The 56,497-nt window shown below is 64.0% G+C and carries 52 protein-coding genes, 1 tRNA gene and 1 pseudogene (1 of these 54 cut by a window edge); 22 read left to right on the top strand and 32 right to left on the bottom strand.

What is annotated here, in order from left to right:
• The 3 genes from acs to Q352_RS0112695 form a co-directional block, all read right to left on the bottom strand.
• Nucleotides 1-1,544, bottom strand: a 1,544-nt coding sequence (gene acs, locus Q352_RS0112685) for an acetate--CoA ligase (RefSeq protein ID WP_028499673.1), incomplete at its 3' end; no start/stop codon positions are given.
• 129 nt (nt 1,545-1,673) lie between these two features.
• Nucleotides 1,674-3,350 (bottom strand): cation acetate symporter, encoded by a 1,677-nt coding sequence (locus Q352_RS0112690; RefSeq protein WP_028499674.1) that lies wholly within the window; start codon nt 3,348-3,350, stop codon nt 1,674-1,676.
• Nucleotides 3,347-3,661, bottom strand: a complete 315-nt coding sequence (locus Q352_RS0112695) for a DUF485 domain-containing protein (protein ID WP_028499675.1) — start codon at nt 3,659-3,661, stop codon at nt 3,347-3,349. Before Q352_RS0112695 ends, Q352_RS0112690 begins: the two co-directional genes overlap by 4 nt.
• Before the next feature lie 321 nt (nt 3,662-3,982).
• Between Q352_RS0112695 and Q352_RS0112700 the strand changes: the two genes are divergently transcribed.
• Together Q352_RS0112700 and Q352_RS0112705 are read left to right on the top strand one after the other, a co-directional pair.
• The gene (locus tag Q352_RS0112700; RefSeq protein ID WP_028499676.1) at nt 3,983-4,891 is read left to right on the top strand and encodes a LysR family transcriptional regulator; all 909 of its coding nucleotides are present in this window, start codon (nt 3,983-3,985) and stop codon (nt 4,889-4,891) included.
• A gap of 74 nt (nt 4,892-4,965) precedes the next feature.
• Nucleotides 4,966-6,405, top strand: a complete 1,440-nt coding sequence (locus tag Q352_RS0112705; RefSeq protein ID WP_051528926.1) for a protein adenylyltransferase SelO — start codon at nt 4,966-4,968, stop codon at nt 6,403-6,405.
• On the opposite strand, the gene Q352_RS0112710 is transcribed toward Q352_RS0112705, so the two are convergent.
• The 4 genes from Q352_RS0112710 to Q352_RS23425 form a co-directional block, all read right to left on the bottom strand.
• Nucleotides 6,389-7,141: a UDP-2,3-diacylglucosamine diphosphatase gene (locus tag Q352_RS0112710; protein ID WP_028499678.1), complete on the bottom strand. Its 753-nt coding sequence runs from the start codon at nt 7,139-7,141 to the stop codon at nt 6,389-6,391. The two genes, Q352_RS0112705 and Q352_RS0112710, sit on opposite strands and share 17 nt — an antisense overlap.
• Nucleotides 7,142-7,290: 149 nt before the next feature.
• Entirely contained in the window at nt 7,291-7,797 is a 507-nt protein-coding gene (locus tag Q352_RS0112715; RefSeq protein WP_028499679.1) for a peptidylprolyl isomerase, read from the bottom strand.
• 21 nt (nt 7,798-7,818) lie between these two features.
• A complete protein-coding gene (locus tag Q352_RS0112720; protein WP_028499680.1) occupies nt 7,819-8,379 on the bottom strand; it encodes a peptidylprolyl isomerase in 561 nt (186 codons plus the stop codon).
• A gap of 92 nt (nt 8,380-8,471) precedes the next feature.
• Complete coding sequence (locus Q352_RS23425; protein WP_156952545.1) at nt 8,472-8,663, bottom strand: hypothetical protein; 192 nt, start codon at nt 8,661-8,663, stop codon at nt 8,472-8,474.
• 80 nt (nt 8,664-8,743) lie between these two features.
• Here Q352_RS23425 and Q352_RS20980 point away from each other — a divergent pair, with 80 nt between their 5' ends.
• Nucleotides 8,744-11,140, top strand: a complete 2,397-nt coding sequence (locus tag Q352_RS20980; RefSeq protein WP_156952546.1) for an exotoxin A binding domain-containing protein — start codon at nt 8,744-8,746, stop codon at nt 11,138-11,140.
• 5 nt (nt 11,141-11,145) lie between these two features.
• Here Q352_RS20980 and Q352_RS0112730 read toward each other — a convergent pair whose 3' ends face one another.
• Nucleotides 11,146-13,305, bottom strand: coding sequence for an AsmA family protein (locus tag Q352_RS0112730; protein ID WP_028499682.1), 2,160 nt, complete (start codon nt 13,303-13,305; stop codon nt 11,146-11,148).
• 308 nt (nt 13,306-13,613) lie between these two features.
• Between Q352_RS0112730 and Q352_RS0112735 the strand changes: the two genes are divergently transcribed.
• Both Q352_RS0112735 and Q352_RS0112740 read left to right on the top strand, forming a co-directional pair.
• Complete coding sequence (locus Q352_RS0112735) at nt 13,614-15,947, top strand: GNAT family N-acetyltransferase (RefSeq protein ID WP_156952547.1); 2,334 nt, start codon at nt 13,614-13,616, stop codon at nt 15,945-15,947.
• A 221-nt stretch (nt 15,948-16,168) separates the two neighbouring features.
• Nucleotides 16,169-17,329, top strand: coding sequence for a porin (locus tag Q352_RS0112740; RefSeq protein ID WP_028499684.1), 1,161 nt, complete (start codon nt 16,169-16,171; stop codon nt 17,327-17,329).
• 1 nt (nt 17,330) lies between these two features.
• Here Q352_RS0112740 and Q352_RS0112745 read toward each other — a convergent pair whose 3' ends face one another.
• The gene (locus tag Q352_RS0112745) at nt 17,331-17,939 is read right to left on the bottom strand and encodes a response regulator transcription factor (protein WP_028499685.1); all 609 of its coding nucleotides are present in this window, start codon (nt 17,937-17,939) and stop codon (nt 17,331-17,333) included.
• A complete protein-coding gene (locus Q352_RS20985) occupies nt 17,936-19,717 on the bottom strand; it encodes a sensor histidine kinase (protein ID WP_051528927.1) in 1,782 nt (593 codons plus the stop codon). Before Q352_RS20985 ends, Q352_RS0112745 begins: the two co-directional genes overlap by 4 nt.
• A 189-nt stretch (nt 19,718-19,906) precedes the next feature.
• On the opposite strand from Q352_RS20985, the gene Q352_RS20990 reads away from it, so the two are divergent.
• From Q352_RS20990 to Q352_RS0112785, 7 genes and pseudogenes are all read left to right on the top strand, one after another.
• Nucleotides 19,907-20,440 (top strand): OmpA family protein, encoded by a 534-nt coding sequence (locus Q352_RS20990; RefSeq protein ID WP_051528928.1) that lies wholly within the window; start codon nt 19,907-19,909, stop codon nt 20,438-20,440.
• A 47-nt stretch (nt 20,441-20,487) separates the two neighbouring features.
• The gene (locus Q352_RS0112760) at nt 20,488-21,339 is read left to right on the top strand and encodes a zinc ribbon domain-containing protein (RefSeq protein ID WP_028499686.1); all 852 of its coding nucleotides are present in this window, start codon (nt 20,488-20,490) and stop codon (nt 21,337-21,339) included.
• 32 nt (nt 21,340-21,371) lie between these two features.
• The gene (locus tag Q352_RS0112765) at nt 21,372-22,538 is read left to right on the top strand and encodes a hypothetical protein (protein ID WP_028499687.1); all 1,167 of its coding nucleotides are present in this window, start codon (nt 21,372-21,374) and stop codon (nt 22,536-22,538) included.
• Between the two features lie 5 nt (nt 22,539-22,543).
• On the top strand, nt 22,544-23,392 hold the full coding sequence (locus Q352_RS0112770; RefSeq protein ID WP_028499688.1) for a zinc ribbon domain-containing protein: 849 nt from the start codon (nt 22,544-22,546) through the stop codon (nt 23,390-23,392).
• An 81-nt stretch (nt 23,393-23,473) separates the two neighbouring features.
• A complete protein-coding gene (locus tag Q352_RS22855) occupies nt 23,474-23,638 on the top strand; it encodes an ESPR-type extended signal peptide-containing protein (RefSeq protein WP_084300139.1) in 165 nt (54 codons plus the stop codon).
• A 126-nt stretch (nt 23,639-23,764) separates the two neighbouring features.
• Nucleotides 23,765-24,034, top strand: a pseudogene (locus tag Q352_RS0112780) (autotransporter domain-containing protein); the annotation flags it as partial.
• Between the two features lie 176 nt (nt 24,035-24,210).
• A complete protein-coding gene (locus tag Q352_RS0112785) occupies nt 24,211-25,821 on the top strand; it encodes a methyl-accepting chemotaxis protein (protein ID WP_028499690.1) in 1,611 nt (536 codons plus the stop codon).
• 84 nt (nt 25,822-25,905) lie between these two features.
• Here the strand turns inward: Q352_RS0112785 and pdxR are convergent, their stop codons facing one another.
• Nucleotides 25,906-27,567 carry a MocR-like pyridoxine biosynthesis transcription factor PdxR gene (pdxR, locus tag Q352_RS20995; RefSeq protein ID WP_211249628.1) on the bottom strand — a complete coding sequence of 554 codons (1,662 nt, stop codon included), beginning with the start codon at nt 27,565-27,567 and terminating at the stop codon, nt 25,906-25,908.
• Here pdxR and Q352_RS0112795 point away from each other — a divergent pair.
• Complete coding sequence (locus Q352_RS0112795; protein ID WP_036386269.1) at nt 27,560-28,279, top strand: GNAT family N-acetyltransferase; 720 nt, start codon at nt 27,560-27,562, stop codon at nt 28,277-28,279. The two genes, pdxR and Q352_RS0112795, sit on opposite strands and share 8 nt — an antisense overlap.
• Nucleotides 28,279-29,010, top strand: a complete 732-nt coding sequence (locus tag Q352_RS0112800; protein ID WP_028499692.1) for a sulfite exporter TauE/SafE family protein — start codon at nt 28,279-28,281, stop codon at nt 29,008-29,010. The genes Q352_RS0112795 and Q352_RS0112800 overlap by 1 nt, the downstream gene beginning before the upstream one ends.
• Nucleotides 29,011-29,291: 281 nt before the next feature.
• Here the strand turns inward: Q352_RS0112800 and Q352_RS21000 are convergent, their stop codons facing one another.
• From Q352_RS21000 to Q352_RS0112865, 13 genes are all read right to left on the bottom strand, one after another.
• Entirely contained in the window at nt 29,292-29,732 is a 441-nt protein-coding gene (locus tag Q352_RS21000) for a hypothetical protein (protein ID WP_051528930.1), read from the bottom strand.
• A gap of 406 nt (nt 29,733-30,138) precedes the next feature.
• Nucleotides 30,139-30,212: transfer RNA gene (locus Q352_RS0112810), tRNA-Gly, on the bottom strand.
• 35 nt (nt 30,213-30,247) lie between these two features.
• Entirely contained in the window at nt 30,248-30,877 is a 630-nt protein-coding gene (locus Q352_RS0112815; protein ID WP_028499693.1) for a hypothetical protein, read from the bottom strand.
• Entirely contained in the window at nt 30,874-31,491 is a 618-nt protein-coding gene (locus Q352_RS21005) for a hypothetical protein (RefSeq protein ID WP_051528931.1), read from the bottom strand. Before Q352_RS21005 ends, Q352_RS0112815 begins: the two co-directional genes overlap by 4 nt.
• Complete coding sequence (locus Q352_RS0112825; protein WP_036386271.1) at nt 31,488-32,288, bottom strand: ABC transporter ATP-binding protein; 801 nt, start codon at nt 32,286-32,288, stop codon at nt 31,488-31,490. The genes Q352_RS21005 and Q352_RS0112825 overlap by 4 nt, the downstream gene beginning before the upstream one ends.
• A gap of 1 nt (nt 32,289) precedes the next feature.
• Nucleotides 32,290-33,321: a FecCD family ABC transporter permease gene (locus Q352_RS21010; protein WP_051528932.1), complete on the bottom strand. Its 1,032-nt coding sequence runs from the start codon at nt 33,319-33,321 to the stop codon at nt 32,290-32,292.
• Nucleotides 33,308-34,330, bottom strand: a complete 1,023-nt coding sequence (locus Q352_RS21015) for an ABC transporter substrate-binding protein (protein WP_051528933.1) — start codon at nt 34,328-34,330, stop codon at nt 33,308-33,310. The genes Q352_RS21010 and Q352_RS21015 overlap by 14 nt, the downstream gene beginning before the upstream one ends.
• The gene (locus Q352_RS21020; RefSeq protein WP_051528934.1) at nt 34,327-36,384 is read right to left on the bottom strand and encodes a TonB-dependent receptor; all 2,058 of its coding nucleotides are present in this window, start codon (nt 36,382-36,384) and stop codon (nt 34,327-34,329) included. The genes Q352_RS21015 and Q352_RS21020 overlap by 4 nt, the downstream gene beginning before the upstream one ends.
• A gap of 183 nt (nt 36,385-36,567) precedes the next feature.
• Complete coding sequence (locus Q352_RS0112845; RefSeq protein ID WP_028499695.1) at nt 36,568-37,944, bottom strand: phosphomannomutase/phosphoglucomutase; 1,377 nt, start codon at nt 37,942-37,944, stop codon at nt 36,568-36,570.
• A gap of 32 nt (nt 37,945-37,976) precedes the next feature.
• Nucleotides 37,977-39,005: an anthranilate phosphoribosyltransferase gene (gene trpD, locus Q352_RS0112850; RefSeq protein ID WP_028499696.1), complete on the bottom strand. Its 1,029-nt coding sequence runs from the start codon at nt 39,003-39,005 to the stop codon at nt 37,977-37,979.
• Between the two features lie 14 nt (nt 39,006-39,019).
• Complete coding sequence (locus Q352_RS0112855) at nt 39,020-39,427, bottom strand: hypothetical protein (protein ID WP_028499697.1); 408 nt, start codon at nt 39,425-39,427, stop codon at nt 39,020-39,022.
• Entirely contained in the window at nt 39,427-39,996 is a 570-nt protein-coding gene (locus tag Q352_RS0112860; RefSeq protein WP_028499698.1) for an aminodeoxychorismate/anthranilate synthase component II, read from the bottom strand. The genes Q352_RS0112855 and Q352_RS0112860 overlap by 1 nt, the downstream gene beginning before the upstream one ends.
• A gap of 550 nt (nt 39,997-40,546) precedes the next feature.
• Nucleotides 40,547-40,804: a hypothetical protein gene (locus Q352_RS0112865; protein WP_028499699.1), complete on the bottom strand. Its 258-nt coding sequence runs from the start codon at nt 40,802-40,804 to the stop codon at nt 40,547-40,549.
• Between the two features lie 280 nt (nt 40,805-41,084).
• Between Q352_RS0112865 and Q352_RS0112870 the strand changes: the two genes are divergently transcribed.
• From Q352_RS0112870 to Q352_RS0112880, 3 genes are all read left to right on the top strand, one after another.
• Entirely contained in the window at nt 41,085-42,062 is a 978-nt protein-coding gene (locus tag Q352_RS0112870) for a cation diffusion facilitator family transporter (protein WP_028499700.1), read from the top strand.
• Nucleotides 42,063-42,143: 81 nt separating this feature from the next.
• Complete coding sequence (locus Q352_RS0112875) at nt 42,144-42,356, top strand: hypothetical protein (protein WP_028499701.1); 213 nt, start codon at nt 42,144-42,146, stop codon at nt 42,354-42,356.
• 151 nt (nt 42,357-42,507) lie between these two features.
• The gene (locus Q352_RS0112880; RefSeq protein WP_028499702.1) at nt 42,508-42,702 is read left to right on the top strand and encodes an ECs_2282 family putative zinc-binding protein; all 195 of its coding nucleotides are present in this window, start codon (nt 42,508-42,510) and stop codon (nt 42,700-42,702) included.
• A gap of 68 nt (nt 42,703-42,770) precedes the next feature.
• Here Q352_RS0112880 and Q352_RS0112885 read toward each other — a convergent pair whose 3' ends face one another.
• A complete protein-coding gene (locus tag Q352_RS0112885; protein WP_028499703.1) occupies nt 42,771-44,396 on the bottom strand; it encodes a methyl-accepting chemotaxis protein in 1,626 nt (541 codons plus the stop codon).
• A gap of 514 nt (nt 44,397-44,910) precedes the next feature.
• Here Q352_RS0112885 and Q352_RS0112895 point away from each other — a divergent pair.
• Nucleotides 44,911-45,135 carry a hypothetical protein gene (locus tag Q352_RS0112895; protein ID WP_107889917.1) on the top strand — a complete coding sequence of 75 codons (225 nt, stop codon included), beginning with the start codon at nt 44,911-44,913 and terminating at the stop codon, nt 45,133-45,135.
• 12 nt (nt 45,136-45,147) lie between these two features.
• Nucleotides 45,148-45,396 carry a hypothetical protein gene (locus Q352_RS0112900; protein WP_028499705.1) on the top strand — a complete coding sequence of 83 codons (249 nt, stop codon included), beginning with the start codon at nt 45,148-45,150 and terminating at the stop codon, nt 45,394-45,396.
• 61 nt (nt 45,397-45,457) lie between these two features.
• Here Q352_RS0112900 and Q352_RS0112905 read toward each other — a convergent pair whose 3' ends face one another.
• Nucleotides 45,458-45,646: a hypothetical protein gene (locus Q352_RS0112905; protein ID WP_028499706.1), complete on the bottom strand. Its 189-nt coding sequence runs from the start codon at nt 45,644-45,646 to the stop codon at nt 45,458-45,460.
• Nucleotides 45,647-45,752: 106 nt separating this feature from the next.
• Nucleotides 45,753-45,938 (bottom strand): hypothetical protein, encoded by a 186-nt coding sequence (locus Q352_RS0112910; RefSeq protein ID WP_028499707.1) that lies wholly within the window; start codon nt 45,936-45,938, stop codon nt 45,753-45,755.
• A gap of 153 nt (nt 45,939-46,091) precedes the next feature.
• Here Q352_RS0112910 and Q352_RS0112915 point away from each other — a divergent pair, with 153 nt between their 5' ends.
• A complete protein-coding gene (locus tag Q352_RS0112915) occupies nt 46,092-46,694 on the top strand; it encodes a hypothetical protein (protein WP_028499708.1) in 603 nt (200 codons plus the stop codon).
• Here Q352_RS0112915 and Q352_RS21030 read toward each other — a convergent pair.
• From Q352_RS21030 to Q352_RS21035, 4 genes are all read right to left on the bottom strand, one after another.
• Entirely contained in the window at nt 46,672-48,972 is a 2,301-nt protein-coding gene (locus Q352_RS21030; protein ID WP_051528935.1) for an EAL domain-containing protein, read from the bottom strand. The genes Q352_RS0112915 and Q352_RS21030 overlap by 23 nt on opposite strands.
• A 210-nt stretch (nt 48,973-49,182) precedes the next feature.
• Nucleotides 49,183-49,929 (bottom strand): fumarate reductase iron-sulfur subunit, encoded by a 747-nt coding sequence (locus Q352_RS0112925; protein ID WP_028499709.1) that lies wholly within the window; start codon nt 49,927-49,929, stop codon nt 49,183-49,185.
• Between the two features lies 1 nt (nt 49,930).
• Complete coding sequence (locus Q352_RS0112930; protein WP_028499710.1) at nt 49,931-51,862, bottom strand: fumarate reductase flavoprotein subunit; 1,932 nt, start codon at nt 51,860-51,862, stop codon at nt 49,931-49,933.
• Nucleotides 51,859-52,578: a fumarate reductase cytochrome b subunit gene (locus Q352_RS21035; protein WP_084300143.1), complete on the bottom strand. Its 720-nt coding sequence runs from the start codon at nt 52,576-52,578 to the stop codon at nt 51,859-51,861. Before Q352_RS21035 ends, Q352_RS0112930 begins: the two co-directional genes overlap by 4 nt.
• Before the next feature lie 523 nt (nt 52,579-53,101).
• Here Q352_RS21035 and Q352_RS0112940 point away from each other — a divergent pair.
• Both Q352_RS0112940 and Q352_RS0112945 read left to right on the top strand, forming a co-directional pair.
• Nucleotides 53,102-54,835 carry an ABC transporter permease gene (locus Q352_RS0112940; protein ID WP_028499711.1) on the top strand — a complete coding sequence of 578 codons (1,734 nt, stop codon included), beginning with the start codon at nt 53,102-53,104 and terminating at the stop codon, nt 54,833-54,835.
• A 9-nt stretch (nt 54,836-54,844) separates the two neighbouring features.
• The gene (locus Q352_RS0112945; RefSeq protein WP_036386278.1) at nt 54,845-56,155 is read left to right on the top strand and encodes an ABC transporter ATP-binding protein; all 1,311 of its coding nucleotides are present in this window, start codon (nt 54,845-54,847) and stop codon (nt 56,153-56,155) included.
• Here the strand turns inward: Q352_RS0112945 and Q352_RS0112950 are convergent.
• Nucleotides 56,152-56,497, bottom strand: the 3' portion of a protein-coding gene (locus Q352_RS0112950) for an acetate and sugar kinases/Hsc70/actin family protein (protein ID WP_084300145.1). Its footprint extends 179 nt past the window's final position; only the last 346 of its 525 coding nucleotides appear in the window; its start codon lies beyond the right edge, outside the window; the stop codon is at nt 56,152-56,154. The genes Q352_RS0112945 and Q352_RS0112950 overlap by 4 nt on opposite strands.

Consider the following 56,497-nt stretch of genomic DNA (forward strand, 5'->3'; position numbering starts at 1 on the left):
TAGCCGTCCTCGTCGCGGTGCGCCGAGTCGCCGGCCAGGTAGTACTGGCCGTTGAACTCGTCCGGGAAGTAGGTCTTGCGGAAGCGGTCGGCATCGTTCCAGATGGTGCGGACCAGGCTCGGGAACGGACGCTTGATGACCAGGAAGCCGCCATTGCCAAGTTCGACCGGCGCGCCGGATTCGTCGACGATATCGGCCATGATGCCCGGCAGCGGCAGGGTGCAACTGCCCGGCTTGGTCGCCACCGCGCCCGGCATCGGCGCGATCATCGCGCTGCCGGTTTCGGTCTGCCACCAGGTGTCGACGATCGGGCAACGACCGCCGCCAACCACTTCGTAGTACCACATCCACGCTTCCGGGTTGATCGGCTCGCCGACCGTGCCGAGCAGGCGCAGGCTGGACAGGTCGAACTGCTTCGGCAGATCGGCGCCGAGCTTGATCAGCGAACGGATCGCCGTCGGGGCGGTGTAGAAGGTGGTGACCTTGTGGCGTTCGATCATGCTCCAGAAGCGGCTGGCGTCCGGGTAGGTCGGCACGCCCTCGAACACGACCTGGGTCGCGCCCATCGCCAGCGGGCCGTAGCAGATGTAGGTGTGGCCGGTGATCCAGCCGACGTCAGCCGTGCACCAGAACACGTCGTCCGGCTTGTAGTCGAACGCCCAGCGGAAGCTGTTGGCGGCGCCGAGCAGGTAGCCGGCGCTCGAATGCTGGATGCCCTTCGGCTTGCCGGTCGAACCGGAGGTGTACAGGATAAACAGCGGGTGATCGGCTTCGACCCAGGTCGGTTCGCAGTCGAGCGGCAGACCGGCGGTCAGCTCGTCCCAGCCGATGTCGCGCGCACCCATCGGCGTATTGCCGGCGGTACGCTTCTGCACGATAACCTTCTCGACGCTGTCGCAACCGCCGGCGTCCAGCGCTTCGTCAACAGTCGCCTTCAGCGGCACGGTCTTGCCGCCGCGCATGCCTTCGTTGGCGGTAATGACGATTTTGGCGCCGGCATCGATGATGCGGTCGCGCAGCGCGCCGGCGGAGAAGCCGCCGAACACCACCGAGTGAATGGCGCCGATGCGGGCGCAAGCCTGCATGGCAATGACGGCCTGCACCGTCATCGGCATGTAGATGACCACGCGGTCACCCTTTTCCACGCCGAGCTTTCTCAGGCCGTTGGCAAACTGGCACACCTGTTCATACAGGCTGCGGTAGCTGATCGGGGTGGACTGTCCGTCATCGGACTCGAAAATGATGGCGGTCTTGTCGCCATGCTGGTCGAGGTGACGGTCAAGGCAATTCCAGGAGACGTTCAGCAGGCCATCGTCGAACCATTTGAAGAACGGGGCATTGCTGCCGTCGAAGGTGCGGGTGAACGGCTTGTGCCAGCTCAGCAGTTCGCGGGCCAGGTCGGCCCAGAAGCCTTCGTAATCGTTGTTCGCGCGTTCGCAGACGGTGTTGTATGCCTCCATGCCGGACAGGGTGGCGTTCTGACGGAAAGCGTCGATCGGCGCGAAACTGCGGGTTTCCTTGAGTACGGATTCGATGGTGGACATGGCTGATTCTCCTTGGACATCTGTGAGACTGGTGTGGGGCAGTCCGGGTTGGGGCTTCCCCGACCCGGACTGCCGCCTCCCCGGTGGTGGCCGGGAAGGCCCCGCCCGTTTCCGGGCGGGTGACTTGCTTTAGTGCTTGGATGCGCCGGTGGCGCCGATGCCGGTCATGGCCCGCACGAACTGGGCGTCAAACCTGGCACGTTCTTCGTTCGCGGTACGCGAGTTGTCGAGGACCGAGATGAGCCAGGTGCTCAGGAACGCCAGGGTCATCGAGAACAGGGCCGGGTTCTTGAACGGGAACAGCGGGGCGTCATGCTTCAGCACATCGACCCAGACCGTCGGCCCGAGCAGGATCATGACCACGGCCGAGACCAGACCGATGGCACCGCCGAGCACGGCACCGCGGGTGGTCAGGCCCTTCCAGAACATGGACAGGAACAGGATCGGGAAGTTGGCCGATGCGGCGACCGAGAAGGCCAGGCCGACCATGAAGGCGACGTTCTGCGTTTCGAAGGCGATGCCGAGGATAATCGACAGCACGCCGAGCACCAGGGTGGTGATCTTCGACACACGGATTTCGTCCGCTTCGTTGGCCTTGCCCTTCTTGAACACGCTGGCGTACAGGTCATGCGACACCGCCGAGGCACCGGACAGGGCCAGACCCGACACCACAGCAAGAATCGTCGCGAATGCCACCGCCGAGATGAAGCCGAGGAACAGGTCGCCGCCCACGGCATCGGCCAGGTGGACCGCCGCCATGTTCGCACCGCCCAGCAGCTTGCCGCCCAGATTGCCGCCTTCGAAGAAGTTCGGGTTGGTGCCGACCAGCAGGATCGCGCCGAAGCCGATGATGAAGGTCAGGATGTAGAAGTAGCCGATGAAGCCCGTCGCGTAGAACACCGACTTGCGTGCTTCCTTGGCGTTCTTCACCGTGAAGAAGCGCATCAGGATGTGCGGCAGGCCTGCGGTACCGAACATCAGGGCGATGCCGAGCGAGATCGCGTCGATCGGGTTGGACACCAGCTGGCCCGGTTCCATGATCGCCAGATGCTTGCTGTGGACTTCGACCGACTTGGCGAACAGCGCCTCGGGGCTGAAGCCGACGTAGGCCAGCACCATGACCGCCATGAAGGTTGCACCGGACAGCAGCATGATCGCCTTGATGATCTGCACCCAGGTGGTGGCCAGCATGCCGCCGAAGGTCACGTACAGGACCATCAGCACGCCGACCATGACCACGGCCGACGAGTAGTTCATGCCGAACAGCAACTGGATCAGCTTGCCGGCACCGACCATCTGCGCGATCAGGTAGATCGACACCACAATCAGCGTGCCGGTCGCGGCCAGCGAGCGGACCGGGGTCTGCTGCAGGCGGTAGCTGGCGACGTCGGCAAACGTGTATTTGCCGAGGTTGCGCAGCCGCTCCGCGATCAGGAACAGAATCACCGGCCAGCCGACCAGGAAGCCCATCGAGTAGATCAGGCCGTCATAGCCGGAGGTGTACACCATGGCGGAAATGCCGAGGAAGGACGCGGCGGACATGTAGTCGCCAGCGATGGCGAGTCCGTTCTGGAAGCCGGTGATGCCGCCACCGGCTGCATAGAAGTCGGACGCAGAACGCGTGCGGCGGGCAGCCCAGTAGGTGATGCCCAGCGTGAACGCGACAAACACGAAGAACATGATGATGGCGTGCATGTTCAGCGGTTGCTGCTTCACGTCACCTTCGATCGCGCCGGCGGCAAGCGCGGCGAGCGGGAGCAGGGCGATGGCACCCCCTCCCAGAATGGAAAGCCAGCGTTGTTTCATGCGTTCACCTCATCGACAATTTGCTGATTGAGCTGGTCGAACTCGGTATTCGCCCGGCGCACATAGATGCCGGTCAGGACGAAAGCCGACAGAATGATGCCGATACCCACCGGGATGCCCCAGGTGGTCACGCCGCTGCTGCTGATGGGCGTGCCGAGCGTATGCGGCGAAAAAGCCAGAATCAGGATGAAGCCGTAGTAAATGACCAGCATGGCGATCGAGAGCGCCCAGCCGAAGCTGGTTTTCTTGTGCACCAGCTCTGCGAACTTCGGGTTTTGTTGTACCCGTTTTAGGACTTCGTCGTTGTTCATCGTTTCCTCCTTTGGGTGGCGCGGACAGCGAAGGTCCGGCACGCAATGGAATGTACGTTGACGTTGACGTCAGCCTCCAATCGCAATTTTTGATGCAGAAAATCACGCAGACTGATGCTGTGGTGCACAAACCCAGTACTGGCAAGGCTTTGCGGGCTGTTAATGACACTGGGAAGTGCGAGAAAAATTGGAATTTTTGCTCTAATTTACTGCTGTCGCTTGTCATGACCCCTGTAGAATCAAGGTCAATAATTGGGAATGAGCGTCGCTTTTCGTCGCCCTGGTGACGTGGGCGGCGGCCAGCCAGACCAGGAGGAGTAGATGGAACTCTATCAATTGCGCACCTTTGTCACCGTGGCCCAGCAGGGACACCTGACCCAGGCCGCCGAACTGCTGCACCTGAGCCAGCCAGCCGTTACCGCACAGATCAAGGCGCTGGAAGAAGACATGGGCATGCCGCTGTTCGACCGCAGCGCCGGTGGTGTCCGGCTGACGCGGGCCGGCGAGGAATTGCTGCCGCGGGCCCAGTCGATCCTGACGTCCAGCCGCGATCTGCTGAACCACGCGCGCGGGCTGAAAGGCCAGTTGGCGGGACGGGCCATCATCGGCACCATCACCACGCCGGAAATGCTGCATATCGGGCCGTGGATTGCGTCGCTGGTGGAAAAATACCCGCTACTGGATATCCAGATCCGTCACAACGTGACCGGCGTCATTCTGAACCAGGTGCGCAAGAAGGAAATCGACGCCGGCTTCTATATCGGCAAGAACCCGTATGTGAACGTCAATACCGTGCACCTGGCCGACATCCACTTCCGGGTCATGGTGCCGAACGGCTGGCGCGAACGGATCGAAAGTGGCGGGCCGAAGGCGCTGGGCAAGATTCCGTGGGTCGGCATGTCGTCGCTGTCGAGTTTCAACAAGCTCTGTAGCGAATTGTGGCGCGAACTCAATATTGCCCCGAAAAAACTGATCGACGTCGACCATGTCCCGATCATGGCGACGCTGATGTCGGTCGGTATCGGTGCAGTGCTGATGCGCGAGGACGATGCCATTCGCGCCGACGCCGACGGCATGGGCTATCTGGTGCCCGATGTGGTCAAGACTGCCGAACTGCAGTTCATCTATCCGGCTGATCGCGATGGCGATCCGGTCATCGATGCGTTGCGCGTCGAACTGGCCAGCGAATGGCGCGGTCTGGGCGTGCCTGCTCCCGGGGCGCAGCCATAACCCTGCTGGCGGTGTGAATTTCGCCCCGGCAGCGCAGGCCGTATGCTGGCCGCTTTCCCTCAGCCGTTATCGCCATGCCGACCCTGCAACAGCGCCTGCTTCCTTCCCGCCATGCCGCGGTGCATGCCGAATTCGCCCGCCGGGTATTGCCGACCCCGCTGCCGTCGCCACGGCTGGCGATCGTCAACACCGCACTGGCCGCGTCGCTCGGCATCGACGCGCCGACGGCCGACGCGGTGGGTACGGTCGCCCTGCTGGCCGGCAATGCCGGCGGAGAAGCGGCGGCCACGGTCTACGCCGGTCATCAGTTCGGTGTGTGGGTGCCGCAGCTTGGCGATGGCCGTGCCTTGCTGCTCGGCGAGATCGACAGTGCGGACGGCCCGCAGGAAATCCAGCTGAAAGGAGCCGGGCAGACGCCGTATTCGCGCATGGGTGACGGCCGTGCCGTGCTGCGTTCGTCAATCCGCGAATACCTGTGTTCCGAAGCGATGCACGGGCTGGGCATTCCGACCACGCGGGCGCTGAGCATGGTGACCTCGCCGGCCAGGGTGCGGCGCGAGCAGATGGAAACGACGGCGGTGGTGGCCCGGGTGTCACCGAGTTTCATCCGCTTCGGCCACTTCGAGTTCTTTGCCCACCACGGCCGGCTGGAGGCCCTGCGTGCGCTGGCCGACTACGTGATCGACCGCCATTTCCCTGCCTGCCGCGCCCATGCCGACCCGGTGCTGGCGCTGTTCGGCGAGGTGGTGGCCCGCACGGCGACGCTGATGGCCGACTGGCAGGTGGTCGGCTTCTGTCACGGGGTGATGAATACCGACAATATGTCCATCCTCGGCCTGACGCTCGACTATGGACCGTTCGGCTTTCTGGATGGTTTCGATGCTGGCCACATCTGCAACCACTCCGATCCGTCCGGCCGCTATGCGTGGGACCGCCAGCCCGGCATCGGCCAGTGGAATCTGGCCTGCCTGGCCAGCGCCCTGCTGCCGCTGACCGGGCAGGCCGGGCTGGAAGCCGCGCTGGCACGCTATACCGGGCTGTTCGAGACCGCACTGGCCGCGCGCTTTGCCGCCAAGCTGGGTCTTGCCGACTGGGAGGACGAGCGGGACTGGCCGCTGCTGACGGCGCTGCTCGAACAGATGAATGCCGAGCGGACCGACTGGACGCTGTTCTGGCGCCGGCTGGGTGATTTTGCCGCGCAGCGCAATGAGGCGGTTCGTGACCTGTTTGTCGATCGCGAGCGCTTTGATCGCTGGGCCGCCGACTATCGCCGCCGCCTGCACGGTGACGCGGCCGCACGCGGCCGGGCGATGCAGGCGGTCAACCCGCGCATCGTGCTGCGCAACTGGATGGCCGAGGCGGCGATCCGGGCGGCGGAACAGGAAGATTTCTCGCTGATGGCGGCACTGGCTGCGGCGCTGGCCCGGCCGTACGCCGACGGCATCGGCGACGAGGCCTGGGCCGGTCTGCCGCCGGACTGGGCCGACGGGCTGTCCGTCAGTTGTTCGAGCTGAGTGCGGCCAGATCGGCGAGCGGGTCAGCGCTGAAGCGCGGGCCGCCGGCATCGACCCACAAACCGCCCATCTGACCGGGACGCCAGTCCGGCAGCACCCAGCGCTCGCGCTGGTCGCGTCCGACACGGTGATAGTGGTGACCCGGGCGATGGGTATGGCCATGGATCAGCGTGGCCCCGGGATGCGCTGCCAGCAGGCTGGCCACGGCGCCGGCATTGACGTCCATGATTGCGGCCGGCTTGTCTGCCTTGTCGGCCTGGCTGCGTGCGCGCAGCGCACGGGCGATGGCGCGACGAATGGACAACGGCAGGTGTTCCAGCAACCAGCGCCGGGCAGGACGGCGGATGGCGGCACGGTAGCGCTGGTAGGCGACATCATCGGTGCACAGGCTGTCGCCGTGGCTGAGCAGGTAGCGGCGGTCGTACAGGGTGACGGTGGCCGGATCGTCGAGCAGGCTGACCCCGGTCCGGGCGGCAAAGCGCCGGCCGATCAGGAAATCGCGGTTGCCGTTCATGACCCGGACCGGCGTGATGGCGGTAAAGGCGGCCAGACGCGCCTGCAGGTCACTGGAGAAGGGCGTGTCGTCGTCGTCGCCCAGCCAGGCATCGAACAGGTCGCCAAGCAGGTAGAGCGCGTCGATGCGCCCGCTGGCTTCGCCGAGCAGGGCGGTGAAACGGTCATTGAAGGCCGGAGTATCGGCAGACAGGTGCAGGTCGGACAGGAAAAGGGTGGCCACGTAGGGTGCGGTCCGGCAAGGAGTGCCATGCGGGTTGGAAGAGCGGGCGCAGCGGGCAGGCACCGGCGCCATGGCAGCCGTCGGTACCCGCCTTCATCAGCAGCCGGAACGGTGCGGGCCAGACGCCTGCGCCGTTCCGGCCGGGCGGATCAGGCCGCGGCGGCTTCGACCACTTCGGCCTTTTCGACCACGACGTCTTCCAGCGGCACATCCTGGTGCATGCCGCGGCGGCCGGTCTTGACCGTCTTGATATTGTCGACCACGTCCTTGCCATCGACCACTTCACCGAACACGCAGTAGCCGAAACCCTGTGCATCCGCGCTCTTGAAGTCGAGGAAATCGTTGTCGGCCACATTGATGAAGAACTGCGCCGACGCCGAGTGCGGGGCGCTGGTGCGGGCCATGGCCACGGTGTAGATCTTGTTCGACAGACCGTTGGCGGCCTCGTTCTCGATCGGTTCGCGGGTCGGCTTCTGCACCATGCCGGCAGCGAAACCGCCGCCCTGGATCATGAAGCCGTTGATGATGCGATGGAACACGGTGCCATCGAAATGGCCGTCGCGCACATACTGCTCGAAGTTGGCAACGGTCTTCGGCGCTTTGTCGGCGAACAGTTGCAGGGTGATGACGCCGAAGTTGGTGGTCAGCTTGATCATTACAGTCTTTCCTGGGAGAAATTACGGAAGCAGCGTGGCTTTTTCGATCAGGACCGGCGTGGCCGGCACATCCTGATACATGCCCTGCCGGGTCGTCCTGCTTTTGGCGATGCGGTTCACGACATCCATGCCCTTGACCACGCGGCCGAACACGGCATAGCCATAGCCTTGCGTGGTCGGTGCCCGGTAGTTGAGAAAGGCGTTGTCAGCCACATTGATGAAGAACTGGGCGCTGGCCGAGTTCGGGTCCGAAGTGCGGGCCATGGCCAGCGTGCCGAGCTCGTTCTTCAGGCCATTATTGGCTTCGTTCGGAATCGGTGCACGGGTCGGCTTTTCCTTGAACGTGCGGTCAAAGCCGCCGCCCTGGACCATGAAACCGTCGATCACGCGATGAAACTGCGTGCCGTCATAGAAGCCGTCTTTCACATACTGGGTAAAGTTGGCGACAGTCTTCGGCGCCTGCTCCGGATAGAGCTCGACTTCGACCGTACCCTGGCTGGTCTTCAACGCAACATGCGGGTTGGCGGCCAGCGCCGTCAGTGAGCACAGGCCCAGCGCGAGCGCGACAAGCGTGGTTTTCATCAAGAGTCCTTGCTGGCGTTGTACTTGAGTGCCGAATTCTAGCACGTTGGCCCTTTTCTTCCTGTCGGCCGCGCGGGGTTTTCGCGACAAAATCACTGGCCGGCCACTGCCGGGGTGGATGACGGCCGGCGGCGGCAGATCATAAAAACCACAGTAATGGCTGAGTCATTTGCCATGCCGTTTTTCGCGGAGTAGGGTCTTTTCCGAAGGCCAAGGATAAATTCGGGGGCTGCGTTTGCCTGTTCAGTCATCGCTGCAGGTTCAAGTGGCGCCTGAATTTCCATTTGTGTCACCTCTCATTGAAAATCCTGCGCAGGCAATGATGTAGGCCACCTACAAGGTATCCGATATGATTTGCCGAATCATGACTGGCGTCATGGCCGCAGCCTGCCTGCCGGCGATCGCCAGCGCAGGCACAATGCAGAGTGCCTGCCTGGCCACTGCAGATTCAAATATCTGCATCACAGGAGAAAGTCCAACGCTGGATCTGGTATCCAATCCTGTTCTGGCCCGCCATTTCAAGGGAAAGGAAAAGGAAAAACGGCTGATTGTCAATGGTGATGCCAAAGTCTATCTGTATGGCCAGGGCCGATTCATGCAGCCATTGGCGGCCATCGACAGCAGTACATACGTCACGAAGCGGGATAGCCTGGCAAGGAAAGCGCTGTCCTTCTACATGGTGCCCCGCGCCTGCTTTTTTCAGCATGAACGGCAGCAGGGACTCAGCCTTTGCAGCGAGCCGGGTGCAGATATGGCCATGCCGTCCAGTATGGACAGAAAAACATCCTCGATCCGTATCCCAAAGGGAATCCGGGTTTATGCATCGTATGACCGGATAGGTACGCGGGCGGAGCGCTGGTATGCATACGACGACAGCGATGTGGACATGGCAACCCTGGCCGCGAACGGGCAGCAGGACAGTATCCGGAAAATAAAAGTGGCCCGGACCCGCGTTGGCTGCGATCGCGGCTGCCCCATCGGGGTTTCGGACAGCTATGCACTCGATGCCATTTTTGGCGACATGTGGAATGGCCCGCTTTTTGACAGAAAAACATTCCAGTTCACCTTCAGGACCGGGCGAGGCTCCATGTTCGAGGTCTCGCTGGATGGCCATGGCGGCGTCAGTTTCGTGCTGCATGGCGGTGTGCTGTACATTTATCACGCAGGTGCGAATCGTGCACAATTTTCCTCGGTATCCATCGCCAGTGATGTCCGGTATCTGTCGCTTGCGATTGAACTGATTACCAATGAATATATTCGCTATCAGGTTATTGGGCTTGACCACAGCAAGAAAATGCTGGGTGTGTCGCCCATTTTTTCAAAATTCCCGAATTACGCACCGGTGGGCGGAGAGATAAAGAATGATCCGTTAAAAAGAAGCACCTTTACCATCAAATCAAGAAGTCAGGATGTGCAGATTGAAAATCTGACTTTTGCGGTAATGGTGAAACCGGAAAAGGACAAAAAACGCTCTGCTGCCGGCCTGGCCATGTGCTACCTCATGCCTGTTCTGGCTATTTACAATTATGTGACCAGCGGGGTGTGCAATCAGCCGGATCGGCTGTATCGCTATCTGAAAGGCATGGTCATTCCCCGGAAAGCGCTGATGCTTCATGTGGCCGGCGATGCCGATGCGAAGCCGAGAGACACGTTCGCTCGGTATGGCATGCCGGCTTTCAGCAAAATCAACGAACTCCTGATGAACGGGCGCAATCAATTCCAGGCCTACGGCATAGCGCGGGCATGCAGACTGCCGATGGAAATCGTGCTGGTACCACGCGATGCGGACCGCGCGGTGAAACGCGGCACGGACCACCATTGCCTTGTCCGGACGCAAGATATCCTGAGTGCCTTCAACCGGGTGTTCGGTGATACCCGGGATGCCTCCCTGTTCAACAGGGTGATCGCCAACATCATCGAAACCGGCTCTACCGGTCATGCGAGCAGTGAGCCGCAGGCAGAGCAGCATCTGGTCCGCCTGGTACTGGCATCAGCACGGCAGCAGGATGTGGATACCATAGGGACTGCCATCCTGGCTTATTCCAGCGCGGCCTCCCTGTACTATGCCTCGGCGCTTCAGGTCTTGAATCCGGAGGACGTGCCCGACCCGGGCGGGGAGGCGCCGGACATGGCCCCGTCAGATGCCGAGATGGTACATGCTCCGCTTGGCGAGTACCGGCTGGACCTCCAGCGCAGTGTGGCCAGGACGATCCCTCCGAGGCGGTGGCAGGGCAGGCACTGGGTTGCGACCGATCAGGATTTCACCACGACCGTGTTTCCGGCCTCGCAGGCAAGGCGCAACAACCCGGCCTTTGCTGCGCTCTATGTCGAACTGCAGTCCTGGGCTTCCCGGTTTGACGATAATGCCACCGTGGGGATGGCTTCCGTGCCATCACAGCTGCCTATCTCATTGCGACGCTGGGGGTATGCGTTGTCAACGACGTTTGTCCAGGAAGCCACGCAGGGCTTCAGGCTGGGATCCCATGTCGTGGCCGTCTATTTCCGTGGCCGCCTGGTCAGCATGCTGCTTGGAGAAATCAGGGAAGGCGTTGGCGAGGTCATCTCGATCGTCTCCCACCCGCAAAGCGTGCTCAAGCCGTACACCGAAAGCAGCCTGCGTGGCGGTGGCAGCCGGGCGCTGGAGGCATTCATTGCGCTGTGCCGGGAACGCAATGTCAGAAGCATTGCCGCCCGCGCCGTCACGCCACCGTCAGCCACAATGCATGCCCGGCTTGGTTTCCGGCTGGCAGATGAACTGTAGGCGGCTTATTTCAACACCTGCAGCGGGCGCGTCAGCTGGTCCTTCAGGACCTGCTGCTTTTCTGCATCGGTTTTCTTGTCCTTGACCAGGGCATTGAAGTCCAGCGCGTAGGTCGGGGCGGGCAGGGCACCGGTGATCTTGATCGGTACATTCAGTCCCTTGAGTTTCGGGAACTCTACCGGATTGGCGCGCACATTGAATGCATAGTCGACGATGTTCTGGCTCAGATCGAGCTTGCCCTGGCCATTGAGGTCGATCAGCGGTGAGGCCAGCTTCAGGTCATGGTTGCGACCGACGCCCTTGTCGAAGGCAAAGCTTGCCGACAGCCGCTGGAACGGCGTCTTCTGCTTCAGGTCGCTGGCGATGGTCTGCGTACCCCATTGCGACAGCTCGGCCGGCAGGTTCTTCAGCGCTTCGACCAGATTGATGCCGGTCAGCGCACCCTCGGACAGGCTGACCGACAGTGTGCCGCCCAGCGTGCTGCGCAGCTCGTCGAACGTGCGTCCGCTGGCCGTCAGGTCGGCGGCACCGTTGCCGCGCCCTTCGATGCGGCTGAAGTCGAACAGGTCCTTCAGCAGAGGATGCACATTCATGTGCGACAGCTTCTGGTCGATGTGCAGCGACGGCGTGGGGTCGTTGCTGATGCTCAGCGTACCGGCCAGCACCCCCTGGTAGATCTGGGCGGTAAAGCGGTTGATGTCGACGCCGGTGCTGCTCGCCCTGACATCCATGTCGACCTGCTGCACCGAGAAACGGCCGACGTCGAACTGGCCGATGGCGACCCGGCCGTTCAGATCGACATCGGACAGCCAGTCGAGGTTGATCTTCTGGCTGGAACGCAGCAGCGGGGCCAGCGGCCCGTCCTGCGCCGGCAGGTAGCGGTTCAGGTCGAGCCGGGCCAGCGTCAGCGAGACGTCGTGATGCGGCCTGGTAAAGCTCTTCTGGCGGATGTCCAGATCGAGCCGGGCCCCGTCGAACAGACCGCTGAGGCGGGACTGCAGCGTTTCCGCCTGCAGGTCGGCGTCAATCTGGCCGGTCAGCTCGGTGCGGATCACGCCGCGCGGCAGGTAGGGCGTGCTCAGCGCGGCGCGCACACCGGCCGGTTGCAGCCGGAGCGACGACAGACCGTCCATCACGGCCGGTGCCGAATACTCGACCTTCAGCCGGTTCTTGCCGTTTTCCCACTGGAAGTTGCCGGCAATATTCTGCGCCTGGCTCCGGCCGTTGGCCGAGCGGACATTGCTGGCCTGGCCGTCCAGCAGATAGTGGGTTTCCTGGTCGCCCAGGTTCAGCGCAAAGCGCACCGACGGCGCAAAGATGCCGTCGGCGGACAGGTCCAGTTTCGGCGCGCGGATGACGGCGGTGGCGGCGGGTTTGGCGGTTTCCAGCTTGAGTTCCAGCTGGCTGGCCTCAAGCAGTCCCCTTGCCTGGTTCAGCATCAGGCTGCCGGTCAGCTGTGCCGACAGCACCTGCATGCGGGGCAGGTGGGTTCTGGCATCGAGCGCGAAACCGTCGACGCGGACCTGGTCGTCGGCGATCGAGACCGGCAGCTTGCCATGCAGATCGAACTGGCGGCCGTCCCAGGCCAGTTGCGTCGACACCTCGATCTCGCCGCTGTCTTCCATATTGCCTGCATCAAGACGCAGGGCGGTCAGCCGGCCCTTGCGTCCGGAAATCTCGTCGCGCCAGCTGATGTCGCCATCGGCAATGGACAGATCGTCCAGCTTGACGTGCACGCGTTCGTTCTGCTGCCGGGCATCGAACAGGTCGGCAATGTTCATCGTGCCGTCCGGGCGCCGGATGACGGTCGCATCGACGCCGAGCAGGCGCACCTGCCTGACCAGATAGTGCTTTTGCAGCAAGGGCAGCCAGGCGAAGCGCAGCTCGATCCGGCGCATGGCGGCAAAATCGCTGTGGCCGTCCGCCTCGCTCAGCGACACATTGTCGACCGCGATCCCGGGACGCGGCCAGAACAGCGGGGAAACCGGGCCGCTGACCTTCAGCGTGCGGCCCTGGGCGGCAAAGGCGTGTTCAAGCTCGCGGCGAGCGGCATCGCTGTCGAATTGCCACAGCAGCAGCAGGAAAACCGCCAGGCCGGCGATAACAGTTGTCAGCAGCGCATAAACCGCGGTTTTCAGCCAGAAGCGACCAGAGTTGAAATTCATCAGGTGTCGCAATTGCGGTCAGTGTGGGTCAGTGGGAAATCCGGTCCGGTCCCGATGGGCGCTGGGCCGTGAAGAGTCGGCGCGCCAGGGCAGCCAACGGCAAGCCGCGATTCTAACAGATCCGGGCCTGCCCATGCATGCCGGGCAGCCCGGGCAGGCCACCGAAACCACAGGAACGCGCGGGATGGCACGCGAATTTGTCCTGCCGGCGCGCTTGCCATAGCGTCATGCCATCGAGGTGAAAACCGTGATGGAGGCTGGGCATGCGGCATTTTCTGGCTGAATGGAAAACCATTATTGCATTGATCATGGTGGCCCCCGGCGCCGGCGCCGGCGAGCCGTTTGCCTGCCTGCTGGGCGCCAGTGCCGGTCGCTGCGTGACGGAGGAGGACCCACTGTTCGACCTGGAGGCGGCACGGGGCCGGCGGCAATGGACTGCCGGCGTGGTCAACCACCTCCACGTCGGCGGGAATGCCAAACTGTACCTGTCGCCGAACCGGCTGTACCAGCCGCCATACCGGATCCTGACCCGCAATGGCGAACTGGCTGTGTCGGGCAGGGTCGCTTCCGCCTTTCTGGTACCGCAAGCCTGCTTCTACGCACAGCCGAAGTCGGTCGGGCCGGCACAGTGTCGCGAGCCCGGCAGTCCGCTGGCGCTGACGGCGGGGTCCGGCGGGAAGATCGCCTCGGTCAGCATTCCCCAGGGACTGAGGGTCTACGCATCCGGCCGCGATCCGGCACGCGGCAGCATCGTCTTCAACCCGCCGGGGGCGGATCTGGCCGTGCCGGCACGGCCTGGCCTGCGCCAGTTCGACGTGGCCCGGACAAGGATCGGCTGCCATCGCGAGTGCCCGCTCGGCGAAACCGACAGCTATGCGATAGATGCCATTTACGGCGAACTCTGGAACCACGCGTTCTTCGACATCAAGACCTTTCAGTTCACGTTCAGCATCCGCCGCCCGACATCCTGGATGGAAATCACCCATGCCGGGCGCTTCCCGCTCCGTTTCAGCCTTGATCGCGGGCGACTCGGCCGGGGCCACGGCTCGCTCTCGCCCCCCGTCGGCCAGCCGCACGCACTCGATCCGGCAACCCGCTTCCTGACCCTGGCTTTCGAGCGCGAAGGGGAACGGGCCCTGCGCTATCAGGTCCTGGAACTCGGCGCGAACCGGCAGCTGCTGCGTGCCTCGCCACTGGCCGAGCTGTTCAACGGCACAAAGCCGGACGGGGTCGTGCCAGAAACCTTCACCATCCTGTCGCACAGCCCTGACGTCCGGCTGGCGAGCCTGTCATTCGCCGTGGGAACCGGGCCGAAAAGGGCCTACCGTTCCTATGGCCTGGCGCTGTGCTATGCCAATCCGCTGCTGGCCATCTTCAACTACGTGGTGCAGGGGAAGTGCAACCAGCCCGAAGCGATCCATCGCTATATAAAGGGTGACATGCCGCCGCGCAACGCCATGCTGCTGCACGTCGCCGGCGACCTCTCGCCGCTCGGCCGCAGCAACCACGTGCAGCCGGTCATCCCCCCGCTGACCCGGGTCCGGGAACTCTTCACCGACCGGCAGGACCCCTTCCTGCTGTACGGTACGTCGCGCGCGTGCGGAATCACGGTGGAGCGCATCCTGATGCCGAGGCGCTTCATGCGGCGCGGCCTCGACGGCGATCCTGCCGCGTGCGCGTACTGGACGCTGGACATCCTGACCGTATTTCATCGCCTCTACGGAGCCCGGTGGGATGTGGCGTTCTTCAATGGCGTGATCGATCGCATCATCCGGCATGGCACGGTGGAACAACACACCGGCATGAATCCGGCCGAGATTGCCCGCTTGATCGAGCGGGTGCAGAACCTGTACGCCACCCAGCGCGAACGGCTGGCCCAGATCAGACATGCTCATGACGTGGCGGCATCACTGTTCTATTCGTCCTCGTACGGAAGGCTGATTCCTGACGACTTCCCCTCCGGGAATGTGACTGACCAGTTCCAGCCGATCGTGGTTACGCCGGACACCCCTGCCGCCATTGGCCGCTATGAACTTGATGTAACCCGTTTCACCCCCCTGCCTGATTCTCCCCGGCTGTGGCGACAAGGCAACTGGGTCGAAGCGCCGGCCGATTTCCGCGTGGCGGTTTTCGACCAAAGCAGGCTGCAGGATCCGGCCTATCGCGAAGTGACTTCGACGCTGGAAGGGTGGCTGGCGGCCTATGGCGCCGCAGGCAGCGCCCTCAGCGACGATTCGGACAGCGAGGAAGAAGGGGCGGCGGGGCGCCCCCCGGGGATGGCGACCTCTCGGCTGGCGCACTGGGGCAGCTCGCTGACGTCTAACCTGTTGCTGGAAATGAGGCCGCCCCTTGCCCCGGGCAGGGTGCTGGTGGCGGTGTACTACCAGGACCGCCTGGCATCACTCGTGCAGGGGACGCTGAACGGCGGGCAGGCCACGGTCGAATACGTGTTGTCCCGGCCAGACAGCGTATTGCCGCCTTATACGGCATACAGTGTGCGCGGTGCCGGCCGGCGGGCGCTGACCGAATTCATCCGCTTGTGCATGGCCAGAGGGGTCCGGACCCTCGCCGCCCACGCCGTCACGCCGCCATCCGCCAGCCTGCATGCGGGACTGGGCTTCCGCCTGCTGGACGATCTGTGAGTATTCCCGCACAGCGCGGACCCGTTGCGATAAAAAAACCACACGATGAAGTTGTTTGCGGTTTGTGATTTGCCTGCGCCGTATTGATGATATTAAGGTGGTCGTGTGAGTTAATCACACGGCGGGTCGATATTGGTTATGGTCTCTGCATGGAGGCAATGTTGCTGTGCGCGGGAAATTAATTCCTGTCTCTCCCTCAATCAAATTATGAGCTATTTGCTATGAAAAAATGCACATTACTGGCGCTGACACTGCTGCCTGCGGCTGCAATGGCCGATGCAACGCTGTATGGAAAACTGGCGGTCGGAGTCGAGTACGGGAAGGCTGCCGACTATTCCTTTCAGACAGACCCGAAAGCAACCAGTGACGAACTGTTTTATGAACAATACAAGGCCGGCATGCTGGTAGGGGATAATGGTTCCTTTATCGGCTTCAAGGGCAACGAGAGTCTGGGCAATGGCCTGAAGGCGATCTGGCAGGTCGAGCAGAAACTGCGGCTGGATGGCAGTGCTGATGGTGACGGAGCGAAGTGGGCGACCCGCAACAGCTTTGTCGGCCTGTCCGGTGGCTTCGGCACGCTGCGGCTTGGCAATCTCGGCACCTACCTGAAGGACGACATGCAGAAAGTCGACCCCTGGGCCTATGGTGACGGGGTCAACGGCCTGTCCATCCTGTCGACCAACTGGCTGGACGACTATGTCCGCAATGCCATCCGTTATGACAGCCCGGAACTGGCGGGTTTCAAACTGACTGCACTGTACGGGGTCGACGAGGTTCGTCACTATGCAGCAGCGGGAACGCGGCGCACGAACCAGAGCACAAGCAGTCTGGGGCTGGGTTTTGAGCACAAGGGATTTTTCATTGATGCGGGTTATGTGAAATTTGGCAGTGCCAATCTGGAACCTTCCCTGGAAAGTGTGGGCATGGCGGGAAGCGGGAAAAAATCCAGCCATTACTGGCGACTGGAGACCGGCTACGATAACGGAAAATTGGCACTGGCATTAGCTTACGGGCAAAATAAAATATACAACCCCAGTCAAAATCTGATGAAAAAATTCAGGGATCCTCAGGAAAGAGATGGAGTGTTTGACCCTGAAAATTCGCTCAGCACTACTGAAGCTGCAATAACGGTTGCTTATACTTTTGGTGCGTTTACGCCACGAATTTCATATGCCAGAATCTGGGGTATACGTGATGAAATGCCTAATGAAGAAACAAAGGAAGCCTCGATAGATGAAAAAATTGCCCAGTATGTGGTTGGTCTTGATTATGCGTTAACGAAACGTACGCTGGCCCATGTGTCCTATGGGCTGGTGACCAGTGCCATGGAAAAGGCGTCGACGGAACAGACCCTCGGTTTCGGTCTGACACATTCATTCTGAATCAGGGTGCGCTTCCGTCCTCCAGCCGCAGCAGCGCGGCGGCGAGTTCCGCCGCCGACGCTGCGCCCATCTTGTCCAGCGCATTCTGGCGATGGACCTGCACCGTGCGCTCGCTGATGTCCAGTCGCTGGGCGATGCGCTTGTTCGGCATGCCGGCGGCGACCTGTTCCGCCACCATGCGTTCGCGCGCCGTCAGCGTTGCATACTTGTCGCGCAGCGACAGCATGCGCATGGCCGCCGGCACCTTGTGCAAGGCGCGCTCCAGCGCATCAAGCAGGGCCTGGTCGCGGAACGGCTTTTCGATAAAGTCGACTGCGCCGGCGCGCATCGCCTCCACGGCCATCGGGATGTCGCCATGACCGGTCATGAACACGATCGGCAACTGGTGGCCATCACGCCGCAGGCGGCGCTGCAGCTCAAGCCCGCTGATACCCGGCATGCGGACATCGAGCAGCAGGCAGGCGGGACGCTGCGGTTGCCAGCCGGCGAGAAAGGCCTCGCTACTGTCGAAGGCTTCCCTTTTCCAGCCGACCGAGTCGAGCAGATAGGCCAGCGAGCGGCGCAGGCCGGCGTCATCATCGACGATATAGATCAGGGTATCGGTATTCATGCGGGGTCCGGGGTGCAGGGCAGGGTGAAGGTGATGATCAGACCGGGGCCGTTGGCGGCCAACTGTGCCTGGACGCGGCCGCCGTGGCGTTCGATGATCGAATGGCAGATCGACAGCCCGAGCCCGAGTCCCTGCTCACGTGTGGTGTAGAACGGTTCGAACAGCCGGGTCAGGGTGGCTTCGCTGGCGCCGGGGCCGTTGTCCCGCACCGCAATGCTCAGCCAGTCTGCCTCGGCGCGGACATGGATGCGAATCGCCGGTTCCGCGCTGCGCCGGGTTGCCTCGACGGCATTCTGCAGCAGATTCAGCATGACCTGCTCGATCTGCAGCGGATCGACATTCAGCATGCGCGAGGCCGCGTCGGCGTCGATGTCCAGTTGCAGCGCGGCGGCGGCCGACGGCTGCACGCAGCGGAACAGCTCGACTGCGCCGGCCAGCAACGGGCCGGCCTGACGACGCTCGCGGTCTGTCGGACGTTTTCGCGCCAGATGGCGGACGCGGTCAATGATGGCCTCGGTGCGTTCGACCTGTTCAACCACGCCATGGCCGGCCTCGGCCAGTGCAGCCGGGTCGAGCGGCGTGCGGTCGAGCCGGCGCAGCAGACCGTGCGCGTAATTGCGGATGGCGGCCAGCGGCTGGGCCAGCTCGTGGACCAGCGTCGTTGACATTTCGCCGAGGGCCGACAGGCGGGCGGCATGCTGCAACTGTTCACGCTGGGCCTGCGCATCCTGCTCGGCCTGTTCGCGCTCGACGATGGCCTGGCGCAATTCTGCCGTGCGGCGCTGCACCTGGCGTTCGACCCGCAGGCTGTGCAGTCCCCACAGCAACAGCAACAGGGCCAGTCCGAGCAGGACCGGCCAGTAGCGCAGCGCGAGGCCTCGCGGCGAGGTCTCGCGCAGATAGAGATAGGGGCCGATTTCGAGTTCCTGCATCAGGGCCGACACCGGGCCGTAGTCGGTGGCAATGCTCCAGCCATAACCGTCGGCCGTCGTCGGTGTCGACAGCAGCTGGATGGCCAGCCGGCGCGCTGTTTCTGGCGGGGTCGACCGCAGGGCGGCGACCGGCCAGTCCGGGTACAGGCGGGTCGAATGCCGGCATGACATGCCGTCGCCGTGGTGCGGCGACAGTACGCGCAATTCCCCGGCCGGCACCCGCCCGGCGGCGATCAGGTCTTCCAGCAGACAGGTCTGCACCACCCCGGCATCGATATCGCCCCGGCGCACCGCATCGACAATGCCCTGCAGCGGAAACCCGGCAAAGCGCAGCGCGGACAGATCGTCAGGGCTGATGCCCAGCGCATGCAGCTCGCGCCATGCCGTCTGCCAGCCGCCAAAGGCGTCCGGCGACACGGCCATCAGACTGTGGCCGGGCAGATCGGACAGCGCCTGCAGATCCTGGCGCGATGCCCGGACCAGCACGGCCGAACCGATGGCCCGATCCGGCGTGCCCCGTGGCGCGGCCAGGGTGGCAATGCGGCTGATGCCGAATTCGTGCTCCAGCGTGATGTACTGGCCGCTGTTGGTGATGACGAAGTCGACGGTGCGGTCGGCCACGGCCTGGCGCAGCCCGGCGATGTCATGGCTGATGATGCGCAGCTCGCTGCCGTTGCTGTGGCGCAGCAGATTGCGAATTGCCGCGGCAGAGCCGCCCAGTCCGCTGCGTTCACCCAGCGGATCGAGCAGGCCGATCCGCAGCGGTGCGGCAGCCTGGCAGCCGAGCGCGGTCAGCAGCAGGACCGATGCGAAAACGGAAAACCGGGGGAAAAGGGAATGGCGCATGGACGACGGGGCGGTGGGAAGGCGACCAGTATATAGGGGACCCTGCGCGGGCTGCGCGGGGTGAGGTCTGCACGGAATGTGCCATGGATCGTGCTGCAGAACATGGCGATGACATTGACCATAATCAGGGGCTGGCCATAAACTTGGTACGATTTTTTCATAAAAATTTATTTGTCATAAGGAATGGGCATGCCCCTGATCAGACTCGTGCTGTGCAGCCTGGGTATCGCGTTGCTTGCCGCTTGCGCCACGCCGGCCGGCAACGGCAATGATGTCAATATTTCCCAGACCAGCCGGGGAGTGGAAATCCGCTCGTCCGATTCGATCCTGTTTGAACCGGGCAAATTCGAGATCAAGCCCGGCGGTGCAGTATTCCTGGACAAGGTCGCCAATCTGCTGAATACCCGTACCCGCAACAACGTGATCATCGAAGGGCATACCGACAATACCGGCAGCCGGCAACTGAACCAGGATCTGTCCGATGTCCGTGCGCTGTCGGTGATGAAGGGACTGGTCGACCGCGGCGTAGCCAAAAACCGCATCAAGGCGGTTGGTTATGGCATGAGCCGCCCGATTGCCGACAACGGCAGCGCGGAAGGCCGTCGGCTGAACCGCCGTACCGACATCATCATCGTGGGCGAAAAGCAGGAAAACATGGGCAAGGACCCGCTGGGAGACATGGTCAAGAGCGTCGTCGACTTCAGCAAGCGCATTTTCAACTGAGTTCACGAGCGGGTCCGCCCGGACCGTAATCAAGGAGTAGCCACACCATGGCGGAATGTACTGCGTGCCATACCCGCAATAACGATGACGCGCGCTTTTGCCGGGGCTGCGGCAAGCCGCTGACGGCCGCGACGCCGGCTGCAGCCGACGCCGAAGCGGCCTGTACCGCCTGTGGCGCACCGCATCCCCCGGGGCAGCGTTTCTGCCGCGCCTGCGGACACGACATGTCTGCAGCGCCGGTCACCAGCAAGCCGGCTGACGCTCTGCGCCCCGCCCCCGTCCCGGAGGAAAAGGCCAGGCCAGGCCTGCCGCCGGTTGCACCCGAACCGGTCCGGCCGGCGCCGGCTGGGGATGTGCCGCTGACTGATGCGCGCCCGAAAAAGGCTGACGGTCAGCCCGGGGCGCGTCCTGCCAGGCCCGCCGCACCGGCCCGTTCCGGCCGCTGGAAAGGGTGGCTGCTGCTCGGGGTGATCGTGCTGGCCGTTGTCGCCGTGGCTGGCGCCTGGTTCCTGTCGCAGCCTGCGCCCGGTCAGTTGCCGGCAGCGGCCGCACCCGCCGAACCGGGCACGGTGGAACTGGCACCGGATATGAAACTGACCGACAAGCCGGCTGTGTCAGTGGACCCGGCGGCACCGGCCATGCCCGCCGTCACGCCGGAACCGGCCCCGGTGGCGCCGGTGCCGGCGCCGCAGGACATGCAACCGGATGAGCCGGTCCGCGCCGCGCCCAAAGTGATGGTGCCCGATGCCCCTGCCAGCATGGCGGCGCCGGAGGCCGATGTTCCGGACAGACCGAAGCCCAGGGCGGAAAAGAAGCCCGAAGCCAGGCCGAAGGCAACGAATCAGCATGACGAAATCCTGCGCCAGAAAGAGGCGCTGAAACAACAGCTTGGCATGTGACCGGCTGTTCAACCCGACACAAGGGAATGTTGATGAAAATGTCCGACCAACTGAAGCGCAGCGGCTCCCTGCTGGACGCCACCTCGGCGATCGGCAACTGGCGCGCGCTGGCACTGTTCGCCGCGAGCACGGTGGCGGCCGTGCTGGTCTTCGGCCTGCTGGTGGCAACGCAGAGTGCAGCCGGCGTGCTGCTTGGTGCCGTGCTGGGCTGGTTGCTGGCCTTCTATGGTGTCAATGCGGTCGGCATCATGCTGATGGATGCAACCCGCGACGGCGAGTCCCGCACGCCGATGCAGGCGGTGGCGGCCTCGTTGCTGACCAGTCACCGGCTGCTGCTGGTCGGGCTGCTGGCCTTCGCCGGTCTGCTGGCGCTGCTGATCGGTGTCGCCATCCTGTTGCTGCTGTGCAAGCTTCCGGTGATCGGTCCGCTGCTGTTTGCCGTGGTCATGCCGCTGAGCGCACTGCTGCTCGGCCTGACGCTGTTCACCCTGGCCTATGTGTTCTACCCGCTTGCCGCCTCGGCCATCTGGTCCGGCGCCACGGTCATGGAGGCGGCCGGCAATCTGCTGGCCATTGCCCGCAAGCGCCTGGTGGCCGTCGTGCTGCAGGAAGTGGTGCTGATGCTGATCGTGTTTTTTGTCGCCCTGATCCTGCTTGGCATCGTGTTCTCCGGGCTGGGTCTGACCACCATGATGTCGGCCGGCATTGTCGGCGGAGGCGAAGGCGGGCTGCAGTCGCTGGGCATGATGGCGATGGGAATGGGCAGCATGGGGATGGGCGGGCTGGGCGGCGGCGGGGGCTATGTGCTGGCCGGCGGGCTCGGTACCACCTTGCTGCTGGCACTGGCCGGCATCGTGCCGGGGCTGATCGCGCTGCAGGGCTTTTGCCAGATCTACCTGTCGTCGCTCGAAGGCCTTGATTCCGGTGATGCCCGGCGTGTGCTGGCAGCCACTTTGCAGAAAACGCAGGAAAAAATGCGGGAAGCACGCGAGAAGGTAGAAGCACAGGCACGGCGCCCGGTCACGCCGGCCGCAGTGGAAACGCCGGTTTCCCCTTCTGCACCGGCGGCATCGGCAGTGCCGGCCGTCGAGACGTCCGCGCCCGTTGCGCCGGCGGCGGCTGCCGCTTGTCCGGCGTGCCGGATGCCGGTCGAACCTGACGACGTGTTCTGCGGGCACTGCGGTCAGCGGATCGCCTGACTGTCATGCGCCGATTCTGTACCCGCTGTGGTCATCCGGACGATGATGCTGCCCGCTTCTGCGGCCAGTGTGGCGCCCCGATGAAAATCAAGGCACCGGCTGCCGCCGTTGCTCCCGCTGCCGTGCGCCCGTGGCTGAACCGGCGCCGGGTGGCGGGCATCGCCGTTGCGTTGCTTGTGGCCGGCGGTGCCGCGACCTGGGCGCTGTTGCCGCAATCCGCATCGGAGGCGGTATTTGCTGCCGCCATCGACCAGTCGCTGGCGGCCGATCGCGTCGCACAGCGCAGAACGGTGTGCCTGGGCAACTTCGATTACGGTCGAAGCCCGGTCAACACCAGCCGTTTTGACAGTGCGACCAACAATTGGCTGGCCGAGCTGGTCAAAGCGGGTCTGTACCAGCCTCCCCGTGAGCTGAACGGCGGTCTTTTCAGCCAGTTCCAGTATGTGCAGACCGAAACGGGCCGTGCGGCGGTTCGTGATGGCCGGTTGTGCGTGGCTGACGGTCTGCGGGTCGAGGCCGTGACCGCGTTCACGCCGCCGGAGACGCTGAATGGCGTCCTGGTGACCGAAGCCAGCGTGCGTTACCGGCTGGACCGGCCGGCAGCCTGGCTCAGCGAGCCGATCCGGCGCGAGCTGTTCCATGGCGAGAGCGGTCCGGGCGGGAAGGTCGCCCTGGCCCGCATCGACGGCAAGTGGAAAGTGGCATCAGCCAGCGAGCGGCAGGCCCTGAGTCAGGCGCTGTTCATCCGTGAACTCGGCGCGGCCGGGGTCGATCTTGCCCGCGAGGAAGTCCAGCGCCGGGGCCTGGTCGCCGCCGTCATCCACTGGTTCCAGCAGCTCCTCCCGGCGCGGTAACGATTACTGCGCTCTTTTTTCATCATCTTTTCTTGTCAATTATGCCGTTTGACCGGTTTTTTTCGATCGGCATGGATCATCATGAATCACGTATACCGTCTGGTATGGAGCCCCGCGCAGGGCATATGGAGAGTGACATCGGAGTTGAGCCGTCGTCATGCCGCGTCCGGTGGCGCTCACCGCCGTGCCGGTTCCCCGGCCCTGATGCTGGCACTGTCGCTGCTGGCAGCGCCGGCGCTGGCCTGAGAATCGCGCGGCAGCAGCAGGCGGCCCCCTGCTTGGCGGCAATGGCGATGATGCCAATGGTGGTGGTGGCGGCAGTTTTGCCGGCCTGGCCCGGAATCTGCCGTTTATCGGGCTGGCGCAGCATGTGTATCTGGGCGTGACGACGTGCGGGCGCGCGGCCAGCTGGGCTGGCTGCATGCCGATGGCGATCTCCGCCCGGTCGGCGCGATGGCCTTTGCCGGCGGTGGCAACTTTGCACCGGCGGGCCTGCCGGTGGCGCGGGATGTGCTGCAGGTCGAGCTTGGAGCGGATATCGCACTGAATCGCTCCGCTTCACTGGGGCTGTACTATGCCGGGCAGTTCGCCGGGCAGGTAAGCGACCATTCACTGCGTGCGGAAGCGGTCTGGCGCTTCTGAATGCATGCGGCAGGAAAGGCACGACAGCATCGACGCTGGCGTGCTTTTCTCTTGCCGCATAGCATGCTGAGTGGGTAATTATGTTGTCGGCGGTCAAGAATGTAGTGATTTAAACCGATAGTCATTAATGACTGTGTGTTTGGACCCAAATCATCGTTTTTGCTTCAGGACAATTAATGCGCGTTTCAACCCGACTGATAATCATCATTCTGACCAGTTTTCTCGGCCTGTTGCTGGTCGCAGGCGTTTCCCTGTACGGGCTTCGCAGCGTGCTGCAGCAGGAGAAGGAAACCTTCATTACCGGCCAGCTGAAAGTGGCCGAGAGCATCCTCAGACACTATGCCGACGAGGAAAAGCAGGGCCGTCTGACGCTGGCACAGGCACAGGCGCAGGCCGCCGGCGCCCTGGCCATGATGAAGTACGACGATTTCTATTTCTTTGCGCGCAACAAGGACAACATCCTGGTTGTCCATCCGAAGCCGGAGCGGGTCGGCAAGCCCGACACCGGCAGCAGGTTGCCGGATGGCCGCACCACGCTCGATGCCTATAACGATGCACTGAAAACGGCCACTTACGGGCTGACGGTGATCCAGACGTCGCGCACCAGCGGCGGCGAGGAAGTACCGAAGCTCAATGGCGTCTACCGCTTCGAACCATGGGGCTGGATGGTGGGCACCGGCATCTTTACCGATGACATTGCGCGGACTTTCTGGCGCAGCGCCACGGTGCTGATGGGGATCGGGCTGGTCGTGCTGCTGGCCGTCGCAGGGCTGGCGATGGCGATGTCGCGGCAGATCGTCGGCGCGCTCGGCGGCGAGCCGGCCTATGCGGTGCAGGTGGTCGAGGCCATTGCCGCCGGCAATCTGCGCAGCGAAATCCACACCCGGGGCAAGCCGCACAGCCTGCTGGCGGTGATGCGCACCATGCAGGGCAATCTGCGGGCGATGATCGAGCAGATCGGCCAGTCGTCCAGCCAGCTGGCCGATACGGCACACCGCATGGCTGAACAGATGCAGAAGCTCGATGCCGCCTCGGGCGCGGCCAATGCGTCGACGTCGTCGGCGGCGGCCGCGATCGAGCAGCTGTCGGTCAGCATCGACCATGTGTCGGAAAATGCCCGGGAAACCGAAGTTGATTCGCGCGGTGTGGCAGAGCTGGCGCAGCAGGGCCGGGCGGTTGCCGGAGAGGTGGCAACGGACATTCGCTCCATTTCCGGCGAAATCGGCACGGCATCGACCCAGGTCGTGTCGCTGGCCGAGCGGACGCGCAATATCAGCGGCATCGCTGACACCATTCGCGACATTGCCGACCAGACCAATCTGCTGGCGCTGAATGCAGCGATCGAGGCGGCGCGCGCCGGCGAGGCCGGCCGGGGTTTCGCCGTGGTGGCGGACGAGGTGCGCAAGCTGGCCGAGCGCACGGCACTGGCGACCAATGAAATCGCGACCATCATCCAGACCGTGGTCAGGGAAACGGCCGAGGTCTCGGTGGCGATGGATCACATCAATCCGCTGGTCGAGGCCGGCGTGACCCGGGTCAACCAGCTGGCAGCTTCGCTCGGGGAGATCGACGACCGCATGGGCATCACGCTGGAGCGCTTCCGCAACGTGGCCTATGCCATGTCCGAACAGAGCCAGGCCGGTGCGAACCTGGCCGGGGACGTCGAGCGGGTGGTCGGCGTGGTCGAGGAAACCCAGTCGGCGGTGAAATTCACCCGCGATGCCGCTGCGCAACTGGAGCAGCTGTCGGATGAACTGCACCAGTCGGTCTCGCGCTTCTCGGTCTGAGCACCGTGACGCAGCCGGTCATGCCGGTGCCGATAAGGTAGTGCTCCGGTTATTGTTCGACCAGGCGGTAAAACCGGCATTCACTTATGAAAAATCTTCATGAATGGCAGAGGGTGTCCCGGCCTGCCGGCCGGTTTGCAGGCCTGCCGCCAGCATCGACAGACGCTGGATCAGGGGCACGAACCTGTCCTCGGGCGTGTTCCCGTAGCCCAGTATCAGGCCATTGTCTCCTGGCCGGGGATGGAGGGTATTGGCTGAAAGTGCAGCGGGGGCGATGTGATAACGCCAGGCCGCTTCAACGATTTGCTGATCCGGGTAGCACCCGGGCAGCCGGACGAGCAAATGCATCCCGCCGTGCCCGCCGGCCACCTCGCAGGGAACGGTCATTTCCCGGGACAGGGCTTCACGCAATGCCTGCTGTCGGTCGCGGTACAGTCTTCTCATGCGCCGGAGGTGGCGACTGAATTGCCCCGTTTCCATAAAGTCGGCCAATGCCAGTTGCTGGTGCCGTTGACTGCCGCGCAGCAATTCTTCAAGCAGGGCAGGCACGTCCGTTATCATCAGCCGGGCCGGAAGCACCAGAAACCCCATGCCCAGTGACGGAAACAGGGTTTTGCTGAAAGTACCGATATAAAGTACGGGGGCGTCATCCACCAGCCCCTGCATGGCACCGACCGGGGCGCCGGCATGGCGGAACTCGCTGTCATAATCGTCCTCGATGATCCATGTCTTGTTGCTGCGTGCGTATTCAATCAGTTCGAGGCGACGTGCCACTGTCAGCACCGCGCCGGTCGGGTATTGATGCGAAGGCGTGGCATAGATCAGGCGCGGGGCAGGGGACGCATAGTCGTCACGACTCACTGCCATGCCTTCTGCATCGGTCCGGATGGGCCTGATCCTGAGTCCCCCGGCCCGCATGGCTGCCCGGGCGCCCCGGTATCCGGGATCTTCCACCCAGGCGGTGTCACCCGGCGTGGACAACAGGCGCACGCACAGGGCCAGCGCCTGTTGCGTTCCGCCGGTGACAAAGACCTGCTCCGGCCGGCAGCGCACCCCGCGCGAGACCGACAGATGGTGAGCAATGGCCATGCGCAAGGCCGGTTCCCCGCCCGGAGGACCGTAGCCCAGTGCGGATGGGCCGGCATCGCGCATGGCGTGGTCGACGGCACGGCGCCAGGCTGCCAGCGGGAAGTGGGACAAGGCCGGATCGCCAGGCCTGAATGCACTGCCGGCCCTGGGTCTGGTGACCGAGAATGGCCCGGGCACGGCGACGGGACCGCCGGATGGCAGCGGCCAGCCTCCCTGCAGCGAAGCCGCAGGGGCCGGTGACAGATTGGCCACCCGGGTACCCCGTCGATCCGGCTGCACATAGCCCTCTGCGGCCAGCCCGTCGTAAGCGGCGGTTACCGTATTGCGCGAGACCGACAGCGACTCGGCCAATGCCCGCGCCACCGGCAGCCGACTGCCCGGCAGCAGCCGACCATCAAGGATGGCTGCCTTGAGACGAAGATACAGCTGATGCTGCATGGAGCCGAAGCACCGCTCCCTGAGCAGTGGTTCTTCCAGCAGGCGCTGCGTTGCGGACTTCGGTTCTTCTGGCGTCATGGCAGCCTGTTTTTTTTGTGGCACCAATAAATATCCATTTTGTGGCACTTTTTCTGGTGCCACGAGGCCGCTATTGTAAAACCCGACCAGCCAGCCTGTCCGGCTTTGCAAACACACACCACTGGAACTGACGATGCACAATGCCTATTCGCAGGAAATCGGCCCGGCCATGCCCGGATGGAGCGCACGTCCATGGCCTGGCCGTGGGCCAATGGAGGGAGATCACTGCCGTCTGGAGCCCCTCGATGCTTCGCTGCATGCGGACGATCTTTACGCTGCCTACCACCTTGCACCGGATGACCGCGACTGGACCTATATGAGCAGCGGGCCGTTTCCGGACCGGGCGTGTTACCAGGCCTATATCGACCAGGCGTCCGCCAGCCAGGATCCGTGCCACTACGCGGTGATCGACCGGACGAGCGGGCGCGCCGTCGGCAGCCTGGCGCTGATGCGCATCGACCCGGGAAATGGTGTGGTCGAGGTCGGACACGTGGCTTTTTCACCGTTGCTGCAACGCACGGTGGCGGCGACCGAAGCGCACTACCTGCTGATGAAGCATGTCTTCGACGAACTCGGCTACCGCCGCTACGAATGGAAGTGCGACAGCCTCAATGCGCGTTCCCGCCGCAGTGCTGCGCGCCTCGGCTTTACCTTTGAAGGAATTTTCCGCCAGGCCATCGTCTACAAGGGGCGCAGCCGCGACACGGCGTGGCATTCCCTGATTGACAGTGAATGGCCTGCCCGCCGCGCAGCCCTTGAGCGCTGGCTTGTCCCCGGGAACTTTGATGAACAGGGACGGCAGATCCAGCCGCTGGACGCGATGCAGGACCGGATTCCTCCCGTGCGCCGGTAATGCCGGCAGATCTCCTTCTGCTGGTGGTCGGTGCCGCCGTCGCCGGCTTGGTCCAGGGGCTTTCCGGCTTCGCGTTCTCCATGGTGGCCATGTCATTCTGGGCATGGGGGCTGGACCCGAAACTGGCATCGGTCATGGCCGTCTTCGGCTCGCTGTCCGGTCAGGTGGTGGCGGCCGTGAGCACCGGACGCCGGTTCCGGGTCGATGCCATCGGCCCCTACCTGGCCGGAGGACTCATTGGCATCCCGGTCGGCGTATTCGTCTTGCCCTGCCTGAATCCGGATGCATTCAAGCTCGGGCTTGGTCTGGCCCTCGTGATCTGGTGCCCGCTGATGCTTGTCTCGTCACGCCTGCCTGCGATCACTGCCGGCGGCCGCATCGCTGATGGACTGGCGGGGGCGGCGGGCGGATTCATGGGGGGGATCGGCGGATTGACCGGCGTGATTCCGACATTGTGGAGCACCCTCCGGGGACTGGAAAAGGAACACCAGCGGGCAGTCATCCAGAGCTTCAATCTCGTGACCCTGTCCGTCACCATGCTGGTCTATCTGGCAACCGGGCTGGTAAGCAAGGAGATGCTGCCCTTGCTGCCGGTGGTGTTCCTTGCCCTGCTGTTTCCCGTTCTGCTCGGCATCCGGCTGTATTCCCGGCTGAGTCAGGTGATGTTCAGAAAAATGGTGCTGGTCGTTCTGATGCTGTCTGGCGTGGCGATGCTGATGGCGCTGCGGTGAGTGCCCGGCATCTGGTGCAGACTCAGTGGGGACGCGATATCGCGTCAATGATCTACAAAAGGGGAGGAGAGCAGCGTTCTGTTAATTTTCTGCTTGGTTCCATACCCCCAGGCACAATAAAGTTTGGTCATGGCTTCAATTTCCTTCAAGAATAAATACGCCTTGCTTTGATTTTTTTACTGCGAGACCATTTTTTTATACCCAAGATCATGATCTTCAGGCGATCGCCAAAATTGAGGGCACAACAGCAAGGTCGAAAGGAAGGGTTTTTTTAGTTGAGATCAGGGTTGCTCACGGATATTATTCAGTAGGCGCTGGATTGCAAAACGTGCAACAAGCAGAATGGTGGCCGGTATGAAGCAGTGAAATAAAACTATCCAGACGTAGCTGAATATAGTGTTGAACAAGAGAGAAAAATCCTGGCTTTTCAGGTTGAAAGCGTATACCGAGATGGCAGGAAGCGGTGAAAGCAGAACCGTCTTCGCGACAACCTGGCAGGCTCTGGAAATGTTATCCGTCAAGAATGCCGCCGGAACAAGGCAGGCGAATGCCAAATAGGCTGGGATTTTTTCTGGGGCAGAAAGGGTCTTTGCCCATTCTGGTATGTGGAACACTTTGGAGAAGGTGAAGAGATCTACCCAGATAACCATGACCGTCGAAAGCAAGACGGTACTGGCGATGAAGGCCAAGTGGTTGCGGTTGAGCGGGAATACGGTGGTCATGGCTAATTTTTTAGAGAGTCATTCTGCGCTGAAACTTCGGCCCCTGTCACCCTCATTTCGAACTGCCATATCAACAAAAATCGGCACGGCTGAGGTAACTCGATGATGTTGACTTAAAGGGTATAGCGGCAAAAGAGGTATCAAAAGCAGCCGGAGAGCACGTTTGCATGAAGATGCTAACGAATATCTGCTACACGGGTGAACGGTCAGTGCCACTCGTAGCTACAAGCGGTCATCTTACAACTTTGTCATAAATGAATGCAATGGCCGAGCAGCCGAAGCCAGGATCGCAGTTCCTCTGTGACGGACAAGACATACGTCTTTTTTGAGCACGCGGAAGATTTGCTCCCGCGCGTAGCGGAAACGCCATTGCCTGGTACCGCTGGAAGCCGGTGGACAGTGACTGTGGAGCGGGTGAAGGGAATCGAACCCTCGTCGTAAGCTTGGGAAGCTTCTGCTCTACCATTGAGCTACACCCGCGACGCGTTGCGCGAGGAGGCAGAATATAGCCATTTTCAATCGCCTTGGCAAGGCCGGAGAGTGCGCAGGTAGCGCAGGAAACCATCCAGAAAACGCCCGGTAACCGGCATGAACCAGGAGCCGAAATGGTAGAACGGGTCCAGTGTGCAGACGATCAGTCGCCCGGGCGTGCTGTGGCAGTCCTCGTACAGCAGGCAGCCGTCGCGGTGGTGAAAGCCGATCAGTGCGCTGACGCCGGGCGGCGGGCTCAGCACGCCGTGAAAATGCCAGCTGGCGTCATCCAGGCCGATATGGTCGAACAGCGTGTGGCGGGGTGTCGGCGTATACAGCCCCAGCGTGGCTCCCGGGGTTTTCCACCACCAGAAATTGACCGGTTCGTCCCGCCAGACGACAGCGGGCAACCACAGTTCGGGCCGGGTGCCGGCCATGGCGACCACAGTTTTGCCGGCGGCGAGCAGCGCGTGCAGCCGGGGCTGTGCCGCGCACAGCAGCCCCGGGTGGCAGCGGTCGGTGACGACCAGCACGTCGATGTCGTCCAGATCGGTGTCCGCCAGCTGGCGCAGTTCGATCAGCCGGTCGAAATAGCGCCGGAAACGCGGGTGGTACAGCGCGCGGCGGTGGAAATGACTGCCATTGTCGAGGGCGGCGAGGCGGGGTGTGCTCATGCCGGCCTGCCGATGGCGGACACGGACAGTGCCCATGCGACCAGTTGCACCGGCAGGCAGCGGGCGCCGCTGTCGCCGCAGCCCCACAGGTCGTTGCCGGCATGCATGAACAGCCTGCCGCCTCCCGGGGGCGACCATTCCCAGTCGACCGGCAGCCGCGCCGGTCCGAGGCCGGTGACCGGCACGGCGCCATCTGGCGGCGGATTGCAGCCACGACCGTAGAAACCGGCCACGCCATGGCGGAAGGTCAGGTCGCGCATGTCGATGCCATCATGGACCGGATGCGATCGCAGCCGGTGGACGGTCAACTGCTCGACGTCAAAGGCCGGCAGCGGCCGGAACGGCGTCAGTCCGTCGACATAGGGATCGACGACATGGCCGTTGCAGACCAGCACGCCACCGGCATGCAGATAGCGGGTCAGCGCCGGTTTCTGCTCCAGCAGTTCGCGCTGGTCGCTGCCGGCGGCAATAAACAGCGCGCTGAATGAGGCTAGCGACTGCCGTTTCAGTGCATAGATGTCGATGGCGGTCAGCCGGGCAGCGAGCTCGGGGCGGGCGAACAGTGCCGGTGGGGGCGGGTCGCCGGTGGTGATGACGGCAATGGAGCGGGTCAAGGGCAGGGTTCCTGCTGGAGGGTAGCGGACGGAAACAGCGGCACGATGCCGGTATGGCGATGCGGCGGGTCGTGGATGTCGATCCGCCGCACCGGCAGGCCGTACAGCGCGGACAGCACCGGTTCGGTCAGGACCGTTCGGGCATCGCCGTGCAGGGGAAGATCATCCGCCCGCATCACCAGTACCTGGCAGTCACTGTCCAGCGCGTGCTGCGGATGATGGGAACTGAACAGCGTGCTGATGCCTTGCTGGTGCGCGAGCCGGGCCAGCAGCGCCAGCAGCAGCGACTGGTTGGCGAGGTCGAGCGCCGATGCCGGCTCATCAAGCACGATGCAGCGGGGTTCGGAGACCAGCGCCCGGGCCAGCAGCACCAGCTGTCGCTCTCCACCGGACAGGGTGCGGAAGCTGCGGGCAGCCAGTCGTTGCATGCCGACGGTCTGCAGCGCGTCCAGTGCCCGTGCATGATCCGTTGCGCCAGGCTGACGCCACAGACCGAGATGACGGCAGCGTCCCATCAGCACCATGTCGACGACCCCATAGTCGAACAGGCAATGGAAGCGCTGCGGCAGGTAAGCCAGCGCCGGGGTCACGCACACGCTGCCTTCGTCCAGCGGCGTCAGGCCGGCGATGGCGCGCAGCAGTGTGGTTTTGCCCCGGCCATTGCCGCCGAGCAGGCACAGTCGCTGTCCCGGTGCGATGCGCAGGTTCAGGTCGCGAAACAGCCAGGTGCCGTCCGGCAGACGGATGCCGGCATGGCGCAGCGCAACGACGTCGTTTTCGATCAGTCCGGTCGGCATGTCAGTCCTCGCTCCAGCCGCGCCGGGCGCGACGACGCAGAATCAGGGCAAAAACCGGTGCACCGAGCAGGGCGGTGACGATGCCGAGCGGAATCTCGGCCGCGGTCAGGGTGCGGGCGATGTCGTCGGCCAGCACGCTGAAGGTGGCGCCGAGCAGCAAGGCGGCCGGCAGCAGGCGTCGATGGTCGGCACCGACCATCATGCGTGCCAGATGAGGGACGACCAGTCCGATCCAGCCGACGATGCCGCTGACCGACACCTGACCGGCGATCATCACGCAGCAGGCGGCAAGAATCAGCAGCCGCAGCGACTCGACCGGCATGCCGTGCAGACGGGCGTCGTCATCGCCGAGCGACAGGATGTTGATGCGCCAGCCCAGCGGCAGCAGCAGGAGTGCGCAGACCAGCAGGCAGGTGGCCAGCACCGCCAGCGTGGTCCAGTCGCTGCTCGCATAACTGCCCATCAGCCAGAACACGATGCCGGGCAGGCTGCGGTCGGGATCGGCCAGGAAGACGGTCATGCTGGTCAGCGCGGCAAACAGCGCACCGGTGACGATGCCGGCCAGAACCAGCATCAGTACCGGCGTCTGACCGCGGACCCGGGCCAGCAGCAGGACCACAGCCAGCGCCAGCGCTGCACTCAGACCGGAGGCGACGATCATCAGCAGGGTCGACCAGCCACACAGGATGGCCAGCGCGCCGCCAAGGCTGGCGCCGGATGACAGGCCAATCACGTGCGGACCGACCAGCGGGTTACGGAATATCCCCTGCAGCGCCGCACCGGCCAGTGCCAGCCCGCCCCCGGCGCAGGCGGCGGACAGCACGCGCGGCAGGCGCACGGTACGGACGACGATCTGCTGGGTGTCATGCCAGTGAATGCCGAAGCCGGGGTCGAGACCGAACAGGGCGGCGGCGGCCTGTGACCACGGTACCGGGAAGCGACCGATGCCGAGTGACACGCCGAGCGTGCCTAGCAGTGCCAGCACCAGCCCCGGCCACAGCCAGCGGCCGGGCAGGCATTCATTGCCCGACATTGGCGGCCTCCCCGAACAGGGTGTAGCCGGCGGAGCCGGCATTGGCATTGCGGTGCAGAATGCGGTCGATCTCGTCACGGGTCAGCGTGTGCCGGTACAGCAGCCGATACTGGCTGCGCATGTCGGCCAGCAGCCGTGCGGCACTGGCTGGCGAGTGATTGAGCAGTGCGTGCAGCCAGATCCAGCCGAGTGCGGACTCGTGGCTCGGCACTTCCCACCAGATACCGCCGAGCGGCATCTTGTACACCCGCCGCTCGCGCACTGCCTTGACTGCCCGCCACTTCGGATCGGCATACAGCCGTGCCGGTACGTTGTCATCGAAACCGCCAAGCAGCAGGATGTCCGGCGCCCAGCCCAGCAGTTGTTCAAACGTGACATCGGCCATCGAACCATTGACGGCCGTGGCGAGATTGACGCCCCCGGCCAGCTCGATGACGTGGGTCATGTACGAGCCGTTGCCACCGGCCTTCAGCCCGTGCGCGAGACTGCGCAGATAGACGACGCGCGGGCGCGGGCCGGACGGGCCAGCCAGTGCCCGCCGGGTGTTGCGCTGATGGCGGAGCAGGGCCCCGGTACGGGCCTCGGTGCCGGTCGCTGCACCGATGGCGGTCAGCGCCGCTTCCAGATCCGCCTGGCTGCCGTAGCGCATGCCCAGCGTGCGCAGGCCGGCGCGCTCCAGCGTATGCAGGGAGGCGGTCGGCAGATGGGTCCATTGCAGGACCAGGTCGGGGCGCAGGGTCAGCAGGGTTTCGATGTTCGGCGTGAAACGACCGCCGGCCACGATGTCGGTGCGCAGGGTCAGCAGCGCGGGGAAACGCTGGCCGAGAAAACGGTCGCGAATGCCCGGCAATGCCCCCGGGTGGATACCGACCAGCCGCTGCGGTCCGGCATCGAGGGCCGTGATCATGCTGGCGGCCGGGATCGGAATGGTGACAATGCGCTGCGGCGTGGCGGCCAGCAGTGGCGCGAAGCCCGACAGCAGGGCGATCAGTCCGTGGCGCAGGTTCATGGCGTGCCCACCAGATTGAGTACCAGCGAGCGCCCGGGCTCCAGCAGCGGATTGGATGGACTGGCCGGGTAGCGCAGATCGGCGACGGTGGCCGGGTGAGCGTAGCGTTTGTCGGCAAGGTTCTCGATACCGAGCACCAGCCGGAACGGCTTCAGTGCCGGATGGACCCGGGCGAGTTCCAGCCCGCCATACAGCGACACGATGCCGTAGCCTGCGCTGCGCGTTTCCCGTGCCGGATCGATGCGGCGCTTCGCCAGTGACCACTTCAGGCGCGCTTCCAGCGAGTAGCCGGCGGACTGGTGGCGCAGTGACAGCAGGCCGTTCAATGGCGGCACATGCGGCAGCGGCTGGCCGGTATCATGCCGGGCACCGCGGGCACGAGAGGCATTGAACCGCAGAGACAGTGGCGTCTGGATCTGCCAGATGCCGTCGAGCTCCAGGCCGCGCATGCCGGCCCGGGCGATGTTCTGCCGCTGCCGGACCTGCGGGCCGCTGTCGGCCAGCGCAATCAGCTGCCGATAGCGGCTGTCGAAGGCGGTCAGATTTCCCTGCAGCGTCGGCCACCGCAGGCGCAGCCCGGCCTCGGCCGTGATGCTGCGCTCCGGCGCCAGCGCCGGGTTCGGTTCGGTGATGCGGGTGCCGACCCGGCTGGCACCGAATTTCTCGAACGTGGCGGGGGCGCGAAAAGCCGTGGCCAGATTGCCGACCAGCTGCAGGCTGGATAGCGGTTGCAGGATCAGCCCGCCGCTGGCGGTCAGCGCCCGGTCGCTGGCCGCCGTTCGACCGGCAAAGGCCGCACGCGTGCGCGCATCCTCATCCGGCGCCGGCGTGGATCCGGTCCGGGTGCGGATCCAGTCGTAGCGGGCCCCCAGTGACAGTTGGTGCGCGGAGAACAGCGGCTGGTCATGGTGGAAGAACAGGCCGGCATTGAGCTGGGAGGCGGCACGGCTGATCCGGGTGCGCGGTGTCGATGAGGTCGGCGGTGCATGGCCATGCCCGCGCCAGCTTGCGAGTTCGCTGCCCTCGCGCGCCTCGTGGTAGAAATCCATTCCCCAGTGGCTGCGGCCTTGCGTCCACGGCGTGCCGACCAGCAGCTTGCCGCCCCATACCACCGGGCCGATGACAAAGCTGTGGTTGCGGGCATAGCGGTCGTTGCCGGCACGGCGCGTGGTGCCGGTCCGGGCGGTGTCCAGCGAGCGGCGATACAGCGACAGCTCGATCCGGTCGGCCCATGGCACGGCCTGATGGTGCTGGTAGCCGATCCGGAAATGGTTTTCGCGGATCGGGGATTCGCGTACCTCGCTCCACGGCAGGCCCGGGGCGCCGCCAATGCCGCCGGGGCGGCCGGCTTCGACCCGGGCCAGCCTGGCGCTCAGTTCCCAGCGCTGCTGCGCGTCCGGTGCATAACCGGCGCGGGCAGTGAACTCGGCCGTGCGGAAGTCGCTGTTTGCGATGGGACCGGCCGGGCTGCGGAAGTCGCCGGCATGGCGGATGCCGAGCCCGAGCAGCAGGTCGATGCCGTTGCCTACGCCTTCCAGCTCGGCGCGGCCGGCCCGGAGGTTCTCCGCCGAGGCATAGGCGAGCGATGCCAGTCGTGGTATCAGCGTGAAGCCATCCCGTGAGGCATCGCCCCGGGCGCGACGGGTGATGACATTGACCACGCCGTTCATGGCATCGGCGCCGTACAGTGCCGATGCCGGCCCGCGAATGACCTCGATGCGCTCGATGCCGGACGGGTCGAGCAGGTTGTATTCCAGCGTGTTGCGGCCACGGAAGCGGTCGCCATCCAGCACCAGAACCATGCGCGGATCGTTGGAGTTCATGCCGCGCATGACCAGCTGGCCACCCAGCCCGCCTGCCCGCGAATGGCTGATGCCGGGCAGGGTCGCCAGCAGTGACTGGATCTGCCCGGCTGGTGCCTGTTCGATATCGGCCCGGGTCAGCACGCTGATCGGTATCGTGCTGCGGTCCGCACTGCGCGCATCGCGGGTAACGCTGACCACGACCGGGGACAGCGTGGTTGCGGCCGTGGCGCCGCTCAGTGCGGCGAGCACGACAGGCAGCCAGCATCCGGGGAGCCGGCGAAAAAAGCGGAAAGAGGCAGGAAACGGAGAGGAAGCAGACAGCGTCATGGCAGCACCGGACGGAAGGAAGAAGTTATTCCGTCCAGCGTGTCATGACGCCATGGCGTCAGGAATCAGAGCTGTCCCAAATTGCGCCGCCAGTGCTGAGTCGGGTCAGAACGGCAGCTCGACGTCGGTGGCCTGGCTCAGCACGCGGCGGAAGTCCGCCTTGATGCGTTCCAGCCCTTCAACGGTGTCGGCCTCGAAGCGCAGCACGATCACCGGCGTGGTGTTCGAGGCGCGCGCCAGCCCGAAGCCGTCCGGGTATTCAACCCGCAGCCCGTCGATGGTGATGACCTCGTCGGCACCGGTAAAGGTTGCGGTTTTCTGCAGTTGCTCGATCAGCGCGTAGTGCTCGCCCTCGCGCATCTTCATGTTCAGTTCGGGCGTGCTGATGCTGTTCGGCAGGTTGTTCAGCACCGCGCTGGGATCGTCGACCTCGGACAGGATCTCCAGCAGCCGGGCGCCGGCATACAGGCCGTCGTCGAAGCCGTACCAGCGTTCCTTGAAGAACACGTGACCGCTCATCTCGCCGGCCAGCAGCGCGCCGGTTTCCTTCATCTTGCTCTTGATGAAGCTGTGGCCGGTGCGGCTCATCAGCGGCTTGCCGTGCATCTCGCGGATCCACGGTGCAAGCTTGCGGGTCGACTTGACGTCATAGATGACCTGGGCGCCGGGATTGCGCGACAGCACGTCGCCGGCGAACAGCATCAACTGGCGGTCCGGGTAAATGATGTTGCCGTCCTTGGTGACCACGCCCAGCCGGTCGCCGTCGCCGTCGAAGGCCAGGCCAAGTTCGGCATCGGTCGAGGCCAGGGCATGGATCACGTCCTGCAGGTTCTCGGGTTTGGCCGGGTCGGGATGGTGGTTCGGGAAGGTGCCGTCGACGTCGCAGAACAGTTCGCGAACGCGGCAGTCCAGGCGGCGATACAGCGTCGGCGCGAACGCGCCGGCGACACCATTGCCGCAGTCAACCACGATATTCATCGGCCGCGACAGCTTGATGTCGCCGGTAATGCGGTCGAGATAGGCCTCGACGATGTCGTGGGTGCGGTAGCTGCCTTCACCCGTTTCGACGTCGCCGCTCTCAATGCGCTTCAGCAGCTTCTGGATGTCATCGCCGGCCAGCGTGTCACCGGCCAGCATCATCTTGAAGCCATTGTATTCGGGGGGATTGTGGCTGCCGGTCACCATGACGCCGGACAGCGTGCCGAGCTCGTGCGCGGCAAAGTACAGCATCGGCGTGGCCACGCGGCCGACGTCGATGACGTCGACGCCCGCCGCACGCAGGCCGCGGGCCAGCGCATCGGACAGCTCGGGGCCGGACAGGCGACCATCGCGGCCGACACAGACGGCGGCGACATCACGGGCGCGAGCTTCCGAGCCAATTGCCTGCCCGATCTGTTCTGCCATTTCCACTGTCAGTGATTTGCCGACAATGCCGCGGATGTCGTAGGCCTTGAAGATTTCCTTGTGGATTTTACGAGGCATGGGAGTCCAGGAAGTGCGTTAACAGCCGCCCATTATGCCGCTAATTCATGGCTGCGCCGGACGAGTTGGTCAAGTTTTTCCCGGGCTGCGCCGCTGGCCAGTGCTTCGCGCGCCAGTTCGATGCCGGTATCGAACGAGTCGGCAACGCCGGCGGTGTAGATGGCCGCACCGGCATTCAGGCAGACAATATCGCGCGCCGGACCGGCTTCGTTGTCCAGTACGCGCAGCAGGATTTCCTTCGAGGCGGCGGCGCTGTCGGCGCGCAGCGCTTCCGCTTCGCACAACTGGAAGCCGTGTTCGCGCGGATCGAACACGTATTCGCGGATCCAGCCGTTTTTGAGCTCGGCGATCTGCGTCGGCGCCACCAGGCTGATCTCGTCCAGCCGGTCCTGGCCGTAGACCACCAGTGCATGCTCGGCGCCAAGCTGGGCCAGCACCCGGGCCTGGATACCGACCAGATCCGGGTGGAACACGCCCATCAGCTGGTTCTGTGCGCCGGCCGGGTTGGTCAGCGGGCCGAGGATGTTGAAAATGGTGCGAACACCGAGTTCGCGGCGGATCGGCGCGACATATTTCATCGCCGTGTGGTGGTTCGGCGCAAACATGAAACCGATGCCGATTTCGTCGATGCAGCGGCCAACCATTTCCGCCGGCAGCTGCAGGTTGACGCCAAGTGCCTCGATCACGTCGGCACTGCCGGAGCTGGACGACACCGAACGGCCACCGTGCTTGGCCACGCGTGCACCGGCGGCGGCGGCGACGAAGGTCGAGGTGGTGGAGATATTGAACGTGTGGGCACCGTCGCCACCGGTACCGACAATGTCGATCAGGTGTTCGCGATCGGTGACCGGCACCTTGAGCGCGAATTCGCGCATGACCGTGGCCGCTGCGGCAATCTCGGACACGCTTTCGACCTTGACCCGCAGCCCGACCAGAATGGCGGCGATCTGCGGCGGCGTCAGTTCGCCACGCATGATCTGGCGGGTCAGGTCGACCATTTCATCAAAGAACAGTTCATTGCCGTCGATCAGACGGTTCAGCGCTTGCTGGTGGGTAATCATCGGAAATCCAGGGTTCAGTGACCGCACGCCAGCCGCAACGCATTGGCGTCGGGGCGGCCGCTGGCTTTTTCAAGGTCGTTCAGGCAGTTGGCAATGGCCGGGCGATTGTCATCACCGGGCGGGGCGCTGCGTATCAGCGGACTGTAGCCCGGCTGGCCGGCGCAGGCAGCCCGGCCCTGCGGCGTATGCGGGTTGCAGTCGGCCGGTGCATCGGCGGCCGTGCGCGGGGCCGACAGCGCATCCAGGCTGCGGCTCAGTGGCGAGGCCGTGTCCGGCGTCGCCGCGGCAGCGGGGGCAGGGTCCAGCTGCAGCCTGACGCAATGCCCGCTAACCGGGTCATGCAGCTCGCCGGACGGGCAGGCGGAGGCCAGGGCCGGCGGTGCGCCGAGTACCAGCACCAGGGCGGACAGGAGGGCGCGCATCAGCCGAAGGTCTCAAGGAAGTTGCGCAGCATCGCATGGCCGTGCTCGGTCAGGATCGATTCCGGATGGAACTGCACGCCTTCGATCGGCAGCGTCTTGTGCCGTACGCCCATGATTTCGCCGTCATCGGTCCAGGCCGTGATTTCGAGGCAGTCGGGCAGGGTGTCGCGTTCGATGACCAGGCTGTGGTAGCGGGTGCAGGTCACCGGATTCGGCAGGCCCCGGAACATGCCGACGTCGTGGTGATGCACCGGCGAGGTCTTGCCGTGCATCAGCGTCTGCGCGTGAACCACGCGACCGCCATACGCCTGGCCGATGCTCTGGTGACCGAGGCAGACGCCCATGATCGGGATCTCTCCGGCAAAGCGCTGGATTGCCGCCACGGAAATGCCGGCTTCGGACGGAGAGCAGGGACCTGGCGACACGACCAGGAACTGTGGTTTTTTCGCCGCGATCTCGTCCAGCGAGATCTCGTCGTTGCGATGCACCTCGACCTCTTGCCCCAGCTCGCCAAAGTACTGGACGAGGTTGAAGGTAAAGCTGTCGTAGTTGTCGATCATCAGAAGCATATGCAGTACCAAAGCCTTATTCTGTCTAGTGTTGCGCCGGCATGCCGCCCGTCCTGTGGGCTGCCCGTTCTGCCGCGAACCGGGCCGGATGCCGGTGGAAGATCACCGCCAGCATACCATTGCGTTATATGCCGATGCAGTCTCCACTATCCATTTGTCGACGGCCCCGTCAAGTCGGCGTGGCGGCTGACCGCTCCGCACCGGTCGGGCGTGCCCGGGCTGCGTCGGAGCGCAGCGGCTCGTCGACTTGCGTGCTCCCGTCGCTGTCGGCCCGCTCTGAGCCGCGGGGCATCGTCAGGCTGTTTGCCGACGGTTGTCGCGTCTTGCTGCGCGGGCCATCCGGGACCGGATAAAACCGGGCATCCATCCCGGAGAAAACATTCGCGCGACATTCTCCGGCAGCAGGGCTGACATTTCTTGAATCAGGCCGGAACCCTGCTATATTGGGAGTGCCCCCGCGTTGAAAACGCATCCGTGGGGACCGGGAAGGCCTCGACTGCGAGCTGTGCAGTTCGAGGCCTTCCCGTTTTGTTTGTGCACGGTCCGCCGCTTATTCATGCAGCCCCCTCAGCACCACGACACGGCGGCCGGCTTCATTGCTGTCCTGCCGCCACGGATTGCAGTCACTATCGTCTCTGGTCGGCACCCACTCCGGGCCGCTTGCGCTGCCGACATCGAGAATGACGGAGCCTTCCTGCCCGCCCGGGGGGCGGAACGTGGCTTTGTTGATGCATACCGGCCGCTGGCCGTGGCCCGCGGCGATCAGGTCTCCAAGTATCTGGTGAAGCCGGGCTACGGTCATCGGCATGCCAAACCGCCTTTCTGCATGATCTCGCCGTCAATATTGCGCTCCGGGTTCAGCATCGGGCAAACGGGAATCGCGGATCAAAGGTGAGAATGAGTGTGTTTATGGCCGTGAATGATTATCACCTGACGAATTTTCCATGACATAGCGCTGCAAATCGAATTTCATTATCAATTACCGTGAATGGATCGAATAAACCATTCATTCTGCTTTCAGTATTGGCTGGATAGACTTGGAAATGCCCCATGCCATTTTTAACTGAATATCAAACAGAATACAGACCATGCATTTTGAAAATATCCGCGATGACACCGAAGTTTCCCCCGGGCTGCTGATCGAACGGGCCCGCGTGGCATCCAGGAGCACCTGGGTCAGCGTCGTCGTCAATCTGTGCCTGACGCTCGCGCAAGTCGGCGTGGGCATCCTGGCCAGGTCGCAGGGGCTGATTGCCGACGGGATTCACTCGCTGTCGGACCTGGTTGCCGACTTCGTGGTGCTGTTTGCCAGTCACCACAGCAAGAAGGAGGCGGACGAAGGGCATCCCTATGGTCATCAGCGCTTCGAGACTGCGGCCTCCCTGGTCCTTGGCCTGCTGCTGCTGGCGGTGGGCGTGGGCATGCTGTGGTCGGCCGTGCGCAAGCTGGAGGCGCCGGAAACCGTGGCCCAGGTGCACATCATTGCACTGTATGCCGCCGGAGGGGCGTTGCTGGCGAAGGAGCTGCTGTTCCGCTACATGCTGGCGGCTGCGAGGAAAGTGAAGTCCAGCATGCTGGTGGCCAACGCCTGGCATGCCCGCTCCGATGCGGCGTCTTCACTGGTGGTTGGCATCGGCATTATCGGCAATCTGGCCGGTTACCCGATTCTGGACCCGATTGCCGCCCTGATCGTCGGGCTGATGGTCGCCAGGATGGGATGGACGTTCGGCTGGAGCGCGCTGCACGACCTCATGGACCATGCGGTGGACGAGCAGGAATTGCAGGCCATCCGGCAGACGCTGACCGGAACGCCCGGTGTGCACGATATCCATGATGTCCGTACCCGGAAGATGGGCGACATGATTGTCGTGGACGTCCACATCGAAGTCGATGCCGGCAAGAGCGTGGCCGAAGGGCACGACATTGCCGTGCTTGCCAGGCAGCGCGTGCTGCAACGCCATCCGGTATTGAACGTGATGACCCATGTGGACCCATGGCGGCCTGCCTCTCCGCCGGACGTGGAACGGACGCCAGGCCACCCCGATCCGGTCATGGCAACGGAATAGAATATTGTACTGCTTATGTAAATTGACTATCAATTGTAAGTGCCATAGGGCTGTGTCATCAGCAAGGAATCAGGTGCGGGAATGAGGCGCTTCAGACAAGGTGAGCGGGTCGTGCATGTGGAGTCGGGTGCCGAACTGGTCTATCTGGAAAACGCCATCGCGATCGAAGGGTTTTCCTGCCCGGTTCTGTGCGCAGCGCAGGACAGCTATGGGGCCAGGGTTATCGTCGACGAATGCGACCTTGAGGCCCGCCCGGTTTCACTGCGGGAACGGCTGTTCAGAAGCACAAAATGAGGGGCCGGGCGCGTGTCGGGTCCGGCGCCGGCACCATTTCAGCATCGCCATGGAAAAACATTTCGCATTGCGGCAAAAAGCGGGAAAAAATTTTCATGGATGGCATAGACTGTAGATGACATACGACTATCCCTCTCTGAAAGGAATGTCCATGGCTACCCAGCCCAATACTCCCATCGACTGCCCGGTGTGCAAGGGCAGCACCTTCAAGCCTGCGGACAAGGCGGGCAGCTTTGTCTGCACCCACTGCGGACATCTGCTGAAAGCCGGAGCGATTCGCGAGATCACGCGCGTGCAGGCCGAGAACCTGTTCGCCGGTTTTCTGGGCGGGGCGGTTCGCCATTGATGACAGCGGCCCGGCCTCCCGCAAGGGAGACCGGGCCGTGACGGGCATGCCGGCCGGGATGGCGCTGGCTAGACCCTGAACTGGGCGATGGTGGTCAGCATCCGCTGTGCCTGTTCGTTCAGGTTGGCGGCGGTGGCCGAGTTGTTCTGCGAGCTGGAATGGCTTTCTTCGGCCATCTGCGCCACGCGCTCGATCTGCTGGGCGATATTGGTGCTGGCCATCGACTGTTCGCGCATCGAGTGCGAGATCTCGGCGATCTGACCGACCGTGCCGCCGGTGCGGTCGAGAATGCGCTGGATGGCTTCGGTCGCCTGGTTGGCGGCAGCCATGCCGGTTTCGACCTGGCTCACGACATTCTGCATCGAGGTCACGGTCTGATTCGCATCGCTCTGCATCGACGACACGGTGCCGGTGATTTCCTGGGTCGAGATCGCCGTGCGTTCGGCCAGCTTGCGCACCTCGTCGGCGACCACGGCGAAGCCACGGCCGGTTTCGCCGGCACGGGCGGCTTCGATGGCCGCATTCAGTGCCAGCAGGTTGGTCTGTTCGGCGATGTCCTTGATCACGCCGACCACGGTGCCGATCGACGTGGTCTTTTCCTTCAGCTGTTCGATCTGGGTGGCCGCGTGTTTGACGCTGTCCGAGGTGCTGCGGATCATGCCGATGGTGTCATTGATGACGGCAGCGCCGATGGCCGCCTCTTCGCCGGCTTCACGGGCGCTCTGGTCGGCCTGGGCCGAGCGGTCGGCCACATGGTTGACGCTGACCGTCATCTGTTCGACCGCGGCCGACATGCTGGAGGTCGATTCGCTGACCTGTTCGACCGCCTGTGACATCTGCACCGACGAACTGGCGACTTCCGAGGCATGCCCGCCGACACTCTGGCCGATCCGGGTCAGCTCGACGAAGCTGGTCTGCAGCATCTGCAGCAACTGGTTGAAGCGTGCGGCGATATGGGCAATCTCGTCCTTGCCGCTGTCGTCGACGCGCAGGGTCAGATTGCGTTCGCTGGTGATCTCGGCAATTTTCCGGTCGAGCTGGCTCAGGGTACGCTTGACGCTCAGCGCCACCCACAAGCTGGCACCGGTGATCAATGCCAGCAGCAGGACACCAAGCGCCATCAGCGCCTGCTTTGCGCTCTGGCCCGCGGCAATCGCATCGCTGCCTGCCTGCGTGCCCTGCTGCTTGTTGAATTCCACCATCTTGTCGATGGCGGCGTAGGCCTCGGTGGCGACCGGGGAAACGGTCGACTTGCTGAATTCGAGAGCGGCCGCGCTGCCTTCGGCCGTGCCCTTGTCGGACAGGGCGAGGAAGGTGTCCATCAGCTGCTGCCACTTTTTCACGGCGGCGATGGTGGCATCGGTATTGGCACGGTCTTCGTCATTGGTGGCCAGCGTGGCCTTGTAGCTGTCCAGTTCCTTCAGCAGCTGGTCGACGTTTTTCTGGATCTCGGCTTTGGCTTCCTGCTTGCTCGCGGCATCCTGGGCGGCGGTATGCAGGGCCCCCTGGCGGCGCGCCTCAAGGTAGCGCGTCTTGACTTCTTCCGCCGCGATAATGGATGGCATGGCGTTTTGCGTCGCATCCACAACGTGTCCTTCCAGCTCGCGCATCTGCATATACAGCGTCCCCAGCATGGTCGTCAGGCCGATCAGGCTGATCAGGGTCATTCCGTACAGTTTGGTCGAGATTTTCATTCAGTCACCTTGCAAGTCTATGCGTATCAGGATTGCGAGTGCGGGAGTGGGCCCCCGTCCTCCATGTCACCCGGCGAATGGCGGTTTTCTTGTCACCGGTCTCCGTCGGCCGGTACGGCCCGGTTCCGATTCGCCGTCTGCTCACTGGTTTATCGGCCTGAACGCGGCAGACAAAACCCTACGTTGAATATTTTTTTTCATCGAAATGCTTTTGGAATGGCGAAATAAACCTGAATGCCTCAAATCATTGATTTTAAATTGCAAAATTTATGACATTGGCGTGCAGATCTGCGGAGAGATGGACAGGAATGCCTTCCTGTTCAGCACCATTCGCACCGGACATCCGATCCGGGCTGATGGAAAGAGAATAATTTTTCATCCGACATCACGTGCGGCGGGCTGAATCACCCCTCTGGCCCTGGGCCGGCGTGCCGGTTACCCTTGCATCCGGGCGTTGGTGGCAGCGGTCCGCGCGTGAAACGCGCTGTCCGGATGGAGGCGGGAGGCGGTGGTGATGAGTGGCAAGGAGCGGGTGGTGTCGAAAAGGATGGTGCTGGAAGTCAGCATCGTCATTGCATGCTATCGGCTGGCCCAGTGGCTGCCGCCCGGCAGCATGCGGGAGATGTGGGTGTTGTTGCTGCGTGGCGTCATCAACGTTGGCACTATCTATTATGTGCTGCTGAACGTTTGCCAGTTCCTGCTGTGGCTCTATGTGCAGGCAACCCGGGATGAACCGTGAATGGAGGGTGTCATGAACGATTGGCGCAAATGGCCGCTGCTGCTGTCCGTGCTGCTGGGCGGGTGTGCGGGGATGGCCGCCGAGCAGCAGAAGCCAATGCCGGGGTCGGATCGGGATTCACATGGCTGTATCGGCTCGGCCGGTTATGCGTGGTGCGCGCGAACGGATCGTTGCGAGCGTCCGTGGGAGCTGGCGCGGAAGCAGGGGCTGGGCGCGGATGCCGCCGCTTTCGACCGCTTCTGCGAGGCGCCACTCGAATAGCTGCCATCCATGCGGCGGGGGCATGGACGGCCAGATGGCCGCCAGTGACTGGCGGCCATTGTCATTGCTTTTTCGCCATTTCCGCACGCAGCTGTTCGGCAACCACGCGGGTCAGCTCGGTGATGGCATCACTGAAGCTTTCCTGCAGGGCCAGTACGTCATGCTGCCTGGTCAGGACCTCCGTGGCACAGGTTTGCCTGAAGGCACTTTCGGCGCGTTTGAATTCGTTCAGGGCTCTTTCCAGTGGCATGCGTCCTCCTCTCGACCGTTCATGCGGTGCCAGACCAGAGTAGACGCCTGATAATTTATTATCAATATTCAGCCTACTGAAAAAACGGGAAAAAATCGACCGTCCGTCAGGTGTCGCAACCCGGCTTGCGGATCGGTACGTACTCGGCCTGGGCCATGCCGTACAGCAAGCGCTCCGGGACCTGGATATCGAGAATGAACCAGTCCTTGTCCGGTGCGGTCCGAACCCAGTGCGGACCGGGGCGCACCTGGCTGGCCGGAATGCTGTGCGGGCTGTTTGCTTGATTCATCATGGGCCTTTCCTGCTGGTGGATGACGATGGCTGCCCCGCCAGCATGAGGGGCAAATATTGCAGCAAGCGCTGCGCCATCACGTGCCTGCGGATGAAAAATCCACATGGGATATAATGGATCCATTACCTGAATCAAAGTGAATGAGGCATCCGCATGACATTGCTCCCGATTTCCGCTGCCGCCCTGGCCGCCTCTCTGTGTGCCACCGGTCTGCTGGCGCTGTCCGCGATGGCACGGGCAGATACCTCCCCCGTGCCGGATGCTGCTGCCAGCGCCCGAATCCGGCTGTTCGGGCAGAATGGCATCAGCGTGAAGTTCTACCGCAACAGCGCCTGCTACAAGAGCGGCCTGTTTGGCTCAGGCGGCGCGGAAGTGGTGTCCGGTGGAGCGGGGGATGCCTTCCTGTCACTGCTGGGGGCGAGTTCGAACACCCGCATCGGCATGCCGGACAGCCCTGCGACCCGCAACCTGTCCGCCCGGAGCGGCATGCTGTCCAAGGCCTATTTCAAGGAATACAGCGTGGCGGCAGGGGAGCCGCTGACGGTACTGACCTCGTTCCGTGATGTCAGCGGTTATTACTGCAAGAACATTGCACGCAGTTTCGTGCCGGAAGCGGGCGCCGACTACGAAGCGTCCATGGATCTGTCCTTTGCCCACGGCACCTGCGAACTGTCCGTCAGGCGTATCCAGACCGAGGGTGAGCAGGTGGTACTGCTGCCGCTGGACAACGCGGTCAGCGCCGACGAATGCCGCTAGCGGCAGCGTGTCTCTCGTTCCGGGGCAGGGTGGTGGCAAGGGTGGTCAGGGCTTCCGCCGGCATCGGCTGGGCGAACAGATAACCCTGGAAGTACCGGCAGCCATTGCTGGCCAGCAATGTGTGCTGGGCGTCCGTCTCCACGCCTTCGGCAATCACGTCGAAGCCGAACGATTCCGCCAGCGCCGTGATGGCGCGGATAATGACCAGGCTGCCGGTATCGGCAGGCAGGCTGCGGACGAAGGACTGGTCGATTTTCAGCTCGTCCAGCGGCAGTTGCTGCAGATAGGACAGCGATGAATAGCCGGTGCCGAAATCATCGAGCGCAAAGCGCACGCCGTGGACCCTGAGGGCCTCCATGTGGGCGATGGCCAGCGCCATGTCGCGCACCAGTACCGATTCGGTCAGTTCCAGCATCAGCAGGTTCGCCGGCGCGCCGGTCTCGGCCAGCACGCCCATGACCTGGGTGGAAAAATCGCCCTGGTGCAGCTGGACGGCGCTGATGTTGACCGACACCGGCACACTGCCCATGACCGGATGACCGCTCCAGGCTGCCAGTTGATGGCAGGCCTCGACCAGGACCCAGTGGTCCAGTTGCTGCAGCAGCCCGGCCTGCTCGGCTGCCCCGATAAAGTGACCCGGAATCATCAGCCCGTGCTCGGGATGCTGCCAGCGTACCAGCGCTTCGGCCCCGGCGAGGTGGCCCCGTTCGTCGAACTGCGGCTGGTAATGAACGTGGAATTCGCCGCGCAGCAGGCCCTGGCGGATTTCCTCTTCCAGCCGCAGGCGGGAATTGACGGCCTCCTGGAAGGCCGGCACGAAGAAATACCAGGTGTTCTTGCCGGCATCCTTGGCCGCATACATGGCCAGATCGGCCTGCTGCAGCAGCTCATTGGCCGAAAAGGTTTCATTGAACAGCACGATGCCGATGCTGCCGCTGCTGAACTGCACATTCGGGCCCAGCTGGTACGGTGCGCGCAGGGCTTCCAGCAACTGGCCGGCCACCAGACTGGCGGCGCTATGGGCCTGCTCGCGCACGGTCGACAGCCCGCTGAGCAGGACCGCAAACTTGTCCCCGCCCATGCGAGCCACGCTATGGGTCTCGCGGGTGAAGCTCTCCAGCCGGCACGCGACCTGCTGCAGCATCTGGTCGCCGGCGGCGCTGCCGCGCAGGTCATTGATTTTCTTGAAGTCGTCGAGGTCGATGCACAGCAGGGCGGAGAAGGTCCCGTCCTGGGCACTGCGAGCCTGCATCTGGGTCAGCCGGTCGATCAGCCGGCGGCGGTTCGGCAGGCCGGTCAGCGGGTCGAAAAAGGCCAGTTGCATGATCTCGGCCTCGGCCGCCTTGTGCGCGGTAATGTCGCGCGCCACCATCACCACGGCCTTGCGGCCGTCCAGATTGATGTCCAGTGCCTGGGCGCGGCCTTCGAAGGTGCGATGGGTCGCACCGATGTCCAGCGTGTATTCGATGGCTTCCGGCGTTCTGCTGAGCAGTGACTGGCGGACAAAGGCGAGCAGGCGGTCGGCCTTGGCCGTGGGCAGCACGTCGTGCATGCGCCGTCCCTGCAGCCTTGCCGCATCGTCATACAGCAGGTGCCGGTGCTGGACCGGTGACACGATATCCAGATAGCGGCCATCCTCGTCCAGCACCAGCAGCAGGTCGGGAATCGCATGGGTGATGGCCCGCATGCGGGCCTCGCTTTCCTCCAGCGCGGAGCTGGCCTGACTGCGCTGCTGCAGGTCCTGCAGCAGCAGGGCCAGCATCAGGGTGACGACCGGCAGCGTCAGGGTCATGCTGAGGATCAGCACGCTGACCGGGGCCAGGCCGGACAGGACGAGCAGCAGGAACAGCGCCAGCAGGTGGATCAGGAAGCCGAAACCCAGCATCTGCGGAGCACCGCCCCGCACCCAGCGCCGGGACAGCGCATGGCGGTAGGCAAAGCCGAGCAGGGCGGTGATCAGCATGCCTGCCGCGCCGGGAACGGCGCCGGCGCCGCCCAGCTCCAGCCGGTAGGCGACCGCCATGGAGACGGCAAGGCAACCGGCCAGCGGGCCGCCGAATACGCAGGCCATGCCCAGTACCGCCAGCCGCGCATCGATAAAGACTCCCGGTGCCAGCCAGATCGGGTCGAGCATGTTGACGATGGCTGTCGCGCCGAACAGCAGTCCGGACGTGACCTGGGCGGGAACGGAACGGCCGCGCCAGAAGCGCGTGTTGACCGATTGCAGCCAGCACAGCGCCAGGATGAGCGTGATGCTCTGGAAGAAGTGTAGAACCATGGCGAGGTACGCTCATTTCCCGGTGCAAGAAGTCGCTTCGCAATCGCTGGGCTTTATGCAGAAAGAATAGCAGCTGACCTGTCACGGGGCTAACCCGGTATTGGCACGCGGGAGACGGACTCCGGCGCTGTCCGCCGGGCGTGGACCGGCGACGCAGGACCGCCGGTCATCCATGGTCTGACGCCGGCCGGAAGCCGGCCGGTTGCGCTGTCAGGCCGGAAACAATCGCCACACCTTGCGGCTGAACGCCAGCTTGCGGCGCAGATAGGCAATCTGGCCGGCATGGTCGATGCCTTTCGGGCAGTTGTCCTGACAACCGAGCAGCGACATGCAGCCGAACACGCCATCCTCGCTGCCGATCACATGGTAGAAATCATCCAGCGAGCGGCTGTCGCGACTGTCGAGGGCGAAGCGGGCGACCTTGTTGAAGCCGACCGCTCCGACAAAGCTGTCGCGCATCTGCGCCGTGGCACAGCCGGCAATACAGCAACCGCACTCGACACAGCGTTCCGCCTCGTACAGCCGGTCGGCCAGGTCCGGGTCCATGCTGGCCTCGACCGCATGCAGGTCGACTGCACCGTCCTGCGGGTGCAGCCAGGCGGCCAGCCGCTCGGACAGTGCGCGCATGAATTTGCCGGTATTGACCGACAGGTCACCGATCAGCTCGAAGCCCGGCAGGGGCAGCAGAGTGATGTGCGGCGGGTCGAAGCGGGCAGTCAGCGTGCGACAGGCCAGGGTCGGCTTGCCGTTGATCACCATCGCACAGCTGCCGCAGATGCCGGCGCGGCAAACGAAATCGAACTGCAGCGACGGGTCCTGTTCCTCGCGCAGGCGGTTCAGCGCGATAAACACGGTCATGCCCGGTGTTTCTTCCAGCTGGTAGTCCTGCATGACGGGCTGGCCGCCGCCTTGCGGGTCGTGGCGGAAAATGGAAAAAGTCAGGGTTCTGGCAGCCATGTCACTGGGCTCCTGGCCGGCGCTGGTTGGCCGGGCGGTATTTGGCGGGCAAGGCGTCGGGCAGTGGCTGGTCGACCGGCTGGTCGGCCAGTGCCTGCTGTCGGCGCCGGGTGTCGGGGTGGGCAATGGCATTGTCGGGACCGTAGCCGCGATAGCCGGGCGGGAGTTCCATCGCCATCACGTCGAGGGCTTCGTACTGCAGTTCCGGCCGGGTGGCGTCGGCAGATGGCCAGCGTGCCAGCGTGCGCGACAGCCAGTCACGGTCATTGCGCTGCGGGAAGTCCTCGCGGGCATGGGCGCCACGGCTTTCGGTACGGGCACGGGCGCCGGCGGCAACGCACAGCGCCACCTTCAGCATGCGCGGCAGGCGCAGTGCGGCGACCAGTTCCGGATTGGCATGGCGGCGCTTGTCGCGCACGCACAGCCGCCGGCTGCGTTCGAGCAGCGCTTCGAGGGCGGCGACCGCCTCGCCAAGCGTGGCGTCGTGGCGGAAGATGCCGACCTTGTCCATCATGATCTGCTCCATTTCGTGGCGCAGGGCGAACACGTTTTCACCATCCTCACGCGCCAGCAGGGCGTCGATCGCGGCGGCCTCCCGCTCGACGAAGGTCCGGGCCAGCTGCGCATCCGGGCCGGGGGCGGCCAGGCTGGCGTCGGCGACATGCTCGCCCACCACCATGCCGGCGACGACGGTCTCGGCCAGGGAGTTGCCGCCAAGGCGGTTGAAGCCGTGCAGGTCCCAGCAGGCGGCTTCGCCGACCGAGAACAGGCCCTTGAGGGTCGGGCTTTCGCCACGCACATCGGTACGGATTCCGCCCATCGAGTAATGCTGGGTCGGCCGGACCGGAATCCAGTCGACTGCCGGGTCGATGCCGAGGAAGTGCTGGCAGATTTCCTGCACTTCACGCAGGTTCTTCTCGATATGCGCGCGGCCGAGCTGGGTGATGTCCAGCCACAGGTGCGGACCGTAGGGGCTGGGTACGCCCTTGCCGCTGCGGATATGCTCGGTCATGCGCCGCGACACCACATCGCGCGATGCCAGTTCCTTCTTCTCCGGCTCGTAGTCCGGCATGAAGCGCAGGCCATCGACATCGCGCAGCACGCCGCCGTCACCCCGGCAGCCTTCGGTAGTCAGGATGCCGGCCGGCACGATGGCGGTCGGGTGGAACTGCACCGCCTCCGGATTGCCGAGCACGGCCAGCCCGGTTTCCAGCGCGATGCCCTGGCCGGTGCCTTCGCAGATGATGGCATTGGTCGATACCGCCCACAGCCGGCCATAGCCGCCGGTGGCCACCGTGGTGGTCCGGGCGATGCACGCGTACAGCTCGCCGGTGATCAGGTCGCGCACCACGGCGCCGTGGCAGCGCTCACCGTCATGGATCAGCGCCAGCGCTTCCTGCCGTTCGTGAACCGGAATGCCGAGGCCGATGGCCTGGTTGTCCATGGTGTACAGCATGGCGTGACCGGTACCGTCGGCGGTGTAGCAGGTCCGCCACTTGCGCGTGCCGCCGAAATCACGGGCATTGATCAGCCCGTGCGCGCCGGCCGGTTCTTCCAGCTCTTCCTGGCGGGCATTGATGATGACCTTGCGCTTGCCGGCGCGAATGCGCGTCCATGGCACGCCCCAGGCAGCCGCTTCGCGCACCGCTTTCGGGGCGACGTGGGTGAACAGCCGTGCCACCTGCTGGTCACAGCCCCAGTCCGAGCCGCGCACGGTATCGAGAAAGTGGATGTCCTCGCTGTCGCCTTCGCCCTTGCGGGCATTGGCGAGGCTGGCCTGCATGCCGCCCTGGGCCGCGGCCGAGTGCGAGCGTTTGGCCGGTACCAGCGACAGCACCAGGGTATCGAGGCCACGCTGGCGACAGGCGATGGCGACCCGCAGGCCGGCCAGTCCGCCGCCAATGACCAGGGCGTCGGTGTAAACGGTTTTCATCGTGGGCGCTCCATCGTGGACTGGGTCAGGTAGAGGATCGAGCCGTCCGGCGGCGCCACGCGCCACAGCGCGAGCAGCGACAGGGCGCCAAGTCCGATAAAGGCAAGGCTGAAACCGGTTTTCAGCCGGCGCAGCAGGGTGCGCCGGGCCGGCTGCGGGCCGAACCACTTCAGCGCCAGCCGGTACAAGCCGATCATCGCGTGCAGGTCGGCGACCAGCAGCAGCGGCGCATAGACCCAGATCATGCCGAGATCGCGCACGCGTTCGCCGGAGCGCCACGGGTCGATGGCCTCGGGCTGCAGGATCATGGTCCACAGGTGGACCGGCAGCAGCAGGAACAGGGCAAAGCCGGTCGCCACCTGCCATACCCACAGCCGGGTGTCGCCGTGCGCCTGGGTATCGAGCTGGTGACCGAGCCGGCGCCACTGGCGCCCGTTCTGCGGAAACTTGCGCAGGGCGATGAAGGCATGCAGTGCGATCAGCGCGCCGACGCCAAGCCCGATCAGGCTGACGACCCACGGATAACCGTGCAGCCCGTCGGCGGACAGAAAGCCGAGTTCCATGGCCTTGACCACGTGATACATCGTCTGCTCGCCAAGCAGGATCGAGGCGACCAGAAACAGGTGTATGCACAAAAACAGCGCCAGCACGGCGCCACTGGCGCTTTGCAGCACATCGAGCCGCGCGTCGCGGCGCGCCCGGTTACAGGTGTCCATCCGGCTATCTCCCAGGGGATTCATGATCAGCATATTGCAACACAACGGAATGCTTATTTTCGGCGGATCATGCCCAAGCCCATCACCGCTGGCAATCGCTGTCAGCCGGTTTGCTGCAGCGCACAGCAATTAGCATTGCGGCATGCAAATTCCGTATGTACAGGCGGTAATTAAGTAGGGGTTTTCCCGCAGAAAAGGCGCGGGCTGTTGCGGCGGCGCAACCTGGCCGGGGTGCCGGTGAAACCGGCGGGCCGGCGCTTCCCGCGGGGGGCCGGTCCGTTGTTGACGTTCCCGATGGCAGGGAGCCGGGTCTGCCGGCCGCATTCGCGGAAAGGATCAATGCCATCCCGGATGGCGACATGCACCAGGCTCGCTATGTTTTCGCAAAGTCTGCTGTGGTATCAAGGCGTCGGCCCGGACCGGGCCTGCACCGCTTGCGCTGTCACCGGGGCGACATCCATCCCGTATAGACTGCGCAACGGTCGTTCCGACATCCATCACAAGAACAACAAGAGGCCTGATCATGTTGCCGCTGTTCGATCAACGCCGCGCCTATCGCGCCTGGCCCGGTGCGGCGCCCAATCGCTGGGACTGGGTGCTGCTGCCGCTGGTGCTGGCCTTGCTGGTCGTTGCCGCCTATGGCGCCATGCAGATGAGCCGGCCGTTCGTGGTCGGCGAGGCACTGCCGGTTTCGCTCGATCCGGTCTACCTGCCGTACTACCTGCTGCGCACCATGCTGCGCATGTTCACCGCGCTGGCCTTCTCGCTGCTGTTCAGCTTCATGTTCGCCGCGATCGCAGCCAAATACCGCAAGGCCGAGAAGGCAATGATCCCGATGCTGGACATCCTGCAATCGGTTCCGATTCTCGGTTTTCAGGCCATCGCCATCGCGCCGTTCATTGCCCTGTTCCCCGGCAACCTGCTCGGGGTCGAGTGCGCGGCGATCTTTGCCATTTTCACGTCGCAGGCGTGGAATATGGCATTCAGCCTGTATCAGTCGATCCGCACCGTGCCGCCGGAACTGAACGAGGCGGCCCGGGTGTTCCGCCTGTCCGGCTGGCAGCGCTTCTGGCGGCTGGAGCTGCCGTTCGCCATGCCGGGCCTGCTGTGGAACATGATGATGTCGATGTCCGGCGGCTGGTTCTTCCTGGTGGCGGCGGAGGCGATCTCGGTGGCCGGCCAGGACATCAAGCTGCCCGGCATCGGTTCGTATATCGCGGTGGCGATCGAGGCGCGCGATCTCGGCGCCATCGCCTGGGCGATCGGGGCGATGCTGACCGGCATCCTGCTCTACGACCAGCTGTTCTTCCGTCCGCTGCTGGCCTGGGCCGACAAATTCCGTTTCGAGGAGTCGCAGGGCGATACCGCGCAACGCTCGTGGCTGCTGGACTGGGGCCGTCGCAGCCGCTGGCTCCATGCACTGACCGACCGCTTCTGGGCCCTGATGCGGCGTGCACTCGGCTGGTTCCCGGTCCGCCATGACGGCCTGTCGCCGCAGTCGTCACCCCGGTCCGCCAGCCCGCTGTGGTCGCGTGCCTGGGACCTGCTGCTGGTGCTGGCCGGCGTCGGCGCGGTCGCCCAGCTGGTGCTGTTCGTGCACAGCGATGTTGGCTGGCGCGAAGCGCTGCGCGTGGTCGGGCTGGGCATGGTCACGCTGGCGCGGGTCATGCTGCTGATCGGGATGGCGTCGCTGGTCTGGGTGCCGGTTGCGGTCTGGATCGGTCTGCGTCCGCGCCTGTCGCAGCGGGTGCAGGCGGTGGCGCAGTTCCTGGCCGCCTTCCCGGTCAACCTGATGTTCCCGCTGGTGGTGTTCCTGCTGGTGGCGTGGCGCCTGAATCCCAATATCTGGCTGAGCCCGCTGATGGTGTTCGGCACCCAGTGGTACATCCTGTTCAATGTGGTCGCCGGTGCATCGGCGATCCCGAACGAGCTGCGGCTGGCAGCGGACAACCTGGGACTGAAAGGCTGGCTGAAATGGAAGCGTGTCTATCTGCCGGCGGTATTCCCCAGCTATGTGACCGGCGCGATCACTGCCAGCGGCGGTTCGTGGAACGCCAGCATCGTTGCCGAGTACGTGACCTGGGGCAAGACCACGCTGGTGGCCGACGGGCTCGGGAGCTACATCAAGCAGATGACCGACGCCGGCGACTTCCACCGCATTGCGCTCGGCATCGGCGTGATGTGCCTGTTCGTGATGCTGTTGAACCGTTTCTTCTGGCGCAAGCTGTACCTGCTGGCCGAAGACCGCAGCCGTTGAGAGATCGTGATGAACCAGAATGTATTGATTGAACTGGGCAAGGTAGCCAAATCCTTCCTGTCGTCCGACGGCAAGCCGCGCAGTGTGCTGGAAAACGTCGATTTCACGCTGCGGGAAGGCGAGATCATCGCGCTGCTCGGCAAGTCGGGGTCCGGCAAGTCGACGCTGCTGCGCATCATGGCCGGGCTGGTGCCGGCCGACCAGGGGCGGGTCGAATATCGCGGCCAGCCGGTCTACGGGCCGGCGGCCGGCATCGCCATGGTGTTCCAGTCGTTCGCGCTGTTCCCGTGGCTGACCGTGCAGCAGAACGTCGAGCTCGGGCTGGAGGCGCAGGGCGTGCCGCCGGCCGAACGCGAGCAGCGCGCCGACGCGGTGCTGGAACTGATCGGACTGTCCGGCTTCGGCGGTGCCCTGCCGCGCGAACTGTCCGGCGGCATGCGGCAGCGGGTCGGCATTGCCCGCGCGCTGGTCACCAACCCCGACATCCTGCTGATGGATGAAGCGTTTTCGGCACTCGACGTGCTGACTGGCGAGACGCTGCGCGACGATATGCTCGAACTGTGGGACGAGAGCCGCATTCCGACCAAGGGCATCCTGATCGTGTCGCACAATATCGAGGAGGCGGTGATGATGGCCGACCGCATCCTGATCCTGTCCAGCGATCCGGGACGGGTGCGCAGCGAGATTCACGTCGACCTGCCACGCCCGCGCAATGCCGACTCGCAGGAAGTCCGGGCGCTGATCGACGAAGTCTATGCGCTGATGACCATGCGCCCGGCCCAGGGGCCGGCCGTGGGGGCGTCGCCGACGCTGCATCTGGGCTACCGGCTGCCGGAAACCGATATCGGCCGCATCGAAAGCGTGCTGGAACTGGTGGCCGGCGCACCATTCAATGGCCGTGCCGACCTGCCGCAACTGGCCGAGGAGGCCGAACTGCCGGACGAGGCGCTGTTCCCGGCCTGCGAGGCACTGGGCCTGCTGGGCTTTGCCCAGGTCGAGCGCGGCGACATCACGCTGACCGCGCTGGGCCGGCGCTATGCCGCCGTGGCCCAGGTGCAGAAGCAGGAAATCTTCGGCCAGCAACTGCTGACCCATGTGCCGCTGGCGGCGCATATCCGTCGCAGCCTGGAAGCGGAACCGTCAGGCGCGCTGCCGGAAAAGCCGTTCCTGGAGCGGCTGGAAGAGTTCCTGAAGGAGGACGAGGCCGAACGCGTGCTGAAGGTCGCCATCGAATGGGGGCGCTACGGCGAAACCTACGAGTACGACTTCCACACCGGCATGCTGAACCTGCCGGAAACGGAACCGGCGCCGCGCGCCTAGATCCTCACGGCGGCAAAGTCCATGTGGTGGCTGAACTCGCGCAGGATCAGCAGCGTGGTGGCCAGATCGTTGCGCGCCGGCAGCCCTTCCAGCGCGGCAGGCCGGCCGAGCGCCACCCGACCCAGCCGGTCGAACAGGCGCTCGATCGCCTCGCGGGACAGGGACACCGCCGGCCGGTCGGGCAGGCCGGCCAGGTGTGCCAGCTCGCGCACCATCGCATCGCTGCAGAACAGTGCGGAACCGGCCACGATCCGCGCACGTGCCGGTGCCAGCGCATCCTCCACCGTCATGATGGCGTTTTCCAGCTCGTCTGCCGTCGGCGGCTCATGGCGGAAGTGCGCG

This window comes from Microvirgula aerodenitrificans DSM 15089 (genome assembly GCF_000620105.1).
Taxonomy (GTDB): Bacteria; Pseudomonadota; Gammaproteobacteria; order Burkholderiales; family Aquaspirillaceae; genus Microvirgula; species Microvirgula aerodenitrificans.

Bases quoted from the DNA above. Each gene is read 5' to 3' on its own strand.
- Q352_RS0112690 (WP_028499674.1), bottom strand. From the start codon at position 3,350: ATGAAACAACGCTGGCTTTCCATTCTGGGAGGGGGTGCCATCGCCCTG.
- Q352_RS0112695 (WP_028499675.1), bottom strand. From the start codon at position 3,661: ATGAACAACGACGAAGTCCTAAAACGGGTACAACAAAACCCGAAGTTC.
- Q352_RS0112700 (WP_028499676.1), top strand. From the start codon at position 3,983: ATGGAACTCTATCAATTGCGCACCTTTGTCACCGTGGCCCAGCAGGGA.
- Q352_RS0112705 (WP_051528926.1), top strand. From the start codon at position 4,966: ATGCCGACCCTGCAACAGCGCCTGCTTCCTTCCCGCCATGCCGCGGTG.
- Q352_RS0112715 (WP_028499679.1), bottom strand. From the start codon at position 7,797: ATGATCAAGCTGACCACCAACTTCGGCGTCATCACCCTGCAACTGTTC.
- Q352_RS0112720 (WP_028499680.1), bottom strand. From the start codon at position 8,379: ATGAAAACCACGCTTGTCGCGCTCGCGCTGGGCCTGTGCTCACTGACG.
- Q352_RS23425 (WP_156952545.1), bottom strand. From the start codon at position 8,663: ATGGAAATTCAGGCGCCACTTGAACCTGCAGCGATGACTGAACAGGCA.
- Q352_RS20980 (WP_156952546.1), top strand. From the start codon at position 8,744: ATGACTGGCGTCATGGCCGCAGCCTGCCTGCCGGCGATCGCCAGCGCA.
- Q352_RS0112730 (WP_028499682.1), bottom strand. From the start codon at position 13,305: ATGAATTTCAACTCTGGTCGCTTCTGGCTGAAAACCGCGGTTTATGCG.
- Q352_RS0112735 (WP_156952547.1), top strand. From the start codon at position 13,614: ATGGTGGCCCCCGGCGCCGGCGCCGGCGAGCCGTTTGCCTGCCTGCTG.
- Q352_RS0112740 (WP_028499684.1), top strand. From the start codon at position 16,169: ATGAAAAAATGCACATTACTGGCGCTGACACTGCTGCCTGCGGCTGCA.
- Q352_RS0112745 (WP_028499685.1), bottom strand. From the start codon at position 17,939: ATGAATACCGATACCCTGATCTATATCGTCGATGATGACGCCGGCCTG.
- Q352_RS20985 (WP_051528927.1), bottom strand. From the start codon at position 19,717: ATGCGCCATTCCCTTTTCCCCCGGTTTTCCGTTTTCGCATCGGTCCTG.
- Q352_RS20990 (WP_051528928.1), top strand. From the start codon at position 19,907: ATGCCCCTGATCAGACTCGTGCTGTGCAGCCTGGGTATCGCGTTGCTT.
- Q352_RS0112760 (WP_028499686.1), top strand. From the start codon at position 20,488: ATGGCGGAATGTACTGCGTGCCATACCCGCAATAACGATGACGCGCGC.
- Q352_RS0112765 (WP_028499687.1), top strand. From the start codon at position 21,372: ATGAAAATGTCCGACCAACTGAAGCGCAGCGGCTCCCTGCTGGACGCC.
- Q352_RS0112770 (WP_028499688.1), top strand. From the start codon at position 22,544: ATGCGCCGATTCTGTACCCGCTGTGGTCATCCGGACGATGATGCTGCC.
- Q352_RS22855 (WP_084300139.1), top strand. From the start codon at position 23,474: ATGAATCACGTATACCGTCTGGTATGGAGCCCCGCGCAGGGCATATGG.
- Q352_RS0112785 (WP_028499690.1), top strand. From the start codon at position 24,211: ATGCGCGTTTCAACCCGACTGATAATCATCATTCTGACCAGTTTTCTC.
- Q352_RS0112795 (WP_036386269.1), top strand. From the start codon at position 27,560: ATGCACAATGCCTATTCGCAGGAAATCGGCCCGGCCATGCCCGGATGG.
- Q352_RS0112800 (WP_028499692.1), top strand. From the start codon at position 28,279: ATGCCGGCAGATCTCCTTCTGCTGGTGGTCGGTGCCGCCGTCGCCGGC.
- Q352_RS21000 (WP_051528930.1), bottom strand. From the start codon at position 29,732: ATGACCACCGTATTCCCGCTCAACCGCAACCACTTGGCCTTCATCGCC.
- Q352_RS0112815 (WP_028499693.1), bottom strand. From the start codon at position 30,877: ATGAGCACACCCCGCCTCGCCGCCCTCGACAATGGCAGTCATTTCCAC.
- Q352_RS0112825 (WP_036386271.1), bottom strand. From the start codon at position 32,288: ATGCCGACCGGACTGATCGAAAACGACGTCGTTGCGCTGCGCCATGCC.
- Q352_RS21010 (WP_051528932.1), bottom strand. From the start codon at position 33,321: ATGTCGGGCAATGAATGCCTGCCCGGCCGCTGGCTGTGGCCGGGGCTG.
- Q352_RS21015 (WP_051528933.1), bottom strand. From the start codon at position 34,330: ATGAACCTGCGCCACGGACTGATCGCCCTGCTGTCGGGCTTCGCGCCA.
- Q352_RS0112845 (WP_028499695.1), bottom strand. From the start codon at position 37,944: ATGCCTCGTAAAATCCACAAGGAAATCTTCAAGGCCTACGACATCCGC.
- trpD (WP_028499696.1), bottom strand. From the start codon at position 39,005: ATGATTACCCACCAGCAAGCGCTGAACCGTCTGATCGACGGCAATGAA.
- Q352_RS0112855 (WP_028499697.1), bottom strand. From the start codon at position 39,427: ATGCGCGCCCTCCTGTCCGCCCTGGTGCTGGTACTCGGCGCACCGCCG.
- Q352_RS0112860 (WP_028499698.1), bottom strand. From the start codon at position 39,996: ATGCTTCTGATGATCGACAACTACGACAGCTTTACCTTCAACCTCGTC.
- Q352_RS0112865 (WP_028499699.1), bottom strand. From the start codon at position 40,804: ATGCCGATGACCGTAGCCCGGCTTCACCAGATACTTGGAGACCTGATC.
- Q352_RS0112870 (WP_028499700.1), top strand. From the start codon at position 41,085: ATGCATTTTGAAAATATCCGCGATGACACCGAAGTTTCCCCCGGGCTG.
- Q352_RS0112875 (WP_028499701.1), top strand. From the start codon at position 42,144: ATGAGGCGCTTCAGACAAGGTGAGCGGGTCGTGCATGTGGAGTCGGGT.
- Q352_RS0112880 (WP_028499702.1), top strand. From the start codon at position 42,508: ATGGCTACCCAGCCCAATACTCCCATCGACTGCCCGGTGTGCAAGGGC.
- Q352_RS0112885 (WP_028499703.1), bottom strand. From the start codon at position 44,396: ATGAAAATCTCGACCAAACTGTACGGAATGACCCTGATCAGCCTGATC.
- Q352_RS0112895 (WP_107889917.1), top strand. From the start codon at position 44,911: ATGAGTGGCAAGGAGCGGGTGGTGTCGAAAAGGATGGTGCTGGAAGTC.
- Q352_RS0112900 (WP_028499705.1), top strand. From the start codon at position 45,148: ATGAACGATTGGCGCAAATGGCCGCTGCTGCTGTCCGTGCTGCTGGGC.
- Q352_RS0112905 (WP_028499706.1), bottom strand. From the start codon at position 45,646: ATGCCACTGGAAAGAGCCCTGAACGAATTCAAACGCGCCGAAAGTGCC.
- Q352_RS0112910 (WP_028499707.1), bottom strand. From the start codon at position 45,938: ATGATGAATCAAGCAAACAGCCCGCACAGCATTCCGGCCAGCCAGGTG.
- Q352_RS0112915 (WP_028499708.1), top strand. From the start codon at position 46,092: ATGACATTGCTCCCGATTTCCGCTGCCGCCCTGGCCGCCTCTCTGTGT.
- Q352_RS21030 (WP_051528935.1), bottom strand. From the start codon at position 48,972: ATGGTTCTACACTTCTTCCAGAGCATCACGCTCATCCTGGCGCTGTGC.
- Q352_RS0112925 (WP_028499709.1), bottom strand. From the start codon at position 49,929: ATGGCTGCCAGAACCCTGACTTTTTCCATTTTCCGCCACGACCCGCAA.
- Q352_RS0112930 (WP_028499710.1), bottom strand. From the start codon at position 51,862: ATGAAAACCGTTTACACCGACGCCCTGGTCATTGGCGGCGGACTGGCC.
- Q352_RS21035 (WP_084300143.1), bottom strand. From the start codon at position 52,578: ATGGACACCTGTAACCGGGCGCGCCGCGACGCGCGGCTCGATGTGCTG.
- Q352_RS0112940 (WP_028499711.1), top strand. From the start codon at position 53,102: ATGTTGCCGCTGTTCGATCAACGCCGCGCCTATCGCGCCTGGCCCGGT.
- Q352_RS0112945 (WP_036386278.1), top strand. From the start codon at position 54,845: ATGAACCAGAATGTATTGATTGAACTGGGCAAGGTAGCCAAATCCTTC.